Here is a 55,578-nt window from a genome sequence, read left to right as displayed (position 1 = left end):
TCGCGGTGATCCGCGCGTTCAACGCGGAGCGGCCCGAGCAGACGCTCACCGACGTCGCATCCGCGACGGGCCTCACGCGCGCGGGCGCGCGCCGCATTCTGCTGACGCTGCAAACGCTCGGCTACGTCGAGGCCGAAGGGCGTCTCTTTCGGCTGACGCCGAAAATTCTCGATCTCGGTTTCGCGTATCTGACGTCGATGCCGTTCTGGAATCTCGCCGAGCCCTTCATGGAAGAACTGTCGGCGCAGGTTCACGAAAGCTGTTCGGCGGCCGTGCTCGACCGCACGGAAATCGTCTACGTGCTGCGCGTGCCGACGCACAAGATCATGACGATCAATCTGTCGATCGGCAGCCGTTTGCCCGCGTATTGCACGTCGATGGGACGCGTGCTGCTGTCGGCGCTCGACGAAGCGACACTCGACGCGACGCTCGACGCGTCGGCCATCGTCGCGCACACGCCGCGCACCATCACCGACAGGAACGAGCTGAAGAAGGCGATCGCGCAGGTGCGCAGCCAGGGCTGGGCCGTCGTCGATCAGGAGCTGGAAGGCGGGCTGATTTCCCTTTCCGCGCCGATCCGCAACCGGCGCGGGCAGATCATCGCGGCGATGAACATCAGCGGCAACGCGCAGCGCAATTCCGCGAAGCAGATGGTGAAGGCGTTTCTCGAACCGCTGCAAAAAGCGGCGCAATCGGTGTCGGATATGGTCGCGCTGCGCGGCTGATCGCGATTGCGCGCGACTTGCGCAGCGTGAAGAGCGCGAGCGACGCGCGTCGGCGGCTTCTTCGCCTCGGCGAATCGCGAAAGCAAACCCGCGCACATCGCGTCGGTTCAAACGCGCCGGTTCAAACGTGCCGGTTCAAACGTGCCGGTTCAAACGCGGCGGCCCATCAGCGGCCCATCAACGGCCCAGATAGCGCTCCACGAGACGCGCCCAGTAAGCGGCGCCGATAGGCAGATTGCGGTCGTTGAAATCGTAGTGCGGGTTGTGCACCATGCAGCCGTCCTCGCCGACGCCGTTGCCCAGGCGCAGGAACGACCCCGGCCGCTGTTCGAGCATGAACGCGAAGTCTTCGCTGCCCATCAGGATGTCGGCGTTCGGCTCGACGTTTTCGGCGCCCACCAGTTCGCGCGCGACCTGAATCGCAAACTCCGTTTCAGCATCCGTGTTGACGACGACGGGATAGCCTTCGATGTAGTCGACGTGCGCCTTGCCGCCATAGCTCGCGGCCTGCGCTTCGGCGAGTTCAATGATGCGTTGCTTCAGAAGCGCCCGCACTTCCGGGCTGAACGAGCGCACGCTCAGTTCGAGCTTCGCGCTCGACGGAATCACGTTGTTCGCGACGCCCGAGTGCATCGTGCCGACCGTCACGACAGCGGGCTGCGCCGGGTTCACATTGCGCGCGACGATGGTTTGCAGCGCCATCACGATGCTCGACGCGATCACGATGGGATCGACGGTGAGATGCGGGCGCGCCGCGTGGCCGCCGACGCCTTCGATCGTGATCGTCGCCTTGTCGCCCGCCGCCATGAACGCGCCCTTGCGGAACAGGAACTTGCCGGGCTCCGCGCCCGGATGGTTGTGCACGCCGAACACGGCGTCGCACGGAAAGCGCTCGAACAGGCCGTCTTCGATCATTTTCTTCGCGCCGCTGTCGATCCCGCTTTCCTCGGCCGGCTGAAAGTACAGATGCACCGTGCCCGAGAAGCGGCGCGTTTTCGCCAGATGCTCGGCGGCGCCGAGCAGCATCGTCGTGTGGCCGTCGTGTCCGCATGCGTGCATCTTGCCGTGCGTGCCGCTCGCATACGGCAGCCCCGTCTGCTCGAAGATGGGCAGTGCATCCATGTCCGCACGCAGCCCGATGCTGCGCGTGCCGGCGCCGACCTTCAACGTACCGACCACGCCCGTCTTGCCGACCCCGCGCGTCACCTTCCAGCCCCACGCCTCCAGCTTTTCGGCGACGAGCGCCGCCGTCGCGACTTCCTCGTACGCGAGTTCCGGATGGTGGTGAATGTGGTGGCGGATGTCGCGCAGTGAAGCGGCGGCAGGTTCGAGGTCGGCGATTTCGGTCAGGGGGTTGGCGTCGGTCATCAGGGGTGCTCCGCGGGTTTGTTCTGGTCTCTTCGCCGCGTCTCGTGCGCAGCGTCAATCCGCAGACTATAGCAACGCGAGGTCTTTCCCGTAAGACGGTCGTGCCTTTGACTTACTTAACGCTTTCATCGGGAACGGGCGCATCGGTCCGGGGCCCACGCGACGGCGGCGCCGACGCTTCGTTCTTCAGCACGTCGACGAACGCCTGGCCCGCTGCTTCGAGCGTGCCGGAATTGTCGATATGCGTGAGTTGCGCGCCGTCGGGCAGCGCGAACGGCGCCTGGCGCGCGAGGCGGGCTTCGACCTGCTCTTGCGTCTCGCGTCCGCGAGCTGCGAGACGCTGCGCGAGAATATGCGACGCGGCATGGATATGCACGACTTCGAGATGCGGATAGCGCTTCAGCGCACGCGACAGATACGCACGCGATCCATTGACGACGACCGTGCAGCCGCGCGCGAGCCACGCGTCGATCTCGATGCCGATGCCGTAGTGCAACTCGTGACTCGACCATTCGAGCGCGAAGAGACCTTGCGCCGAACGCGCGGCGAATTCTTCGTGCGTCAACGCGATGTGATTCTCGTTGTGCCCCGTGTCGCGCGTGATGTAGCGATGCGCAAACACGACGGGCGTGCCCGCGACGTGATCGCGCGCGAAGTGCAGCAACGAATCCTTGCCCGCGCCCGATGGTCCGATCACATAGATCAAACGGCCCTTCATGCGTTCATTCACTCCTCTTGTTCTGCCGTAAATGCGAGCCGCTGCCACAGCATGAACGGCTCGCCCGGCGCAGGCTCGACGAAGATCGCTGCGCCGTCGATCGACAACGGCCCAAGACGCTGCGCCTCGCGATGCCACCATGCGACGATCGCGGCGCGGTCGGCGGCATTGTCGAGCGAATTGGACAGCGTCATGTGGAAACGAAACTCGTCGAGCACATATGGATATCCCCATTCGACGAGCAGTTCGCGCTGGCGTTCCGTCAGCGGCGCCTGCATGCGCTTCGCGGTGTTAACGGCAGACGGCTTCTCGCGCAGCGGCGCGAACGCGCGCAGCGCATCGGCGGCGAGCGCGCGCATCTGTTCGTCGCCCGATGGCGTCGCGGGACGCATCGCCACGAAGTCGCCCAACGTCGCCGCTTCGACGTGCAATGCGAACGGCCTCTGCGTATGCACCCAGTTCTCCGCGGCTTCGAGCAGATCGGCGACGGTCGCGCCATCGGCAAGACGAAACGGCGCGACGAGCGTGCCGTGCCAACCGTAACGGCGCGGCGATGCCGTCAATTGCGCAAGCGGTTCGGACAGCACGGGCGCTTGTCGCGGCTCGATCGAAGCACCGCTCTCGGCATCGCGGCCGAGCCACGCGGAGCCCGCATCCCACCAGCGCGACGCGCGCGCCGGCGCGCAATAGATCGCGAAGCGCGCCCGCGCGGACCAGGCGTTCGTCGTGGCCGCGCTCATACGTCGTGCTCGACCATCAGTTGCACGCGGTCGGCGGCGAAGTGCGTGAAACCGTATTTGATCGGCGTGCCTTCCGTATCGACGTCGACGTTTTCGACCCACAGCACCGGTTGCTGCCGGTTGATGCCGAGACGCCGCGCGACTTCCGGCTCGGGCAGCACGCTGCCGATACGGCTCCATTTGCGCAGATAATCGTTCACGCCGTATTCGGCCATCGCCTTCGTGATGCCGCCCACGCGTTCGAGCACGTCGGGCAGATCCGCGAAACGCGCGGCCGGATAGAAGTTGCGCGCGAATGTCAGCGGCACGCCGTCCGCTTCATGCAGCGACTCAATGCGATACACGAACGCGCCCGCGCGCAGGCCCAGCGCTTTAGCGACAGTGGGATCGGCCTTCACGCGCGCCGCCGACAGCATCGTGCCCGCCGCCGAATGATGCTGCTGCCGCAGGTTCTCGGTAAAGCGCGTGCGGCGGCCGATCGTATAGTCGATGGCGCCCGGCTGCACGAACGTGCCGCGTCCCTGCTCGACGCTGACGAGTCCTTGCGCGGCGAGACCCAGCATCGCGCGGCGGATCGTATGGCGGTTCACGTCGAAGCGCCGCGCAAGCTCGCCTTCGCTCGGCAGACGTCCGTCCTCGCCGAAGCCGCTTGCCGCGATCTCCTTCGCGAGGATCTGCTCGATCTGCCGCCACACGGCAACGCCCGCTCCCCGTTCGAGCATCGTGCCCGGCGCCGCGTCGTCGTTCGATGTCATGGTGCTGTCATTCCCTTCGGTTCAAATAAGCGTTCGGTGCATTGTAGTCCGCAAGCCGTGGCGGAAATATGAAATGCGCCTTCTGTTACGGGACCGCGATAGTTTAGCTATAAACGTCTAGACGTTTAGACGAATAGATGCTCAAATGTCTGCACTCGCCACTGATCGTCCACTTCCAGGAAATGCCGATGAGCGCCCCCGCTTCCCCTCCTTCCACCGCCTCCCCTGCCTCCCACAACGCCGCGCGCCGCGTATGGATGGCCGTCCTCGCCCGCGCGCCGCGCGCCGATCTCGAAGCCGCGCTGACCCGCGCGATGGAAGGCACGCCGTTACCCGCTTTCGACTGGCTGCGTCCGCCCGAGATCGGGCTTGCGATGGTGCGCGGGCGCATCGGCGGCACGGGCGATGCGTTCAATCTCGGAGAAGCGACCGTCACGCGCGCCACGCTGCGTCTGCGCGCGATCAATGACGATATGGATGAAGGCGCAACGGTCGGCGTCGCGTGTCATCTGGGACGCGATCGCCGCCGCGCCGAACTCGCTGCTATCGCAGACGCATTGCTGCAAACGCCGCAGCATCACGAACGTCTGCAACAGCAGCTGATCGCGCCGCTCGCTACGCAACTCGCGGCGAAACGCGTGCAACGTCAACAGGACGCAGCATCGACGCGCGTCGAATTCTTCACGATGGTCCGAGGCGACTGATGAACCCTTCCCCTCAATCCGCGCAGATCGCGCTCTCCATGCTGACACCGGGCTTCGCCGATCCCGTCCACGATACGCAGACGGTGTTCCGCACGCTGCTCGATGCGCTGTCGCGTCCGGGCAAGATCGGCACGATCGACAACGTGCTGCCCGCTTCGCGCAGCGACGCGCGCAACAACCTGCCGCATGCGCGCGCCGATCTCGCTGCATTCGCCGCGCTGCTCGCGCTGTGCGACTACTCGACGCCCGTATGGCTCTCGCAGGCCGATGCCGTGCTCGGTTCGGCGTTGCGCTTTCATACGGGCGCGCCGCTCGTCGACGAGCCGCACGACGCCGCGTTCGCCTACGTGCACGACGCGAGCACGCTGCCACCGCTCACGAGCTTCGCGCTCGGCGCGCCCGAAACGCCTGAGCAGTCGGTGACGCTGCTCGTGCGCGTCGATTCGCTGAATTCGTCGATGGGAGGCACGCCCGTCACGTTGCGCGGCCCCGGCATCGAAGACACGCACACGATCGCGCCTTCCGGCCTGCCCGCGCGTTTCTGGCGCGAGCGCACCGAACTCGCGCCGCTCTTTCCGTGCGGCATCGACTGTTATCTCGTCTGCGGCGACACGCTGATCGGCCTGCCCCGCACAACCCGAGTGGAGCTGAACTAATGTACGTTGCCGTCAAAGGTGGAGAACGCGCGATCGAAGCATCGTGGCGTCTGCTCGACAAGGCGCGCCGCGGCGATACGCAGTTCGCAGAACTGGGCGTCGCGCAGATCCGCACGCAGTTGCGCCTCGCGGTCGCGCGCGTGATGACGGAAGGCTCGGTCTACGACGAAGAGCTCGCCGCGCTCGCGATCAAGCAGGCAGCCGGCGATCTCGTCGAAGCGATCTTCCTGTTGCGCGCCTATCGCACGACGCTGCCGCGCTTCGGCTACACGCAGCCGGTCGATACGGAAGACATGCACATAGAGCGGCGCATCTCAGCGACGTTCAAGGACGTGCCCGGCGGCCAGATGCTCGGCGCGACGTATGACTACACGCAGCGTCTGCTCGATTTCACTTTGCTCGCTGAAGGCAATGACGATGGCGCTGCATCCGTGAAGCGCAGCGAAAGCGCAAGCGAGGAAGCGATGCCGCGCGTCGTCTCGCTGCTCGACAAGGAAGGCCTGATCGAACAGGAACGCATGTCCGAAGACGCGCCCGAACCCGGCGATCTGTCGCGCGAGCCGCTGTCGTTTCCCGCGAGCCGCGCGACGCGCCTGCAAAACCTCGCGCGCGGCGACGAAGGCTTTCTGCTCGCGATGGGCTACGCGACCCAGCGAGGCTACGCGCACTCGCATCCGTTCGCGGGCGAGATCCGCTTCGGCACGGTGGCCGTCGAGATGGAGCTAGATGAACTCGGCGAGGCCGTCGAGATCGGCGAAATCGACGTGACGGAATGCCAGATGATCAACCAGTTCGCGGGCAGCAGCGAAGTGCCGCCCACCTTCACGCAGGGTTATGGTCTCGCGTTCGGCCATTCGGAGCGCAAGGCGATGGCGATGGCGTTGGTCGATCGCGCGCTGCGCGCCGAAGAGCTCGGCGAAACGCTCGGCTCGCCGACGCAGGACGTCGAATTCATGCTGTCGCACAGCGATAACGTCGAGGCATCGGGCTTCGTGCAGCATCTGAAGCTGCCGCATTACGTCGACTTCCAGGCTGAACTCGAACTCGTGCGCCGTCTGCGCGCGAAACACGCGGCACGCGATCAGCGCGACGACAGCGACCAGAACGACAAAGAGGAGCAAGCGGCATGAATGCGCCCGACACGACGATGCAAACCTCGGCGCACGATAGCGCCGCCGAGGGCTACAACTTCGCGTATCTCGACGAACAGACCAAGCGCATGATCCGCCGCGCGCTGTTGAAGGCGGTGGCCGTGCCGGGCTATCAGGTGCCGTTCGCGTCGCGCGAAATGCCGCTGCCGTTCGGCTGGGGCACGGGTGGCATTCAGGTGACGGCATCGATCATCGGGCGCGACGACACGCTGAAAGTGATCGACCAGGGCTCCGACGAAACGACGAATGCCGTCAACATTCGCCGCTTCTTCGCGCGCACGACGGGCGTCAGCACCACCCGCAAGACGAGCGAGGCGACCATCGTGCAGACGCGTCACCGCATTCCCGAAACGCCGCTCACCGACAAGCAGATTCTCGTCTATCAGGTGCCGATGCCCGAGCCGCTCTTCCGGCTCGAGCCGCGCGTGGCCGAGTGCAAGAAGCTGCACGCGCTCGCCGACTACGGGCTCATCAGCGTGAAGCTGTATGAGGACATCGTGCATCACGGCAGCATCGCGACGACGTATGACTACCCGGTGATCGTCAACGGACGCTATCTCGCGTCGCCGTCGCCGATTCCGAAGTACGACAACCCGAAGATGCACATGAACCCCGCGCTGCAACTGTTCGGCGCGGGACGCGAGCGGCGCATCCACGCGATTCCGCCGTACACGCCGGTAAAAAGCCTCGATTTCGACGATCACCCGTTCGAGGTGCAGCGTTGGGAGCATGCGTGCGCGCTGTGCGGATCGACGGAGAGCTTCCTCGATGAAATGATCGTCGACGATGCGGGCAAGCGCATGTTCGTCTGCTCGGACAGCGACTACTGCCACGAGCGCCGCGAACAGCAAGAGACCGAACAAGGCGGGGAACACAACGAAGGAGAAAGCGCATGACGCCGCTTCTGAGCGCACGCGCGCTCACCAAACAATATGGCGGCCGCAACGGTTGCCGCAACGTCAGCTTCGATCTGTATCCGGGCGAAGTGCTGTGCATCGTCGGCGAATCGGGCTCGGGCAAATCGACACTGCTCAACACGCTCGCGCTGCGCACGTCCGCCGATGCGGGCACGCTGCACTATGCGAGCGCGCACGGCGAGACGCTTGATCTGCTCGAATTGTCGGAACCGCGCAAGCGCCTGCTGATGCGCACCGAATGGGGCTTCGTGCAGCAGAATCCGCGCGACGGTTTGCGCAACGGCGTGTCGGCGGGCGCGAATATCGGCGAGCCGTTGATGGCCGTCGGCGCGCGTCATTACGGCCAGATCCGCGATACGGCGACGCAATGGATGTCGCGCGTCGAGCTCGACGCATCGCGTGTCGACGAGTTGCCGTCGGCGTTTTCGGGCGGCATGCAGCAGCGTCTGCAAATCGCGCGCAATCTCGTGACGGGCCCGCGGCTCGTGTTCATGGACGAGCCCACGGCGGGTCTCGACGTATCCGTGCAGGCACGTCTGCTCGATTTGCTGCGCACGCTGACGTCGACGCTGCATCTGTCCGTGCTGATCGTCACGCATGACATCGGCGTCGCGCGCCTGCTCGCGCATCGGCTGATGGTGATGCAAGGCGGCGAAGTGGTCGAAGCGGGTCTCACGGATCAAGTACTCGACGATCCGCAGCACCCGTACACGCAGACGCTCGTTTCTTCCGTTCTGCCCGTATGAGGCTCACAACAAGGTCTACGTGATGACAACGTCAATCGAAACATCGTTCGTCGACAACCACGCGCTGATGCTGCGCGCCCTCAACATCGGCAAGACATTCACGCTGCACGGCCAGGGCGGCGTGCAGATCGAAGCGCTCGCGGGCGTGTCGCTCGATGTCGGGCGCGGCGAGTGCGTCGTGCTGGTCGGCCCGTCGGGCGCGGGCAAGAGCACGCTCCTGCGCTGCCTGTATGGCAACTATCTGGCGAGCGCGGGCACGATCGCGATCCGCGACGAAGCGCACGAAGCGAAGCACGTGCAGATCACGGGCGCCGAGCCGCGCGACGTGCTGTACTTGCGGCGCAGCGTCGTCGGTTATGTGAGCCAGTTCCTGCGCGTGATTCCGCGCGTGAGCACGCTCGATCTCGTCGCCGAGCCGCTCGTCTCGCGCGGCGTCGATGAAAACGAAGCGCACCAACGCGCCGCCGCATTGCTCGCGCGGCTCAATGTGCCCGAGCGTTTGTGGCCGCTTGCGCCCGCGACGTTTTCGGGCGGCGAGCAGCAGCGCGTGAATATCGCGCGCGGCCTGATCGCGGAACATCCCGTGCTGCTGCTCGACGAACCGACGGCTTCGCTCGATGCGGAGAACCGCGACATCGTCGCGGACCTGATCGTCGAAGCGCGCGAGCGTGGCGCGGCCATCGTCGGCATCTTCCACGACGAAGACACGCGCGCGAAAGTCGCCACGCAACGGCTCGAACTGCGTCCACCGCTGCGTCACGCACCCGCACTACACTGATATCGACCGGATACGGAGCATCCAGATGTTGATCAAGAACGCTCGCGTCGTAACGCGGGACGAAGTTTTCAACGGCATCGTGCAGGTGGAAGACGGCGTGATTCGCGACGTCGCGCGCGGTACCACGTCCGCCGCCGACGCCCAGGACTGGGACGGCGACTACCTGTTGCCGGGCCTCATCGAACTGCATACGGACAACCTCGAGAAGCATCTGGTGCCGCGCCCTGGCGTCGAATGGAATACGGATGCCGCGTTCGTGATCCACGACGCGCAGGTGGCGGCCGCCGGCATCACGACGGTGTTCGATGCGCTCGCGATCGGCTCGCGATCGAACGTCGGCTTGCGCGGCCGCGACACGCAGACGCGTTGCGCGCAGGCGCTGCACCGCTTCTCGGAGCGCAAGCTGCTGCGCGCCGAGCACTTCCTGCATTTGCGCTGCGAGATCGCGACGCCCGATGTCGTCGAAGTGTTCGATACGCTGAAGGACCATCCGCTGCTGCGTCTCGCGTCCGTGATGGATCACACGCCCGGCCAGCGCCAATGGCACGACCGCGACCAATGGCGACGCTTCCAGGAGCGCCACGGCAAGATGACGGACGAACACGTGGCCGCGACGCTCGTCGCCCTCGAAGACGAGCAGCAGCGCTTCGCGGACCGCCATCGCCACGAGATCGTCGAGCGCTGCAAGGCGCTGGGCGTGCCCGTCGCGAGCCACGACGACACGCTCGTCGAGCACGTGCAGCAGGCCGCCGACGAAGGCATCGTGCTCGCCGAATTCCCGACCACACGCGTTGCCGCCGAAGCCGCGCACCGTCACGGCATCGCGACGATCATGGGCGCCCCGAACATCGTGCGCGGCGGCTCGCACTCGGGCAACGTGTCGGCGCTAGAGCTGGCGAAGGCGGGGCTGCTCGATATCCTCTCTTCCGATTACGTGCCGTCGAGCCTGTTGACGGCCGCGTTCGAGCTCGTCGACAAGGCGGACTGGACGCTGCCACAGGCGATGGCGACCGTGTCGGCGGAACCGGCGCGCACGGCCGGCCTGCACGACCGCGGCGCGATCGAAACCGGGCTGCGCGCGGATTTCGTCCGTGTGACGATGCTCGATGCATTGCCCGTGCCGCGCGCAACGTACCGCGCGGGAGAGCGGATCGTTTGATACGCGCCGCTTGATAAGCCCTCTGCACGGGCCACCCGGCCCGATTCGGCCCGTTCGGCCCGTTCGGGTCACTGAGCGAAAGCACGGAGCGAAAAGCGTTTGCCGCACTGCCGCATGAGCGGCAAACGCTCCCGTCAAAGGCGCGCCGCCGCCTTGCGCCCGCCCATCCGCGGCTGTCGATTGGCTTTCGGCTCGTCTTCTTGCCCCATATCACAAAACCGCCCTTTAGAGGCAATACTCCTGTGCCATCCGGTGTTTCACTAGCACCGCAAATATTTTGATTTGTTAAGCTTGGCGCGCGCTGCTGGCGGCTGGCCAGCGGCCATTAGACAAGCCCGGACACAACGGCCGGGCATCGTCGCGCAGCGGCACAACCGCATGCGGGACACTTCGAACCACTCCCGGGAGTACATCAGTGAAAAAACTGCTTGCGGCTTTGACGGTTGCCCTGCTCGCCACCGTTTCGATCGGCGCACACGCAAAAGACTGGACCACCATCCGTTTCGGCGTCGACGCCAGCTATCCGCCGTTTGAATCGAAGGGCTCCGACGGCAAGCTGGTCGGCTTCGACATCGATCTCGGCAACGAAATCTGCACGCGCCTGAAGGCGAAGTGCGTGTGGGTCGAAAACGACTTCGACGGCATGATCCCGGCTCTGAAGGCGAAGAAGTTCGACGGCGTGCTGTCGTCGATGTCGATGACGCCGCAACGCGCCGAACAGATCGCTTTCTCGTCGAAGCTGTTCAACACGCCGACGCGCCTCGTCGCCAAGAAGGGCTCGAACATCCTGCCGACGGCGGAATCGCTGTCGGGCAAGTCGGTCGGCGTCGAACAGGGCACGATCCAGGAAACGTACGCAAAGACCTACTGGGAGCCGAAGGGCGCGAAAGTCGTGCCGTACCAGAACCAGGACCAGGTCTACGCCGACCTGATCTCGGGCCGTCTGGACGCTGCGCTGCAAGACGCCGCGCAGGCTGAGATCGGCTTCCTGAAGACGCCGCGCGGCGCGGGCTTCCAGTTCGTCGGCAAGGATCTCGAAGACAAGAAGATTCTCGGCGAAGGCGCCGGCATCGGCATGCGCAAGGAAGACACCGACCTGAAGGCGAAGGTCGACAAGGCAATCGCCGACATCATCAAGGACGGCACGTACAAGAAGATCGAGAAGAAGTACTTCGACTTCGACGTGTACGGCGGCTGATCGTCGCCGCATCGCGCGAGGCACGCGACGCCGCGCCTCGCGACGCTACGCAGACGGGCTCCCTTCGGAGCCCGTTTCGTTTTTGGCCCAGACAAGGCCCAGACAAGGCTCAAGCAGGGCCCCGGCCCGTCCGGCCGAAAGCGGGCGTTCGCCCGCGCCGCCCAAATGGGCTAAGATCGAACGGTTCATCGGCGCGATTCGTTGAGTCGTTGTGCGCGCCACCGTTTTCAGCCTCATTCCTTTGCAACTACAGCGCGCGTTCCGTGTCGTCCGCAGCGCCACCATCGATCATGCAAACCCACAATCATCCGCTGATTTCCCCGACCCTCGGCACCGCTCGCAGCCTGACGAGCTTCCACTACGGTCCGAGTGGCGGCCAGAAGGTCTACATCCAGTCGTCGCTGCACGCGGACGAACTGCCCGGCATGCTGGTGTCGTGGGCGCTGCGCCGCAAGCTCGAAGCGCTCGAAGCCGCGGGCAAGCTGCGCGGCGAAGTCGTCGTCGTGCCCGTCGCGAATCCGATCGGGCTGAACCAGCACGTGCTCGGCCTGCTCGCGGGCCGCTTCGAAACGAACACCGCGCAGAACTTCAACCGCAACTTCTACAACCTGTTCGACCTGATCGAGCCCGTGATCGAAGAGCGTCTGACGGGCGACGCGGACCAGAACCGCACGATCGTCCGTCAGGCAATGCGCGAAGCGCTCGACGCGCAAAAGCCCCGCACCGAAATCGAATCGCAGCGCCTCGCGCTGCAACAGCTGTCGTATGACGCGGACATCGTGCTCGACCTGCATTGCGACTGGGAAGCGGCACTGCATCTGTACACGAATCCGGACCTGTGGCCCGACGTCGAGCCGCTCGCACGCTATCTGAATTCGAAGGCGTCGCTGCTCGCAGTCGATTCCGTCGGCAATCCGTTCGATGAAATTCACAGCTTCTGCTGGTCCGAACTGCGCACGCGCGTCGGCGAGCGGTTCCCGATTCCGAACGGCTCGATCTCGGTGACGGTTGAACTGCGCAGCCAGCGCGACGTGTCGTACGAGTTCGCCGAGCACGACGCGCAAGGCATCATCGAATACCTGACGCATCGCGGCGTGATCGCGGGCGAAGCCGCGCCGATGCCGCCGCTCGAGTTCGCCGCGACGCCGCTCGCGGGCACCGAGCCGATCGTGACGCCCGCAAGCGGCGTCGTCGTGTATCGCCAGGAAGTGGGCAAGTGGGTCGACGCGGGCGAGCCCGTCGCCGATATCGTCGATCCGCTGACGAACCGCGTCGTCACGCTCAAGACGAACGTGGCAGGCGTGATGTACGCGCGCCATCTGTCGCGCTTTGCCCAGGCCGGGATGGAAATCGCGCGCATCGCGGGCGCGAAGGCATATCGCACGGGGCAATTGCTGTCGGCATAACGATGCCTGCGGCGAGCGCCGCTTCGCTTCGCAATGAATCGCCCGCCTTGCGCGGGCGATTCTGTTTGCAGCGCCCGAAGCGCTTTTACGCCTGTCGACGGCGCGGCGCAGCTCAGCGCATATGCACAGGTTCGCGTACAAGTCTTTCATACGCGAATGATCATCTGTCGCATTTGTACGACAAATTCATTAGAAATATTTGCTGTCATATTGCTTTCTCTTCCTCCCGATAAATTTGCGCCCGTCGCGCGACCCGCCGGAGAGCCAGGCTCGCGATCGCAACTTTTCAAATCCGGAGAAAGCTTTGAACAAAAAAGTACTTACCACCGCTCTACTCGCCTCGGCTTTTGCAGGCTCCGCACACGCACAAAGCAGCGTCACGCTGTATGGCCTGATCGACGCTGGTATCAGCTACGCGAATCACTCGAAGACGGCATCAGGCGGCTCGGAAAAGCTGTTCAAGTATGACGACGGCGTCGCGCAAGGCAGCCGTTGGGGCCTGCGCGGCTCGGAAGACCTGGGCGGTGGCCTGAAGGCACTGTTCGTGCTGGAAAGCGGCTTCAACAGCGGCAACGGCACGCTGGGTCAAGGCGGCGCGCTGTTCGGCCGCCAGGCGTACGTCGGTGTGTCGAAGGACGGCATCGGCTCGCTGACGTTCGGTCGTCAATACTCGTTCTCGACCGACTACCTGGGCGGCAACTATTCGACGGGCGGCCTGACGGTTGCCGGTAACTACGCTTACCACATCAACGACGTCGACCAGCTGACGTCGAGCCGCATCAACAACGCAGTCAAGTTCAGCAGCGCGAACTTCTCGGGCCTCACGTTCGGCGCTATGTACGGCTTCTCGAACTCGACGGCGTTCGCCGGCGCACCGGCAACGGGCACGGCGGCTAATCCCGTCGCAGGCTCGTCGCGTGCATACAGCTTCGGCCTGAACTACGCGAACGGCCCGATCGGCCTCGGCGCAGCGTACACGGACATCCGCTTCCCGAGCCAGGCAACGCCGGCCTTCTCGACGTCGATCGCAAACGTCGGCACGGGCACCGTGCGCGACCTGCGCACGTTCGGCCTCGGCGGCCGCTACATCATCGGACCGGCGACGCTCTACGCGCTCTGGACGAACACGCACTTCGAGCCGATCACGGGCGCATCGACGACGTTCAACAACTATGAAGGCGGCGTCAAGTACGCGTTCACGCCGGCGCTGGCAGGCGGCCTCGGCTACACGTACTCGCAACTGACGGGCGCGACGCACGGCCACTTCAACCAGGTGGACGCAAGCGTCGACTACGCACTGTCGAAGCGCACCGATGTCTACGCGCTCGCGATCTATCAGGACGCATCGGGCAAGACGGGCAACACGCCGATCCAGGCTCAGATCGGTTCGTCGACGTCGTACTTCAACACGTCGGGTTCGGGTTCGCAGAACCAGCTGGCGTTCCGCGTCGGCATGCGCCACAAGTTCTAAGCTGTGCCGCGAAGCGAAGCGCCGCCGGGCACTTCGCTTCCGCGCAGATGGACTGGATGGAGAACGCTCCGCTCGCGGGGCGTTTTCTTTTTCTGATGCGCCGCTGACCCTGCTGCCCTTTATGACGCGGCGCTAATCCGGCGTCACGAATATCCGTATCTCGCCGTTCGACGTCGGCATGATGAAGTCGCACGTGCGGCCCGCGCGCACGTCGAAGAGCAGCCGGTCGAGCCGTTCGACCTGCGCCGCCTTTTCGCCCGCGGTCAACTCATGGGCGTCATCCCTCAGCAGCGCCTGCCGCGCGGTCAGAATGCGTGCGACCGCGCTCGATCTCGATACGAAAACCTCTTCCATCCCGGATACATCCTTCAGGCGCGGCCATATGGAAACACCGCACGCCGCGCCAGCTACGTTCAAAAGCACTGCGCCAGCCTTTACGCCGGCACGTGATGATTTTATGGGGATGCGGGAAATCCTGCCGCGATGCGTACACGAACGCATTCGCAAGCGGCACGCCGCCGTGCGTCGAGTGCGTCATCGAAGCGGCCGCGACCCAACGCCGCAATGCCTGTTCCCGGACGCGGCGCATCCACCGGCCCTCCGCGCGATCTGTTACGCTGCGCCCTTTCACTCAGCCTGAATCTGTGAAGATGGAAATTCCATTCAACGAACGCGGCGTCTCGGTCACGCGCAATGCCTTGTCGGCGGCCGGCCAGGTCTTTCCGTTGCGCGACATCCGGGGCGTGCGCGTCGTCACCGTGCACAAGAACAAGGTGCTGCCGTACGCGATTTCGCTGATCGGCGCAGCGGGCGCGGTTGTCGGCGGCATCTATGCGTCGCCGGCCGGCATCGTGTGCGGCGTGATGCTCATCGTGGTCGGCTGGCTCACGTGGCGCACGCAGGACGTCACGCATCGGCTGATGGTCCAGACAGGCGACACCGAGCGCGAAGCGTTGTCCAGCGTCGACCTGCCGTTCGTCGAGCGCGTCGAACAGACGGTCCGCGAGGCGCTCGCCACCCCCGCGCAAAAAAGCTGACGCCTCACGCCGGCACGCCGTCTTTACGGAAAATTGACGGCGCGCGCGGTTCCTTTTTTCACGAGCTTGAGATGCCGCCCGCTACAGTGGACGCGTCTCAACAGCCGCGCCGCCAATCCCGCAGCGGCACATCGACAATGCAATCGCAACCCATCCCCGCTTCATCGCGCGCCGCTGCCCGCTGCACGCCGGCCACCAACCTCGCGCAGCAACCGGCGTTGTCCCTCGTGACGATCGACGTGACCGTGCCCGGCACCTCGCCGGCATCGGGCCGCCGCGCATTGCAGAAAGCGCTCGGCGAAGGCTCGCGTCTCTTCGTGATCGACTTCGACAAACGCAACACGTGCATCACCTTTCGCGTCGATGTGATGGCGCGCAGCATCGGCGACGTGGTCGGCACACTCGCTGGCGCGCTGCGCCGCGCCACCATCGGCCGTGTGCATGCCGTCTGCGTCACGCGTCCGATTGCACGACGCCACTGACCGGGCGCAGCGAACAGGCGCAACCTCGCGCCACGTACACACTTTTTTGCAGGTGGTTCAGACCGCGCGCGTAGAGTCGGCGGTCCTGTCATCTCGCGTGCCCTCGCGCCAGGCCAACTGCGCGTCGCGAACGAGAGCCGTCCGCGCTCGCCGAAACCTGAAGCGCCACGCCTGCCCTGCGGAGCGTGGCTGTCGCCGGGACCACGCATTTTCTGCAAGGTGTGTGCGATGCCTGTCCCGTTGTTTGTCCCGATGTTTGTCCCGTTGTTTGTCCCGATGTTTGTCCCGATGTTTGTCCCGTTGTTTGTCCCGATGTTTGTTCACGTCCTCCGGCGCAAGGCCCGCCTTGCTGGCGCGCTGACCGTGCTCGCGCTCGCGGCCTGCTCTACGCCGATCTCGACGCCCGTTCCGCCCCAGACGAAAGCGAGCCTCATCAACGAAGGACGCGACGGTTTGCTCGTGCCACTGAACGCCGAACGCAGCGACACGCACGGCCGTACGTCGATCGGCCTGCCCGTGCAGATGGACGGCAAGGCCGTCTATCTGATGCTCGATACGGGCACGCGCGGCGTGCGTGTGCTGTCGTCCGTCCTGCCGCGTTCGAACTACCCGGCAGCGGGCGCGCGGACCTCGCTCGCATTCGCGACGGACGCGCAGGTCTCCGGCGCCGTCGTCAACGTGCCGCTCAGCATCGCGGGCACGAAGCCCGTCGATGTCGCCGCGCAAGCCGTCGACGAAGTCAGCTGTCTGAAGACCAATAAGCACTGCGTCGCGCAGGACGGCTACACGGGCGAATTCGGCTGGGCATTCTCGGGCATCCTGGGCATCGGCGCCGACGAGCCGCGCGACGCCTGCTGCACGCAGCCGCTGCGCGTGCTGCCCGCTAACATCGGTCAACGCTATCTGGTGCGCTCGAACCTCAATCGGCCGTTTCTCGTACTGAGTCCATCGAACGCGCTGACCAAGGGCTTCACGCTCGTGCCGTTCACGGTCGCGAAGGACGGCTCGACGCAATGGCCGACGGGCTGCGTGCAAGTGGCTAGCAAGATGCGTTTTTGCGCGCCTGTCGTCTTTTCGACGGGCGGCACGGACATGATCCGCGTCGAGACCGACAAGGCCCCCGACTGGGCCGGCGATACCGACGAGCACAAGGTGATTGCGCAAGGCAACTACGACGTGGTGCTCGGTGTCGGCGACTGGGCGCATCGCTTCAACGATGCACAAACGGCCATCGTGAAAGCCGCGCCGGGCGCCAACCGCATCGTGATCGGGCTGATGTCGCTGCAGAGCATCGACGTGCTGTTCGATTTCACCAACGGCAAGCTCGGCTTGCGCGCGTCGCAAGAGATCGAGCGGATGGGCGGCTGAACCACGCGCGCTTCAGCCGAAGCGAACATACTAAGCCAACATAGCCGACATAAAAGCAGCCGCCGCGCGATTCGTCATCGCGCGGCGGCTTTTTCAATCGTCGAACGCGTCGAACGCATCGAACAAGCCGACGATCATTCGATGTCGACGGGCTTCACATTCCAGATATCGCGCGCGTACTCGGCGATCGTGCGGTCCGACGAGAACTGCCCCATGCCCGCGACGTTTTGTATCGCGCTCGATGTCCAGCCGCGCCGGTCGACGTAGCGTCTGTCGACCTCTTCCTGCGCCTTCGCAAACGCCGCGAAATCCGCGAGCACCATGTAGTGATCGCCCCAATCGACGAGCGTATGGAAGATATCCGAGAAGCGCAGCGGATCGTCCGGCGAGAAGAACCCCGTGCGGATCTGATCGAGCGCCACCCTCAGTTCCGGGTCGTGCTCGTAGATCTCGCGCGGCCGATATCCCATCGCGCGCAGATCGTCGACCTGATCGGCCGTATGTCCGAAGATGAAGATGTTCTCGTGGCCGACGGCATCGCTGATCTCGATGTTCGCGCCGTCCATCGTGCCGATCGTCAGCGCACCGTTCAACGCGAGCTTCATGTTGCCCGTGCCCGACGCCTCCGTGCCCGCCATCGAAATCTGCTCGGACAGATCGGCGGCGGGAATGATCAGCTCGGCCACGCTCACGCCGTAGTTCGGCACGAACACGACCTTGAGTTTGTCGCCGATCAGCGGATCGTTGTTCACCTTCTGGGCCACGTCGCCGATCAGCTTGATGATCGTCTTCGCCATCCGGTAAGCAGAGGCCGCCTTGCCCGCGAACATCACGACACGCGGCACCCAGTCGCGCTCCGGATGCGAGCGAATGCGGTTGTAGCGCACGATCACGTGCAGCACGTTCAGCAATTGCCGCTTGTATTCGTGGATGCGCTTGACCTGCAGATCGAAGAGCGCTTCGGGATCGAACGCCATCTTCGTGTGCTGCTGAAGCCGATGGATCAGACGCATCTTGTTCTGCCGCTTCGCTTCATGGAACGCGTCGATGAACGCGGGGTCATTGCGCAGATCGCGCAGCTTCGACAGTTCGAACAGATCGCGCCGCCAGTGCGTGCCGATCTGATCGTCGATCAGCTTCGACATCGACGGGCTCGCCTGCGCGAGCCAGCGGCGCGGCGTCACGCCGTTCGTCACGTTCGTGAAGCGCTCGGGGAACATGCGCGCGAAGTCCGCGAAGATATCGCGCGTCATCAGTTGCGAGTGCAACTTCGAGACGCCGTTCACCTTCTGGCTCGCGACGATGGCCAGATGCGCCATCCGCACGCGCCGCTGCCCGTATTCGTCGACGAGCGAAATGCGCCGGATCATGTCGACGTCATGGCCCGAATGCTCGCTCACGTGCTTGAGAAACTCGGCGTTGATTTCGAAGATGATTTCGAGGTGGCGCGGCAGCAGGCGCGCAAGCGTCTCGACGTCCCACGTTTCGAGCGCTTCCGGCATCAGCGTGTGGTTCGTGTACGAGAACATCTGCTGCACGTCTTTCCATGCTTTCGCCCACGGCACGTGATGCACGTCGACGAGCAGACGCATCAGTTCGGGAATCGCGAGCACCGGGTGCGTGTCGTTCAGATGCACGGCGACCTTCTCGGCGAAGCGGCCGAACGTGCTGTGCGTGCGCTGATAGCGGCGGATCAGGTCCTGCATCGTCGCCGACACGAAGAAGTACTCCTGACGCAAGCGCAACTCGCGGCCGGCGGGCGTCGAGTCGTCCGGATACAGCAGGCGCGATACGTTCTCCGACATGTTCTTCGCATCGACGGCACGGCGATAGTCGCCCTGATTGAACGCCGACAGATCGAGTTCTTCCGTCGCGCGCGCGGACCACAGGCGCAGCGTGTTCGTCGCGCTCGTCGCGAAGCCGGGGATCACGGTGTCGTACGCCATCGCGTTGACGTGCTGCGTTTCGATCCACTCGACGTGCCCGTCGCGCTGCACCGTGCGTCCGCCGAAATGCACGATGTACTGCACTTCGGGGCGCGGAAATTCCCATGGGTTGCCCGCGCGCAGCCAGTAGTCCGGCGTTTCGATCTGCTCGCCGTCGACGATCTGCTGCTTGAACATCCCGTATTCGTAGCGGATGCCGTAGCCGAAGCCCGGAATGCCGAGCGTCGCCATCGAATCCAGGAAGCAGGCGGCGAGCCGTCCGAGGCCGCCATTGCCGAGCGCGGCATCGGGCTCGAGATCGGTCAGCGATTCCATATCGACGCCGAGGCCCGCCAGCGCTTCCTTCATCTGGTCGTAGATGCCGAGCGCGAGCAGCGCGTTCGTGAACGTGCGCCCGATCAGAAATTCCATCGACAGGTAATACACGCGTTTCACATCCTGCTCGTATTGCAGGCGCGTGGTCTTCATCCAGCGCGCGACGAGCCGGTCGCGCACGGCGAGCGCCGCGGCATGCAGCCAGTCTTGCGGGCGCGCGGTCACGGCGTCCTTGCCGACGCCGTACATCATGCGGTTGGAGATCGAGCGCCGCAGCGCATCGACGGTACTGTTGAGCTGGTCGAATTCCAGATCCACCGCTGTCATCGAAACCTCCGGTAAATCGACGCGGCGCGCGCTTTATTGCATGCGTCTCGTGCGCGGGCGGCGCGAGCCGGTCTGGTGGATAAATAAGCAGAGTAGGACATTTTGCGTAATCCCGCGTCTGCCGCCGTTGGTTGTTTCGCCGGGTTCGCGCGCTGCTTTCCCGCGTCTTTGTGCGGGATTATGTGCAGGATCGCGCCCGCTACCCAAGCAGACACGAGCGGCAGCGGCACAGTTCCATGATCGCCGGCTTGAGATTCGATCTGCATGCCGCTGCCGACTTCGCGTTTCGCACGATGCGGGTGCAGACGGCTCTGTTCCTTGCACTAGTATGGATGAGTAACAAGGCGGATCGGAGACAGCATCGTCCTGCTGCGCCGTTCCCCGTCCCGTTGCGTCTCGCTGCCCAGCCGCTCGCGCCGCCGCGCTCCGATGGAGGTCGAAATGAACGCACAATCCGTGCTCGGTATGATCCACGCGCAGGAACTGCTGATCGTGTCCCTCATCCGCGCGCTCCCGCCCGACGCGCGGCGCAAGGTTTCCGACGAGTTTCACGGCCAGGTCGAACTTGCCGAGGCACCGCATCTGAGCGCCGGCCATGACCGTGAATTGACGGAAGCATTCAGGGCACATATCCGCAAGCTGTCGATCCTGCTCGCGTCGTGTAGCTGAAATCAGCGACGGCGCGTGGATGATGATCTGTTGGTCATGGGATCACGCGCAGCACGTTGGCTCATTCGCTGCTATCGCAGGCCAAACTCATCAGCGCGGCACGGGCCGGGCGGTTAGTTGCAATACCCGTTACCGCGCGGATTGTGATGACACACGCGCGCCTCGCAAGCCAACGCCCGCTTGCAACCACCTTTCACACAGGCCATTTCTGCCCGGCTTCGAGCACGATCCGCGCGGCTCTGCAACAATTGCTACATTCGCGCCGGGCGCCGCTGTGCCGCTGCCCGGCGCACACCTGTTGCGCCATTCCAGCCCTTACCGAGCCGTCCTTGTCCGAGATCACGCCGAACCCGGCGCGCGTCGCCGATGCGCCCATGTCCACCCGTCATCGCTATGCGTTGGCGGCGATCATGCTGTCCGTCGCGCTCGCCTCGCTCGATACCGCGATCGCCAACACCGCACTGCCCGCGATGGCTGCGAATCTGCATGCGAAGCCGGCCGCGTCCGTGTGGATCATCAACGCGTATCAGTTGGCGATGGTCGCGACGTTGCTGCCGCTCGCCGCACTCGGCGATATCGTCGAACACAGGCGCATCTATATCTGCGGCATCGCGATCTTCACGGCGGCCTCGCTGGCATGCGCGCTCTCGCCGACGCTGCCTGTGCTCGCGGGCGCCCGCGTCGTGCAGGGACTCGGCGCGGCCGCCATCATGAGCGTCAACACGGCGCTGATCAAGCATATGTACCCGCCGCATCAGTTGGGGCGCGGCGTGGGGCTCAATGCGCTAGTGGTGGGCGTGTCGTTCGCCGTGGGACCGACGGTGGCGTCGCTGATCCTGTCCGTCGCCAGCTGGCCGTGGCTTTTTGCCGTCAACGTGCCGCTCGGCGTATTGGCGCTCTCGTTCGCGCTGCCGGGGCTGCCGCGCACGCCGCGCGGCACGCATCAATTCGATAGGGTCGCGGCACTGTTGAACGTCATCACGTTTGCCGCGTTGATCTTCGCGTTGGGCGAAGCGGCGCAGCGCGCGCCGTCGACGCTCGTGCTGGGTGCGGCCGCCGTCGCCATCGTGTTCGGCGCGCTGCTGATGCGCCGCGAAGCCGGCCACCCCGCGCCGATGCTCCCCGTCGATCTGTTCAAGCTGCCCGTGTTCGCGCTTTCTTCGCTGACGGCCGTGTGTTCGTTCGCCGCGCAAGGGCTCGCGTTCGTTTCGCTGCCGTTCTATTTCGAAGATGTTTTGCATCGCAGTCAGGTCGAGACCGGCTTTCTGATGACGCCCTGGCCCGTCATCGTCGCGCTTGCGGCGCCGTTTGCGGGACGGCTGTCGGACCGCTATCCGCCGGGGCTGCTCGGCGCGATCGGCCTCGCGATTCTATGCGCCGGCATGGCCTCGCTCGCAATGCTGCCGCCGCATCCGCCCGTGCTCGACATCACGATTCGCATGGCGATCTGCGGCGCGGGCTTCGGCTTTTTCCAGTCGCCCAACCTGAAAGCGCTGATGGCGAGCGCGCCGCCTCATCGCAGCGGCGGCGCGAGCGGCATTATCGCGACGTCGAGGCTGATCGGGCAGACGACGGGCGCGGCCCTGGTCGCGCTGAGCTTCAGCATCGCGGGACGCCATGGCCCGACGCTGTCGCTCGCGACGGGCGCCGTATTCGCCGGCGCGGCCAGCATCGCGAGCGGCTTGCGGCTCTTCGCGCCGTCGCATCGCGCGCAGACCACCGCCGCGACCGTGACGGCGGCGAAGGAGCAATAGGCGATAATGCGCGCGCGGGCCGCGGATAACACGGCACGCCGTGCGCTGCACAGCACGACGGCAGCGCGCAGCGCGCCGATCAACGCGCGAAATACCCCTTCACGGCCGCGACGAACGTATCGATATCGGCACGCGACACGTCCATGTGCGTGACGAAGCGCGACGCGTACAGCATCTGCGTGAGGATGCCGCGTTCCTTGAGCCACGCTTCGAGCGGCGCGCAATGCTCCTGGGGGAACTGCGCGAACACCATGTTGGTGGCGTGCGAATGCACCTTCACCTGATCGATCTGCGCGAGGCCCGCGGCCAGATGCGCGGCGTTATCGTGGTCTTCGGCGAGACGCTCGACGTTGTGCTCGAGCGCATACAGACACGCCGCCGCGAGCAGCCCCGCCTGCCGCATGCCGCCGCCCAGCACCTTGCGCCAGCGGTGCGCGACGTCGATCAGCGCCTTGCTGCCGACCAGCACCGAACCCACAGGCGCGCCAAGCCCCTTTGAAAAGCAGATCGATACCGTGTCGAACGGTGCGCACAGCGCATCGAGCGGTTGCTTCGACGCGACGGCCGCGTTGAACACGCGCGCACCGTCGAGATGCGTGGACAGCCCGCGTTCGCGCGCGAGCTGCGTGGCCTCGGCGACATAGCCCGCGAGCAGCACCTTGCCGCCGATCGTGTTTTCGAGCGCGAGCAGACGCGTGCGCGCGAAGTGATTGTCGATGGGCTTGATCGCGGCCGCGATCTTGTCGAGGGGAAGCGAGCCGTCGAGCGCATTCTCGATCGGCTGCGGCTGGATGCTGCCGAGCACGGCCGCGCCGCCGCCCTCGTACTTGTACGTGTGCGCGGCCTGCCCGACGATGTACTCGTCGCCGCGCGCGCAATGCGCCATCAATGCGGCGAGATTGCTCTGCGTGCCGCTCGGAAAGAACAGCCCCGCCTCCTTGCCCGCGCGCCCGGCGACGCTGTCTTGCAGACGCTGGACCGTCGGGTCGTCTCCCCAGACATCGTCGCCGACTTCGGCGGCGGTCATCGCGGCGAGCATGTCCTTGCTCGGTCGGGTCACGGTATCGCTGCGCAAATCGATCATGTGCTTTTCCTCGTGGATGACGAAGCGCCTCACGTACAACGCCACGACGTGTGAAGCGCGCAATTGAATCCGCAGAGTGTATCAACTCCGCCCGCGAACAGCAGATAGCCGGATGGCCAGGTAACTCGTTTCCGTCAGCGGCCGGGTCGTCAGGTGGCGCTCAAGATTTGCGTCAATCGGCCGATACAGCAGTTGCCGACACACCTGAGAGACCTCGCTTTGAAAACGAAGATATGGCTGGCGTCGATTGCCGCCTCTGTTGCGTTGTGCGCATGCGCGCCGTCAGTGCCCGTTCAGGGCGTTCAGTTCACGCCGGTGGCCGCCACACAGCAGCAGCGCATACGGATAGTCGACAGCGTGCATATCCGACTTTCGACGGGGTATTCGCGGCGCATTTCGAGCGGTTCGCTCTGGCGTCTGGCAGGCGAGCTTCCGCAGGGTTTTGCGTACAGGCCGATCAACGACGTGTTCACCGTCGAAGGCCGGCAGGTGCATGAGGCCTGGCTCGTGGTGAAAAACGAGCGCCTGGTGGGCTTCTATCTGCCCGGCGAGTCGCATTTCTCCCCGCTCGATCCCACACAATCGATAACTTCCGAGACCCTCCATGATTAAGCTTTCCCGAGTCCTTATCGCTGCATCGGCAGCCGCACTGCTGGCAACGGGCTGCGCCAGCGGCCCCGAATTCAAGGACGTTGCGTCGTCGATCCCGACCATCAAGGAATCGCAAGGCCGCATCTACTTCTATCGTTCGAACTCGTTGTTCGGCGCGGCCCTGCAGCCGGACATCAACCTGAACGATCAGGCTGTCGGCAAATCGAAGCCGGGCGGCTTCTTCTACGTCGACGAACCGGCCGGCGACTATGTCGTCTCGACCGCCACGGAAACGAAAAAGACACTCTCGCTCAAGCTCGAAGCGGGCGAAACGAAGTACGTGAAGACGAGCGTCGGCCTGGGCCTGCTGGTCGGCCGAATCATCCCGTCGCTGGAATCGTCGGAGGTCGCCAACAAGGACCTCGAAGGCCTGCACTACATCGGCACGCCGACCACGGCGGCTTCGAAGTAACGCTGCACGACGAACCGGCCGGCGGCATCCGGCATGCCGCCGGCCTTTGCGCGTTGGCTGCACGAGGCAAATGCAGTGACTTCAGGGCACCGCCACGGCCCACTGCCGCGAATCGAAGGTATCGGCGAACGCCTCGAAGCCTTCGATGGGGAGCGGTCGGCAGAACAGGTAGCCCTGATACGCGTGGCACCCCGCGTCGGCAAGAAACTGACGCTGCGCTTGCGTCTCGACGCCCTCCGCGATCACGCCCAGCCCGAGGCTTTGCGCGAGCGCGACGATCGCGCGCGCGATCACGGCATCGTTCGGATCGTCGAGCACGTCACGCACGAACGACCTGTCGATCTTCAATTGCCCGAGCGGCAGGCGCTTCAGATACGACAACGACGAGTAGCCGACGCCGAAGTCGTCGAGCGAAAACACCACGCCTTTCGCGCGCAGCAACGACATCTTGCGGATGATGTCCTCGACGTTGTCGACCAGCACGCTTTCCGTCAGCTCGAGTTTCAGGCGGCTCGGATCGGCGCCCGTGCGCGCCAGCACGTCGAGCACGCTGGCGACGAAATTGACTTCGCGAAGCTGCTGCACGCTCACGTTGACGGCGATCGACAGATGCGCCCTGTCCGCACGCGCCGCCCATTGCGCGAGTTGCCGGCAGGCCGTTTCCAGCACCTTGTCGCCGAGCGCGAGAATCAGGCCCGTCTCTTCCGCGAGCGGGATGAACTCGGCGGGCGGAATCAGACCGTGCTCGGGATGCTGCCAGCGCACGAGCGCCTCGGCGCCCGTCACGCGGTCGCCGTTGAACACCTGCGCCTGGTAATGGACGAGCAACTGGTCTTCGTCGATCGCGCGGCGCAGCGCCGCTTCCAGCGCCGCGCGTTCCATCACGACGGTCTGCATCGCCGGATCGAAGAAGCAGATCGCATTGCGCCCGCTTTCCTTCGACTTGTACATCGCGAGGTCGGACTGTTTCAGCAACTCGTCGATGGACGTTTCGTGTCCCGTGAAGAGCGTCGCGCCGATGCTCGCCGTCGTGCGGAACTCCGTGCCGTCGAGATGGTACGTTCTGGAAAGCGCCACCAGCACCTTTTCGGCGGCAGCCTCCGTTTCGGCCGCTGCGTCGTCACGGTTGCGGCTCAGGTCGCTCAGCACGACCACGAATTCGTCGCCGCCCATGCGCGCCACCGTATCGCCTTCGCGCACGGCCGACAGCAACCGGTACGCGACCTGGCTCAGCAGCAGATCGCCCTTGTCGTGACCGAGCGTGTCGTTGAGCGTCTTGAAGTTGTCGAGATCGACGAACAGCAGCGCGCCGTGCGTATGGTTCTGCGCGCTCAGCGCGATCACCTGCTTGAGCCGGTCGCGCAGCAGCGTGCGGTTCGGCAGATGCGTGAGCGCGTCGAAGAACGCCAGCTCCTTGATCTGCTCTTCCGCGAGCTTGCGCTCCGTGATGTCGTAGTGCGTGCCGACGTAATGCGTGACGCGGCCGTCCTGCGCGGTCACGGCCGTGATCGTCAGCCACTTCGGATAGATTTCGCCGTTCTTGCGGCGATCCCAGATCTCGCCCTGCCAGCCGCCGACACGATGAATGGTGTCCCACATCTCGCGGAAGAGCGCGGGATCGTGACGGCCCGAACTGAGCATGCGCGGGTTCTTGCCGACCACTTCTTCGGCCGTGTAGCCCGTGCATTGAGTGAACGCCGAGTTGACGCGCAGGATCGTGCCTTTGGCGTCCGTGACCATCATGCCTTCGAGCGAATCGAACGCGACGGCGGCGATGCGCAGCTCCGCCTCGCTCTCGCGAACCTCGGCCGTCATCTTCGAAGCGAGCCGCATCGCGCGGCTGCGGCCGCTCGCGAGACTCCACGCGAGCAGCGCGAGCAACAGCGAGAGCCCCGTGCCCGTGCACGCGATCAGCAGCTTCGCGTTGCGCCCGAAGCGCGCCTTGAAGTCGTCCTGCGCCGTCATCGACAGCGTCCAGTCGTGCCCGCCCACGACGAGATATTCGTTCGCGGAGATCACCTCGCGGCTCTTCGGCTCTGACGACCGGTAGAGCAGCGAATCCGGCGACGGCTGCGTGCCGTCGTAGATCGACAGATAGAGACCGGGCGGCTGTTCGCCATAAAGACTCGCGAGCACGTCGCGCATGCGGAACCCCGCATACACCCAGCCGAGCAGATGTGCGCGGCGGTCGTCGACGGTATCTTGCGGCTTCCCCTGCTCGTAGATGGGCAGGTACATGACGAAACCGGGCAGCGGCGGCGCGCCCGCATCCGACGCGAGCTGCACCTTGCCCGACACCACGGCGAGGCCCGAATCGCGCGAGCGCTCCATCGCCTGGCGGCGCACGGGATTGGCCCACGCGTCATAGCCGAGCAGCGTGCCGCTGTCGGCGAGCGGCGGCTCGCGGCTGATCACGGGCGCGTAGCCGGCGCGCTCGCCGGGCGGATCGATCGCATAGCGCCTGCCGAAGCGCCCGCGCATGTCGGCCATGTGCGCGTCGTGCCTGTCGGCGGGCACCCATTGGACGACGCCGATTGCCTGCACGCCCGAGAAGTTCGCGTCGGCGTTGATGGCGCCGAGATAGCCGTGAAACGCCTGCAGATCGAGCGAGCCGCGCGCGGCGAACATGCCCCGCACGCCGCGCAGCATCTGCTCGTAGGTCGCCATCCGCTGCTCGATGCGGCTGACGGAATCGCCCAGCGCGAAGTTGAATTCGGAAAGCAGCTCGCGCCTCGCCGCCTGGCGCTCGTGATCCCATACGGACCAGGTGATCACCAACCCGGTCACGAGAATCAGCAGCGGCAGCAGGATGAGGCGCGCGCGGTTCATCACGGTGTCGTGAAGTCGACCATCGAATCGGCCAGCTCGGGCTTGAAGTACTTTCTGAAAATGCGGCGCACGGTGCCGTCCGCGCGCATCGCGGCGACGAGCGCGCGCCACTTCTCGCGCTCCTCGGGCGACAGCGCCTTCTTCGACATGATGAGGCCGTGCGGCACGGCGGCGTCGTTGAATTCGATGATCGTGGTGATGTCGCGGATGCGCTTCTCATCCAGCGCCGGATAATCGAACGGCTCGATGATCATCCCCTGAATGCTGCCGCGCATCAGCGCCTGGTAAAGCGGCTCGAGGCCGCCCGCCTGACTGACGCGATTGCCTGCGGCGAGCGTATCGACCAGTTCGTTGGCCGACTGACTATACCGGAAGCTCCGGATCACGCCGAGTTGAAACCTGTCGTTGTGTTCGAAATCGGACAACTGATGGATGCCGGCGTCCTTGCGCACGAGCAGGTAGAACTTGTCACTGAAGTACCAGGCAAACGACGCGTAGCCGTCGCGTTCCTCGTTCGTGATGCCGGACAGGCTGAAGTCGAGCGCGCCGGATTCGATCAGCTTCCAGATGCGCGCCCGCGACATCAGGCTCACGCGGATCTCGCAGCCGCTGCGGCGAATCATCTCGTCGGCGAAATCCTTGTCGATGCCCGTGTCCGTTTCCAGCGAATACAGCAGGCCGTGGTCGTGCAGCGCGAGCGTGAACGGCCGCGAGCAGTCGGGCCCGCTTTGGCCGCTCTGCGCGAATGCGTTGCCGCTCAGGATGCTCATCGCGATGAGCAGGGTCAGCAAACCGGTGAGGCCACGGTGAATCACGGTGACTCCTGTTATCGAAGCTCGGGTTCGGATTCGGTCCGTGTCGGACGGCCGGCGAGGCTTGTCATGGCACTGTCAGCGTCGCATGACGGTTGGCCCGCAGATGAGCAGGCCTCACGCGTTAACGGCAAGGTATGACGATGACTTGAGCCGTTGTTTCAACAGGTGCTGGTAAAAATATCAAAGTGGTTAAAGCGTGCGTTCTCACGGCAAATGATCCATGCATTCCACTTCTTTATTCGCGAAGCGGAAATGCTTGTTACCGGTCATTCAGCCCCTTTCCATCGAGAATCTGCTGGCTGCATTTTTCGACTCGCGACACCCTGGTTTTCGATTGCGTGGGCGCGGAGAAATAGAGAAGGTAAGCGCGTTGGCGTCCCGGCGTCAGCGCATCGAAAGCGTCTTTCAGCTCGGGCATTTCGTCCAGTTTGTTCTGAAATTCTTCTGGAACGGCGAATTCCGCGGTCTTTTTTAAAGTCACCTTCAAGCCGGCTTTTTCTACTTCGACGGCTTCGCGGACATAGGACTTCAGGACATCGGCCATCGCGTCGATGTCGCGCACATCGGTGAACCGTATCTGGCGCGACGACTGCACGTTTTCGGTTTGCGCGATCAGGATGCCTTTGGCGTCCTTTAACAGTGCGCCTTTGAAAAACAGAAGCGCGCAGTATTCCTTGAATCCGTGCATCAGAACGACGTTTCTTTTATCGAACGTATAGCAGGGAACGCCCCACTTCAATTCTTCCGTCAACTGACAGTCGAGAATGATCGCTCTCAGTTTCTCAAACTCTTTCTGCCATTTTTTGTTCTTGCTTAAAAAGGCATCGACCTCCGGACTCATTTGCGGCGCTCCGACACGGAATGAACCTGTTATCTAACTGCATCCGCGTAACAAGTCAATATCGGAGGGGAGCGCCACCGTCAGCGACGGCATGACGCCCGCGCTTCTATCAATGCCCTAGCGACTCCACCTTATTTGGCAGCGTATCGACGCCATGCGGCCGCGCCATCTGTTTGATCAGCAGCGCGACGCACGCGATCAGCCCCGCGACCGCGATCGTTGCGAACACGCCCGAGAAGGTGAAATGCCGGCGCGTCAGTTCGGCCACGAGGAACGACCCTGCGATTCCCCCGAAGCGTCCGACGCCGAGCATCCATGCCACGCCCGTCCCGCGCCCTTCCGTCGGATAGAACGCAGCGGCGAGCGCCGGCATCGACGACTGCGCGGTGTTCATCAACACGCCGGCAATGAACACGATCGCCACGAGCGCGCCGACATTGCCCGCAGCCTGACCGATGAAATAGACGCTGACGGCCGTCAGTGCATAACACACGGCGATCACGCGATTCGCGTTGAAGCGGTCCATCAGCACACCGCACAAAACCGCGCCCACGCCGCCCAGCGGGAACAGCGCCGAAATCAGCGTCGCGCTCTTCGGCGTCAGGCCCGCATCCTTCAACAGGATCGGCATCCAGTTGATCGACGCATAGAAGATTACGAGGCCCATGAAATACGTGACCCACAGCATCACCGAGCCGACGATGTACGAACGCGACAGCACGACGCCCGCGCCCTTGCCGCCCGTTTGCGGCGCGGTCTCGGTCATCACGAACGAACCGGCATCCAGCGCCGCAGACGAAATGCGCGCGAGCGTCGCGCGAATCCGCTCGACAGCATGACGGTTCGCCACCATGAAGCGCACCGACTCCGGCATCTTGACGAGCAGCACGACACTGAGCAGCAACGGCGTCACGCCGCCAAGCATCAGCACGCTGCGCCAGCCGAAATGCGGAATCATCCACGCGGCGAGAAAGCCGCCGAACGCGGCGCCAAGCGGAAAGCCACAGAACATCAGATTGATCACCGTCGCGCGGCGGCGATCGGGGCAGAACTCGCCCATCATCGTGACGGCATTCGGCATCGCGGCACCAAGACCGACGCCCGTGACGAAGCGCAGCACGGTCAGCTGTCCGATGCTCGACGAAAACGCCGACGCGAGACACGCAAGTCCGAACAGGAACACCGAGCCGAGCAACAGCGAACGGCGTCCGAGGCGGTCGGACAATGGGCCCGAACCGAGCGCCCCGCATGCGAGACCGAACAGCGCGGCGCTCAGCACCGGCGCGAGATCGGGCCTGGACAAATGCCACTCCGTGAGCAACGACGGCGCGATAAAGCCGATTGCCGCCGTGTCGAAACCGTCCAGCAGGACGATCACGAAGCACATGAAGAAAATGAGCCATTGAAAGCCGCCAAATGGCTGCTCATTGATGAACGTCTGAACGTTCACGACGGAAGTGCGGTTCATCGCCTGTCTCCTACACATGGCGCAGCTTGCTGTGCTGCGTCCAGTCGTCCTAAAGTGCCTGGAAGCGATGCGCGATCTCCGCACCCCGCTTCGGACCTGTCAAGCGGCGCAAGCCGCGCCTTCTGGCGTCGACACCGCCCATCGCCGAGTGTTCGCATATCGCACAATCTTTCAGAGTGCGAACACTTTAGCCGTTGCGCTCGGCAAGCGTCAACGAAGGGTAACTACCGATGGCCGAAGCCGCCTCACGAAACCGCTTGTCGATACGGATGCCTTATCAAGCATAGCGTGCGCTCCCGGCAAACATCGTTGCGCGCCCAAGTGTTTTTCCGCCATTCACTTACAAACAAAAAACTTCCATTACGTTTTACTTTCATCTATAACGACTGAGCATGCGCGAACACGCCTGTCTCGTTGCATGTCCTCAGCCCGTCTGTTCTAACCGACGGGCTTTTTTTTTGCTCACTGAGCATAGACCGGAGTCTACCTACAACTTCCTTTCATCAAACAAATCGACTCGGTGAAAACCCCTTACTGCTTTCACTTGACTTACTTGATATATCACATATCGTATGGGATCTATCAGCGCTGCTTTTTCAGCAGACGGTGATCGGAACCGTGGTCCGAGCTTTCGCAAATTATTAGGCAAGCAAGTCGGCAACCATCGAGCATGGGACGAGAGTCAGCGCGAAAGCGCAACTCCCGTCGATAAAGGAGACAGTGATGAAGACGGAGCATCAGGAACAGGCGGCATCGTGGTACGCATCACCGTGGGTGCAACTGGTATTCGGCGTGATCTGCATGGCAATGATCGCCAACATGCAATACGGCTGGACGTTGTTCGTCAACCCCATCGACGAGAAGTACCACTGGGGCCGCGCCGCCATTCAGGTCGCGTTCACCATCTTCGTCGTGACGGAGACATGGCTCGTGCCGATCGAGGGCTACCTCGTCGACAAGTACGGCCCTAAGCCCGTCGTGGTCGGCGGCGGCCTGCTGTGCGCGCTCGCGTGGCTGATCAACTCGATGGCGTCGTCGCTGCCGTTGTTGTACGTGGCGGCGGCCATCGGCGGCGTCGGCGCGGGAGCCGTGTATGGCACGTGCGTCGGCAATGCGCTGAAGTGGTTTCCCACCCGCCGCGGGCTCGCAGCGGGCATCACGGCGGCCGGATTCGGCGCGGGATCGGCGGCTACCGTCGTGCCGATCGCGAACATGATCAAGCACAGCGGATACGAAGCCACGTTCCTCTGGTTCGGCCTCGGCCAGGGGATCGTCGTGTTCGCGCTCGGTCTTTTCCTGCTTGCGCCGCCCGCCAGCATGCTCGCCAATGTGAGCAATGCGGTGAAGAGCGCGCTCAAGCGGGCCGTCCACAATGCGACGCCTCGCGAAGTGATCTCCGCACCCGTGTTCTGGGTCATGTACCTGATGTTCGTGATGATGGCGGCAGGCGGCCTGATGGCGACGGCGCAACTGGGCCCCATCGCCAAGGACTTCGGCTTGCACGATTCGCCCGTTTCGCTGCTCGGCCTGACGCTGCCCGCGCTGACGTTCGCACTGACGATCGACCGCGTGCTCAACGGCTTGACGCGTCCGTTCTTCGGCTGGATATCCGATCGCATCGGCCGTGAGAACACGATGTTCCTCGCGTTTGCCGTCGAGGCGATCGGCATTGTCGCGCTGTCGAAGTTCGGCCACAGCCCGACTGCGTTCGTCGTGCTGACGGGCATCGTGTTCTTCGCGTGGGGCGAGATCTACAGTCTCTTCCCGGCCACTTGCGGCGACACGTTCGGACCGAAGTTCGCCGCGACCAACGCAGGCCTGCTGTACACGGCGAAAGGCACGGCCGCGCTGCTCGTGCCGTTCACGAGCATCGTCACGGCGGCGACAGGAAGCTGGCATGCCGTGTTCATGCTGGCATCCGGCATGGCCGCCGTCGCGGCGCTGCTGGCGCTGTTCGTGCTCAAGCCGATGCGGCGCGCGTATGTGCTCCAGCATGCCGAGCCGTCGCTCGAGATGCCGTACGAATCCACGCGCATCAGCGAATCGGCGCGCATTTCCGCGGGAGGAAGCTGAAGCGCGGCGGGCGAATCCGCTGAACAACGCTGACCGGCGGCACGCGTTGCCGCCACTGCTGTGAGGGTGTCCGCTTTGCGGTGGCAAATGCGCTTGCCACGCATTTGCGATCGCGAAGCGGACACTCGTTCACGCGCATGCCAAACCTGACGCACTCTGTAGCGGGCGGCGTGACACACTGCCCCTGCCGCAAACGCTGCCGCCGCGCATCCGCGCAGCACACGCCATCGCAGCAAGGCACGCAGCGCGCCGCGACATTCGCCTGGCACGAACCGTGCGCGCCACGCTTTCGCTGATACGCACGCCCTTTCCCGACGCTTCCTTTCCGATCCGCTGGCGTACGTGTCGCCTTCCGACAACGGCCGACCGCAGAGGCGAATGCGATGGAAAGCGAAGAGCTACTCGAGGACTGGCGCAAGCTCGCGCTCGATATCGAGCATCAGGTGGAGAACGCCGTCATCGGGCAGCGCGAGACCATCCGTCTGATCAACGTCGCGCTGTTCGCGCGCGGCCACGTGCTGCTGGAAGGCGGCGTCGGCGTCGGCAAGACGACGATCCTGCGCGCGTTCGCGCGAGCGATCGGCGGCGATTTCGAGCGCGTCGAAGGCACGATCGATCTGATGCCGGGCGATCTCGTCTATCACACTTATGTCGATGCCGACGGCAAGCCGCGTATCGAGCCGGGCCCGCTGATCAAGCACGGCGAACGGCTCGCGACATTCTTCTTCAACGAGATCAACCGCGCGCGACCGCAGGTGCAATCCCTGCTGCTGCGCGCGATGGCCGAGCGTTCCGTGTTCGCGTTCGACCGCGAATACCGCTTCCCGCACATGACCGTGTTCGCGGACCGCAACAAGGTCGAGAAAGAAGAGACGTTCGAACTGGCGGCGGCGGCGCGCGACCGCTTCATGTTCGAGCTGAACATGTCGACGCCCGGCGATCAGCCCGCGCGCCGTGCGCTCGTGTTCGACCCCGCCTTTCACGACACGGAAGCGCTGCTCGCGCGCGTCGCGCCCGACGTGCTGCCGTGGCAACGGCTCAATGCGATCGCGGCGGGCATTCAGCGCACGATTCACGCGAGCGAAGCGATCGAGCGTTACGCGCTCGACATCTGGAGCGCGACGGAGAATCCGACGCAATTCGATATCGCGCTCGAAGACGTGGACATGCAGCGCCTGATTCTCGCCGGCGCGAGTCCGCGCGGCATGAGCGCGCTGCTGCGCGCGGCGCGCGTCGTCGCGTGGCTCGAAGGGCGCACGTATCTGATGCCCGAGGACATTCACCGCGTGCTGCTGCCGACCCTCGGCCATCGGGTGTACTTCACGCCCGTGTATGAACTGCGCCGCCAGGAACTCGCCGATGCGCTGATTGCGCAGATCGTATCGAGGATCGCGGCGCCGTGAACACGCTGACAGAGTTCCAGTACCGGCTGCCGATGCGCGTATCGGGCGCGCGGCCCGGCGGACACCGCGGTTCGAGCGTCGGCATCGGCCAGGAGTTCGCGGCGCACACGCGGCTATTCGACTATCCCGATCCGCGCCGGATCGATGTGCGCGCAAGCGTGCGCACAGTCCAGCGCGAATGGCTCGTGCGCGTTCACCGGCAGCGCGTGGCCGTGGCCGTGCATGCCGTCGTCGATGTGTCGGGGTCGATGCGTTTCGGCGCCGCGCATACGAAGCTCGATGTCGCCGCAACGTTCGTCGAGGCGCTCGGACACAGCGCGTTTCGCATCGGCGACCCCGTCGGCATGATCGCCTTCGACGATGCCGAGCGCGAAGATCTCTTCGTGCCCGCGCGGCACGCGCGCGGCATGGGCGCGCTGATGGGCGAGCTGCTGCGCGCATCTACTCAAACGTCGGCGCCGCCGCAAACGGACGCGCTGGCGCGCGCGGGCGGCTTGCGCGATGCCGTCACGCGTCTTGCGGGCCGCGCGTGTCTCGTCTTTCTCGTCTCCGATTTTCACTGGCCGCTCGACGCACTGTCGGGGCTGCTCGACACGCTGACTCACGCGTGGGTCGTTCCCATCGTGATCTGGGACCGCGCCGAAATCGAGCCGCCGTCGCAGAACGGCTGGATGTCGCTGGCCGATATCGAATCGGGCGAAGCGCGGACGATGTGGATGCGCGACTCGGTTCGCAACCGCTGGCGCAATGCCGTCGCCGAACGGCAAGCGCAGATCGTCGCCGCGTTTGCACGTCATGGCATCCGTCCGTTCTTCAACCGTGGCGCCTTCAATCCCGAGGCGCTCAGCCGCTACTTTCTAGAGATGACGGCATGAATCGCGCTGACGTCCCGTCGTCGATGCAGTCTTCGCGCGCATGGGCGCAACGCGCGCTCTCGCACTTCGTTGCGCTTGCACCTGCTCTCATGATCGCAAGCATTGCTGCACAGACAACCCATGCAGCACCCACGACGCCACACGCAGCGCCACCAGCAGCGCAGACCAAACCGGCCACCGTGCGACAGCCTCGCGCGTTCGGCCACGTGCTCGGCGATATCCTGACCCAGCAGATTCTGCTCGACGATCACGGTCACGACGCGGCGCTTTCCGCGATGCCATCGACGGGCCGCGTCAACGCGTGGCTCGAACGCCGCCCGCCGACGCTCCGAACGGACGCCGATGGCCGCCGCTGGCTCGTGCTCGACTATCAGGTGATCAATTCGCCGCGCGCGCCGACCGTGACCTCGACGCCGCCGCTGCAATTGCGTCTGAGCTCGGGCGCGACGCTCGATGTCGCGCAGAGTCCGCTGTCGATTGGCCCGCTTGCGCCGCTGGGCGTCGCCGACGCGGGGCGCCTCGCGACGCTTCAGCCCGACCGGGTGCTTGCCGCGCAATCCACTGCGCCGCTCGAACGCGCGATGACCGTGTGGATCGCGCTGACCGTCGCGATGCTGCTCGCGTGGCTCGGCTGGTGGATCGCGCGCAACAGGCGCGACGCGATGCGGCTCCCGTTCGCGAAGGCGTGGGCCCGCTTCGGCCAGCACGACGACGCCGCGCTCGACGCGGACCCGGATGCATGGCGCGGGCTGCATCGCGCGCTCGACGAAGCGGCGGGACGCGTCGTGCACGCCGGCTCGATCCCTGGCCTGACGGACGACGCGCCTCATCTGCGCGAGCTTCGACCGCAGATCGAGCAGTTCTTCCAGCGATCGTCGGACCGCTTCTTCTGCGATCTGCCCGTCGCGACGCCGTTTTCGCTGCGCGAGCTGTACCGCGCGCTCTATCGCGCAGAAAAGCGTCATCACCGATGAGCACGCCTCCCGATTTTCTCTATCCGTGGGCGCTCGCGCTGCTGCCGCTCGCCGCGTTGCCCCTGCTGCGCCGAAGCATCGACATGCTGCCGTATTCGTACGTCGCGTGGCTGCCGCGCGACCGCGCGGGCCGCGTCGTCGCCTTCGTCTGGAGAGCGGCCGCAATGCTCGCGCTCGCGGCCGTCATCGTCGGACTGGCGGGCCCCGGCTTCTCCGGCGAACAGAAGCGGATCACGGGAGCGGGCGCCGAAATCCTGATCCTGATGGACGGAAGCGGCAGCATGTACGCGCCGATCGGCACCGGGAGCGCGAATGTCGCCGACGCGCCGACGGCCGGCGAAACGAAGAACCAGATGGCGCGCGATGCGATCAGCGCATTCGTCGCGCAGCGCGTCAACGATCGCTTCGCGTTCATGCTGTTCGGCACGCATCCGATGCTGGCCGTGCCGTTCACGCGCAACCGCACGGTGATCGACGCCGCCATCGATGCGACGGCCGTCGGGCGCGGCATGCCCGACACGCTGCTCGACCGCGGCATACAGTTAGCCGTCGAGCTGTTCGACGGCCGCGCGCGCACGAGCAGCCGCGCGATCGTGCTGGTATCGGACGGCGGCGCGCTGCTCGACAACGTCGCACGCGAGCACATACGCGCTGGGCTCGCGCGCAATGGCATCGCGCTGTACTTCATCTATCTGCGCAGCGGCGTGTACAGCCCCGATCTGCATGCGCGGCTCGCCGCGTCGGACCACTCGCCCGAAGCCGAGCTGCATCGCTTCTTCCTGTCGTTGCCGACGCCCTATCGTCTGTACCAGGCGGACAGCCCTCAACAGGTTGCGCGCGCAATGACCGACATCGCGCGCACCGAGAACGCGCCCGTGTCGTTCGTCGAACGATTGCCACGACAGGATGGCAGCGCATGGTGTTTCGCAACGGCCTTGCTCTGCTGCGCGATGCTGCTCGGCATCTGGTTCGTGCAAAAGCGGAGCCTGTCGTGAAGCGCCTGCCCATTCACCTGATGTTCGGCGCGGCGACGCTGTGCTGCGCGGCCTTCGCCGGATACTACGCGGTGCGCCTGCTGCATGTAGCCGGCGCGAATCGCGAAATCGCGACGATGTCCACTCAACCGCCGAGCGAGTGGAGCAAGGCAGCCGCGAATCGGCAGGACCCGGCCGTGCGGCTCGCGCAAGCCGTCGCGCTCGCGCGCGCGGGCCAGCATGCGGAAGCGGGCAAGCTCTATTACGATCTCGGGCGGCTCGCGCCATCGGGCGAGACGGGCCGCATCGCGCTCTACGATCTCGCCAACATGTATTTGCGCGAAGCTGCGGGCGACGATGCGCAAGGGCCTGTGCGCTCGCCGCCGATGCTCGAAAACGCGAAGGCGCGCTATCGCGAAGTGCTGCGCCTCGACCCCGGCGACTGGGACGCGCGCTACAACCTCGAGCGAGCGCTGCGCCTTGCGCCCGAAGCCCAGGACACCGCCGACGACGACAAGGACGTCAAGGAGCAGCACAATATCAACGTGCGCGGCGCGGCGCCGGAGGAACTGCCGTGAAGGCGCTGCGACGCACATCGCTGCCGCATCTGGGGCGCCGCTGGTGGCAGCTTCCGCTGGCGTCGCTGCTGCTCGCCGCCGCCGTGTGGATGCCGCCCGTGCAGTTCACCCGGCCCATCTTCCGATATGTCGTCACGTTCGACATCACGCAGAGCATGGATGTCGAGGACGTCTCGATGGGCGGCAAGCCGATCAGCCGTCTCGACTTCGCGCGCGCCGCGATGAGCGATGCGTTGCAGCACCTGCCGTGCGGATCGGAGATCGGCTGGAGCGTGTTCACGAATCAGCGCTCGCTGCTGTTGCTCGCGCCCGTCGAAGTCTGCGGCAACTACGACGCGTTGCTGTCGTCGCTCGATCAGATCACGGGAAAGATGCGCTGGGTGAATAGCAGCGTGATCGCGCAAGGCGGTCTTTATTCGGCGATACGCGCGGCTGCGGACCTCGGCCACAACACCGATATCGTCTTCATCACCGATGGGCAGGAAGCGCCCCCTGTCGCGCCGAACGAGACCAGCGTGCGCGATATTCCGCAAGGACTCGTGCATGGCTGGCTGATCGGCGTCGGCGGCGATCAGCCAGCGCCGATACCCAGGACGAACGCCGACGGCGTGCGAACCGGCTTCTGGCGCGCCGATGAAGTGCGCCAGCTGCAACCGACGCCCGGCGCGCCCGCCACGGCCGAGAGCCACGAAGAACTATCGGAGCTTCGGGAGACGTATCTCGAAGCGGTCGCCGGGCATCTCGGCTTCGGCTACAAGCGGCTGGTCGCTGCCGATTCGCTGCGCGCGCCGCTGACCGACGCACGGTTCGCACATCCGACGCCTGTCGCGACCAATGTTCGCTGGTGTCCGGCGCTGCTCGCGCTCGTGCTGCTCGTCTGGCGCTTTCTGCCCGCGAGACAGTTTGCACGCAAGCCCAAGCCCGCGAGCGCGGCGGCGATTCCCGCTCGCGGTGCGCTGAGCCGGCCATGAATGGCGTTTCATCACGTACGTCCGTGTGTTGATCGGAAGACAATGTCGGCGCGACGGATGATTCAACCGCGCGACGCCGCATGCGTATCGCCGGGAACGACGGGTGGCTCGAAGTCGGGATCGGTCGGCTCGCCATGCGCGGCCTTGTCCGCCCGCTTGTTTTTCGTCTTCGCGCGCCGCGTGTATTCGTCGGCGAGCGGCGCTTCCGGTCCGCCCGGTTCGTCCATCGTGTTCTGCTGCTCGTTGATCGTGTTTGCCATTTCATGCCTCCGTGGCGCGAATCTCCGGCCGCAATACGCGCGCCGAGACGATCGAACCAGCAACGCTCATTCCCGTTCGAGCGCATGCAGTATCGCGGTTCGACGCCCCGTGTATGGCCGCGACCACAATCAGCGCAGCCAATGGCACGCCGATCACCTCGAAGCCGAACCGACGTTCGCTCCGGCGCGTCGCCAGCGCCGTGCGCTGCCGTCAGACGCCCGCTCGCCACGCCGAAGCCGAATGCGGTCAACACTTCGATACGCAGTCCTTCCACGGATGACGGATGCACGAGCGAGCTCGCCAGTGCAGCGAGGTTCCCCGTCACGTGAGCGGTGAACACCTGCGACAAGCCCATGACCCTCACGGCGATTCGCACATCCGACACGCAGGTCCAGGTCGAGCAGACGGCCTACACCTTCGCGAACAAGGAGGATGCCGACGCATTTCAGCAATGCCTCGTCAATGGCACCGTGGGGTCGTGCCACCACGATCATCTGCTCGTCTCGATGCGGCCCGTGCGCGCCGACGAACGCGTCGACGATCCGAACCGCGACAGCACGATCTCGCCTTCGCTCGGCAGCGATACGGCGATGTGACAGTGACGCGTGACCGTCGGGGGCAATCTGTTTGCCCTCTCGTGACAAACCGCTCGTCGCAAACCGCTCGTGACAAACCCTAACCCCCGACGAATCCACCGAACGCAAGCCAACACACGCCCTACATCCCTTTCAGCGAGACTACCAATATCCCAAATCGGCACGCACGCGTTGCCGGTTTCGGCGCCGGCCTGATTTTTCGTCGATCTAAAGTCGCCTCACACATCGTGAATCATCACTGGAGGCGACATGAAAACAAGGCGACGAACCGCGTCCATCGCGGCGACGCTGTCATTCGCGGCTGCATGCATCGGCAGCGCGCACGCAATCGAAAAACCCGAAGAACTGACCGTGCAGAAGCTGCCGCCGTGGCATCCGCACGAAGTGTTCGTCGTCGATATTTCGATGCCGTCGATGACGGATGCGCGCGTCTATCTGTACGACGCCGATGCGAAGAAGCTCCTCGGCCAGATCGACGCGGGCTTCGCGCCGGGCTTTGCGATTTCGCCCGATCACAAGACGAGCTTCGTTTCGACGACCTATTTCGCACGCGGCTCGCACGGCGAGCGCACCGACGTCGTCGAGCTGACCGACAACGCGACGCTCGATCACGCAGGCGAAGTCGTGATTCCGCCGAAGCACGGCCAGCACATTCCGACGCCGTACAACACCACGTTCAGCGCGGACGGCAAGCGCCTTTACGTGTCGAACATCACACCCGCCGCTTCCGTGACGGTGATCGACGTCGCATCGAAGAAGGTGCTGTCGGAGATCGACATGGCGGCGTGCGTGCTCGCGTATCCGTCGGGCAATAACCGCTTCACGGGGCTGTGCGAAAGCGGCAAGGCGCTGACCGTCACGCTCGACGCGAACGGCAAGGAAGCGAAGCGCACGATGTCCGATGCGTTCATCGACGTCGACAAGGACCCGGCCTTTATCAACGCGTCGCCGTATCAGGGCGGCTATCTGTTCGCGACTTTTCACGGCATGGTGCGCTCGGCCGATTTCCACGGCGACAAGCCCGTGTTCGGCAAGCCGTGGTCGCTGCTGACGGACGCGGAGCGCGCCGAAGGCTGGCGTCCGGGCGGCATGCAGCAGACGGCCGTGCAGGCGAAGCTGCATCGCTATTACGTCGCGATGCACAAGGGCGAAGAAGGTTCGCACAAGGACCCCGGCACGGAAATCTGGGTGTACGACCTGCAGACGAAGAAGCGCATCGCGCGCTGGGATCTGTCGCATCAGAAGATCGACCCGCTCGCGTCAATCCAGGTCAGCGACGACGACAAGCCGCTCTTCTACGGCATCACGGGCACGTCGGATCTGGTGGTGATGGATGCGCGCACAGGCAAGCTGCGCAACGTCGAAAAGCAGATCGGCAATACGTCGACGCTGCTCGTCAATCCGTGAGGCCGCGATGATGATCGATCCTGTACTCGCGACGGGCGCGCAAGCCAGCACGGCGATCGTCGTGCTGCTCGGCGCCGTCGCCAAATGGCGGCGCCCTGCCGCGTTCCGTCAAGCGCTCGCCGGTTATCGGCTGTTGCCCGATGCGTTGACGGCACCTGCCGCGTTCGTCATCACGGCCACGGAAACGGTCGGCGCCGCCGCGCTGCTGTTCCCCGATACGCGCATGTTCGGCGCCATCGCGCTTATCGCGTTGCTGCTCGCGTTCGCGGCGGGTCTCGCATTCAATATCGTGCGCGGTCACACCGATATCGACTGCGGCTGCTCGGGCTTTGCCGCGACGCAAGCGGCAACGCAAGCCGCAATGCAAGCAAACCCGCCGCGCGGCATCGGCTGGTTTCATGTCGCGCGCGCATTGCTGCTCGCGGCGCTCGCCGCCACCGCGTTCATCGAGCCCGCCGCGCGTTCGATCGTGTGGTTCGACTACCTGACGCTTTTCTTCGCCGCGCTGCTGATCGTCTGCGCACTGCTCACTTTCGATGTGCTGCTCGCCAACGTGCCGCGCCTCTCCCACTTGAGGAATTCATGATGCAAACCGCTCTCACCGTTTCCACCGCGCTGTTGTGGATCGCCGTTCTCGCGCTCGGCGCGATCTGTCTCGCTCTCGTTCGCCAGGTCGGCATTCTGTACGAACGCATCATGCCTGCGGGCGCGTTGATGATCGACAAAGGGCCCGCCGTCGGCGCGATCGCACCGACGTTCGAACTCGCCGACATTCGCGGCTCGCAAGTGAAAGTGGGCGGCATCGATGCGCAGGGCAAGGCCACGCTGCTCTTCTTCCTGTCGCCGACGTGCCCCGTCTGCAAGAAGCTGCTGCCGCTGCTGCCGTCGCTGCAAGCGAGCGAAGCGTCGCCCGTCAACATCGTGCTTGCGAGCGACGGCGATCTCGCCGAACACACACGCTTCGCGCAGAAGCACAATCTCGAGCGCTTCCCGTATGTGCTGTCGCAAGAGCTCGGCATGGCCTACCAGATCGGCAAGCTGCCGTATGCCGTCCTGCTCGATGAAAGCGGCAAGGTGCGTGCGAAGGGTCTCGTCAACACACGCGAGCATCTGGAAAGCCTGTTCGAAGCGAAGGAGCGCGGCGTCGCGTCGCTGCAGGAGTTCGTGCACGGCGACCATCGTCACGAACAGCACGCACAGCACGTGTGATGCACCGAACCTTCTTTCAACCTGAGCGGAGAACAACATATGGGCGTTTTTGATTCATGGTTCGAGAAGTCGGCGCGCGGCGTCGCGCAGCGCAGTTCGCGGCGCAGCGCGATGGCGAAGCTCGGCAAGGTGCTGGTCGGCTCGGCGATGCTGCCGCTTCTGCCCGTCGATCGCACCGCGTATGCAGCCGATGCGGCATCGGCGGCGTCGGGCGCATCGGGTGCCGCCGCAACGGGTGCGAGCGACGACCCGATGAGCTGCGACTACTGGAAGTACTGCGCGATCGACGGCTGGCTGTGCAGCTGCTGCGGCGGCACGTCGAGCAGTTGCCCGCCGGGCACGACGCCTTCGCCGATCACGTGGATCGGCACCTGCCGCAATCCGCACGACGGCTCCGACTACATCGTTTCGTACAACGACTGCTGCGGCAAGACGTCGTGCGGCAAGTGCTTCTGCAATCGCAACGAACGCGAGAAGCCGCTGTACAAGCTGTCGCTCGACAACGACATCAACTGGTGCATGGCGAACGGCAATTCGAACTATCACTGTTCGGTTTCAGTCCTGCTGGGAGCAGCCAGGCAATGAACGCACATCACGCTGGAAAAATCGCGGCCGCGTGCGTCGTGGCGGCTGCATCGTTTGCGACGGCGGGCAGCGCGCGCGCGCAACAGGCCGCGCACTACCCTGTGGGCAAGAGCATGTTCGACGCGCAGTGCGCCGTTTGCCATCAGGCGGGCGGCAAGGGTCAGGACGGACTCGCGCCGCCTCTCACCGAATATCCGGGCAAGTATTCGTCGACGGCGCAAGGGCGCGCGCAACTGACGTCGACGGTAGTGCACGGCATGTTCGGCGAGATCAAGGTGCGCGACAAGAGCTACAACTTCAAGATGCCGAGCTTCGCGAGCGCAAGCGACGAAGACCTGGCTCAGGTGCTGAATTACGTCGTGTTCGATCTGAACGCGCAGCACGGCGACGCAAAGCCGTTCACAGCCGCCGACATCAAGGCGGCGCGCGCGCAGACAATGGACAGCGCGGCCGTTCACGCGCAACGCGCCGTCGTCACGAAGGGACTCGGCCTATGAACGCCGCCCGCGTGCCTCGTGCGGGCCAGCGCATGCACGTGCAACCGCTCATGCAACCGCTCATGCAACCGTACTGGCAACGGCACACGCAACAGCGCGCGCGGGCGGCTTCGGCGGCTGCGCTCTGGACAAGCGTAGCGCGCCGCGTGTCGATGCTGCTGCTTGCATGCGCCGCGACGCTCGCGCCGCCGTCGTCTGCGAATGCGCAGAGCAAAGCCGATGCCGCTCTCGCGCAACAGCATTGGGTGCTCAACTGCATGGGCTGTCACACGGCGACGGGCGGCGGCATCCCTGGCAAGGTGCCGCCGCTCGCGAATTCGCTCGGCTACTTCGAGCATCTGCCCGCGGGCCGCGAATACGTGATGCGCGTGCCGGGGGCATCGAACTCGGCGCTCTCCGACCAGGAACTCGCCGACGTGCTGAACTGGCTGCTCACGACAATGAACCGCGACGCGCTGCCGAAAGACTTCAAGCCCTACACCGCGTCTGAAATCACGGCGCACCGTCGCCCTGCATTCTCCGATGTCGCAACCGTGCGCGCGCATTTGATCCGCGATCTGCACGAGCGCGGCATCACGGGCGTCGCGGACCGCTACTGAACCTCTTCAATCAAGGAACCGAACATGGAGACGAACCCCACCTTTGCGCTGCTCGACTCGACGCGAGCGTTCCTCGCAAAGCCGAAGAAGATGCTGATCGGCAGCGAGTGGACGGATGCCTCGTCGGGCCGCACGATCGACGTTGTGAATCCCGCCGACGGCCGCGTGCTCACGCGCGTGCCCGAAGCGAACGAGCACGACGTGCAACAGGCCGTCGCCGCCGCGCGCCGCGCATTCGACGTGGGCCCGTGGCGCACGATGAAGACCACCGACCGCGAACGTCTGCTGCTCAAACTCGCCGATCTCGTCGAAGCGAATGCGCGCGAACTCGCCGAGATCGAATCGCTCGACAACGGCAAGCCGGTGATGGTCGCGCAGGGGCTCGATGTGTCGATGGCCGCGCAGTGCTTCCGCTACATGGCGGGCTGGGCGACGAAGATCGAAGGCAGCGTGATGGATGCGGGCCTGCCGTACATGCCGGATAGCGAAGTGTTCGCGTACACGCGCAAGGAACCCGTCGGCGTGGTCAGCGCGATCATTCCGTGGAATTTCCCGCTGCTGATGGCCGCGTGGAAGCTCGCCCCCGCGCTCGCGACGGGCTGCACCGTCGTGCTGAAGCCCGCCGAGGACACGCCGCTCACCGCGCTGCGCCTCGGCGAACTGATCGTCGAAGCGGGTTATCCGCAAGGCGTCGTCAATATCGTCACGGGCTACGGGCACACGGCGGGCGCTGCGCTGTCGCGCGATCCGCGCATCGACAAGATCGCGTTCACGGGTTCGACGCAGACGGGCAAGCTGATCGGCCACGCGGCGCTCGACAACATGACGCGCATGTCGCTGGAACTGGGCGGCAAGTCGCCTGTGATCGTGCTGCCCGATGTCGATATCGACAAGGCCGCGCAAGGCGTCGCGAATGCGATCTTCTTCAACCAGGGCCAGGTGTGCACGGCGGGCTCGCGCGTCTATATCCACAGCAAGGTATTCGACAAGGTGATCGACGGCGTCGCGCAGATCGCGAAGAGCCTGAGGATCGGCGCGGGCATGGACCCGTCGACGCAGATCGGCCCGCTCGTGTCCGCGAAGCAGCGCGAGCGCGTATGCGGCTATCTCGACTCGGGCTTCGCGGAAGGCGCGCGCGCCGTCGCGGGCGGCAACGCGATCGACAAGCCAGGCTTCTTCGTCGAGCCGACCGTGATGGTCGATACGAATCACACGATGCGCGTCGTGCGCGAAGAGATCTTCGGGCCGGTGCTGGTCGCCATGCCCTTCGACGATATCGACACGGCCGTGCAGCTCGCCAACGACACGCCGTATGGCCTCGGCGCGAGCATCTGGTCGAACGATGTCCCGGCGATCCACAAGCTCATTCCGCGCGTTGCGGCGGGCACCGTGTGGGTCAACTGCCACTCGCTGCTCGACAACGCGATGCCGTTCGGCGGCATGAAGCAATCGGGCTTCGGACGCGAACTGGGCCGCGCCGTCATCGATCAGTACACGGAAAGCAAGTCGGTGATGATCAACTACGCGTAAGCGCTCGCGTCACGCAACTACAAGAGAAAGGGGAAGACAGATGAAGCATCCGACGACGCCGCGCAGAATCGCGGCGGCGGTGGCGGCGCTCGCCGTAACGACGGCTGCATCCGGCATCGCGCAGAAAGCGCACGCCGAAAGCAGCATCACGTTGTACGGCGACGTCGACGCCGGCATCACGTACACGAACAACCAGCAGGTCACGCATGCGGACGGCAGCGTCGGCGGCGGCCACAACTTTCAGTTCACAGGCGGCAATCTCGCGCCGTCGCGCTTCGGTTTGACGGGCAGCGAGGACATCGGCGGGGGCACGGCCGTGACGTTCAAGCTCGAAAACAGCTTCTACACGGGCAGCGGCAACTTCGTTCAAGCGGGCGCGCTCTTCAACCAGAACGCGTGGGTCGGCCTGACCAACGAACGCTATGGCACGCTGACCTTCGGCCGCCAGTTCGACTCGTACACGAACGCGCTCGCGCCGTACGCGTCGAGCATCACGTGGGCGACGTTGTATGGCTCGCACATCGGCGACGTCGACAACCTGAACGCCGCGCTCAATCTGAACAACGCGGTGCAGTACGTGAGCCCGACCTTCGCGGGCTTCTCCGTGAGCGGCACGTATTCGCTGGGCGGCGTCGCGGGCGACTTCTCGCAGAAGCGCGGCTGGGCCGTTTCCGCGAGCTATAACAACGCGCCGTTCTCGTTCGGCATCGGCTATCTCGATCTGAACAATCCGCTCGATGCGGCGCTCGGCGGCGAGCAGGGTTATATCGGCGACTTCGCGTGTTCGAATCCGACTGCGATGTACTGCGAATTGCAGAACGCGCATGCGTTGAAGGCCTTCGGCGCGGGCGGCTCATACACGATCGGGCCGGCGACGATCGGCCTCGTCTACACGCATACGACGCTCGACGACAGCCTGTATTTCGCGAGCGCGGCGCGTGCGCAGGGCGCGGATGCACGATTCGATATCGTCGAGGTGAACGGGACATATGCGCTGTCGCCGGCGCTGACGCTCGGCGCGGCGTATATCTACAACTCGATGAAAACCGATGTGAGCGGCTCGCCGAAATTCCATCAGGTGAATCTGGGCGCGACGTACAGCCTGTCGAAGCGCACGACGCTCTACGCAGTGGGGATTTTCCAGAAGGCGGCCGGAAGCGGGATCGGCACGGACCCGGTGACGGGGCAGGCTGCGAACTATGCGCAGATTCCCAATCTGCCGAATGCTTCGACCGACAAGCAGGCGTCGGTGACAGTCGGGTTGAAGCACAGCTTCTGAGTTTCACTGAGCTTCTGTCTGCGACGGTGTTTTGTTCCGGCCTGCCTGGCATGCCGCTGGCATCCGCCACAACACACCTCGCAGGCGCAGGCGTTGCATATGCGTTTGCACGCCGGGTTCTCACGTGATCTGCCGTCGCCTCGTCGATGAGAAGCATCTGCGCCAATCCGTTCGGCTCAGTTGTACTGGCTCACTACGGTGACGAGCGGAGCGACAGCGGATTTCACGGCCGCCGCGGATGTCAGCAACAACGTGCCACCCGCACGTCCGACGTGATATTCGCCGTTCCGGTCGGGCGCGGTCTTGCGGCCTGAGCCGTCGGCAAAAACGGACCTCACCGAACCGCAAGCAGCCGTTGCTGCAGGCGTCGTCGAATTCTTGACCGCCTCGATCGAGATCCTGGCGCTCGGCCTGCTGTCGGCGAAAACAGCGAACGTCACACTCATTGCCGATGCGTCGACGCCGGATCGGGATGCGATTGCAGCGACTCGCGGCAGTACCGCCGCTTCGGCACTCGCGGCCATCACCTCGAAAGGCGGCTCGACCACCGCGCCGATAAACGAAATCACCCCGCCCTCTGCCGCCGAAACCAACGCGGATGTGCAAAGCGCTGTGGCCGTGATCATCGCTCTGACAATCACCCTCCAGTTCATTCGATCGCTTTTCCCTCTCGCCACCATCACGGCCTCCTCTCGAATAAGCCCTACGAAACAGTAAGGCTCATCGTATGCCTCGGGGCATCTTTCGAGAGTCGACCGCGATCAAATGATTGGCCGTCGAATGGTGGCGAACGGCCACACCCTTCGACAAACGTCCGCAGCTGGCAATTTAGGAATTCTTCGATCCGGCTTGCCAATTTTATTAACTGTTCTATGGAAGCCGAGTATGCGCGTCGATACGATGCGGCAACTCCTTAAGGCAATGCACGGCAATTCCGCTGGCAGGCGAGGCGTGTGGAATTCGGGCAGCGTTCGCATGTCGAGGGCGGCTTTGGTTCATCAATATTCTTCGACTCACACGACACTAACTATGAAAGTCAAGCTCTTCACAGCTCTGATCGTTGCCGCGGGCGCCATGGGTTCGCAGTTCGCGCACGCTGCCTTCACGATGAGCTATCAGTAGAGGTCCGCTCGCACGCGATCATCGGCTGAACGCGGGCCGATCGCGCGCCCATGTCCGCGCCTTGAATCGCAACCTTGAAGAAGATGACGATGAAAACACAAACTGGTGTGCTGATGCTCGCCGCCGTCGCAGCCCTTGCTGCTGCCCCAGTGTTCGCCGGAGGCCCAATCACGACTGCGCCAGCAGCGAACGTCAAGCCCGTCTTTCCGCCTGCGCCCGGCGGGCAAGGCGTATCCGGCGCCAGTGCTGGCGCATTCAGCGGAGGCGCGACCGGACCCGCCGGAGCACCTGTGCCTGCATCTTCGGCAGCAGGCCGTCCGGCGCCGCGTGGCACGTCCTCATCGACTAGCCCCTCGATCTAACTAGCGAAAGCCCCGCCGGATGCAAACATATGAGGGTCACGAGACGGGCGCGCAGCAATGTATTCCGGCCGCCCCCGTAGCGAACAGGTGTCGCGCTTCAGGAAGGCGAGCGACATAAGCGGCACTACCTACCGCATCAACTCATCAAAGCTCACCAGCAACCGCTCGATATCCGCCGCATGAATCGCCCCCATCGTCGAGATGCGGAACAGCTCCTTCGACAAGCCGCCCTGTCCCGCATAGATGACGAAACCACGCGCCTTCAACGCATCGTGCAATTGCTCATACGCGATGCCCTTCGGCAAACGATACGCGCGCAGCACAACCGAAGACTCCTGCGGCGGCAACACGCTGTCGATCCCACGCGCGGCGAGACCCGCGCGCGCCTGCTCTGCGAGCGCCGCATAACGCGCATGACGCGCCTTCCAGCCGCCTTCGTCGTCGAGTTCGCGCAGCGCTTCGACGAGCGCGTAATACGCATGCACGGAAGGCGTGAACGGCGTATTGCGCTGATCCTGCAAGCTCGCGAGACGCGCAAGCCCAAGGTAGTACGTGCGGCTCGCGGCACTCGCCAACGCATCGCGCCGTACGATCACGAATGCCGCGCCCGGCACGCCGTGCAGGCACTTGTTCGCCGTCGCCGCGACGGCTGCGATCGTGCCGTCCGCGAAATCGATCTCTTCCGCGCCGAAGCTGCTCACGCCATCGACGAGCATCTTCACGTTGCGCGCACGGCAAACCTCGGCGAGCGCCTTCAGATCGTTCAATCGGCCCGTCGTCGTCTCGTGATGAATCACGGCGACATGCGTGATCGACGTGTCGGCGTCGAGCGCGGCCGCGATGCGTGAGAGGTCCGGCGCCTGCATCCATTCGTGCTTCACGATGCTGTGCGCGATACGGTACTGCGTCGCGATCTGCGTGATGCGCTCGCCGTACACGCCGTTCTCGACGATCAGCAGCTTGCCGTTTTCCGGCACGAGCGCCGCGATCATGCTCTCGACGGCCGCCGTGCCCGAGCCCGTCATCAGCACGGCGCTCCATTGCGCGGGGTCGAGATCGTACAGCTTCACGAGCCGCGCGCGCGCTTCGTCCTGCAGATCGAAAAACTCGCTCTCGCGATGGCACAGGTCCGTTTGCAGCAGGCTGTTGCGCACACGCTCGGTCAGCGTGACGGGGCCTGGGTTCATCAGCAGCATCAGCGTGCTCCTTCGTTCGAGCCGGAAGTGGCGATGTGGCGCATCAGGCGCGTCTTCACATCGGGCGGAGTGATGGTCGGGCGCGGCAGCCCATCGGGTGTGCCGCGACGGATCGCGACGCGCACGAAGCGCGGACCGTCGAGTTGCGGCGACGCGAACAGCTCGTCGATCAGGCTCGCGTCGTCGCCTTCGACAGCCGACGCGTAGCCGCACGCGGCCGCGACGCCCGCGAACGACACTTCGGGCGACACCGTCGACTGGCCGCCCGTCGAATCGTGCGCGCCGTTGTCGAGCAGAATGTGCGTGAGGTTCGGCGGACCGTATGCGCCGAGCGTCGCAAAGACGCCCATGCGCATCAGCGCGGCGCCGTCGCCATCGAGCGCGACGACATGCAGATCGGGACGCGCGAGCGCAAGACCCAATGCAAACGGGGTGAGGCAGCCCATCGAGCCGACCATGTACAACTGGTTCGGCCGGTCGTCGATTGCGTAGAGTTCGCGGCCGCAGAAACCCGTCGATGCGAGCACGACGGTCGAATTCAAAGGCGTGTGTGCGATCACCCGTTGCAGCGCCTCGTTGCGCGTCGGCAGCGCATCGGGCGAGACGCCTCGCGATACGTCGCGCGACGCACGCACTGCGCGTTTCGCCGCGCGGCCCGCGCCCTTCAGCTCATATGGCGCGACGCTGCCCTTCTGCATCACGAGCGCGTACGGACGGCCCGTCGCATCCATATGCGCGATCGCGCGATCGAGCGCGGGGCCGATCGCGTCCGCTTCCGTCGGGAACGTCTCCCACGGAATCTCCATCGTGTCGAGCATCGCCGGCGTGATGGGGCCCATCAGTTGATGCTGCGGCTCGTCGGGCACGCCCGGCTGGCCTCGCCACGTTACGATCAGCAGTTGCGGCAGACGGAACGTCCACGTCAGCGACGTGAGGGGACTCACGGCGTTGCCGAGGCCCGAGTTCTGCATCATCGTGACGCCGCGCCGGCCGTTTTCCTGACCACCGCGCGCGCCGAGCGTGACGCCCGCGATGAACGCGACGGCATCGCCCTCGTTCGCCGCCGATACGTAGTGCAGCTTCGGGTCTTGCAACACGTAGTTGATGAACGGCGTCAGGTACGAGCACGGCACGCCCGCATACCAGTCGAAGCCGCGCTCGCGCGCCGCCTCGACGAACTGTGCAGCTTCGATCATTGCGCCGCGCCTCCCGCTGCGTCGCCCTTGGCGAGCGGCGTCTGCTCGTGCGCGAAATCGCCCGCGCGACGGAAGTCTTCGAGGTCGTTCACGCCGCGCCAGTGGCCATGCACGTACTGCACTTCGATTTCTTCGCCGGCTTCGATCAGCGCGTTCAGCAGCGCGGGCATATCGAGCGAATCGAAATCGGCGCGCGCACGCAACGTCTTCATCACCGCCTGCAAGCGCTCGCGTCCTTCGCCTCGCACATTTAGCAGACCGATCCAGCGGCCATGCGGCGCTTCGCCCTTCACGTCGGCTTCGTTGTTCGACACGCGGCGCAGCAGCACCTTGTTGCCGAACAGGCCGCGATCGTCGGCGGACGAGCACCACGCGAAATCGCGCACGCTCTGGTTCGCCGCGCCCGCTTCCGCAACCGTCGACGAATCGACGACCACGCTGAACGGCGCTTCGCTCTCCACCAGATCGCGCACGATGTAGCTGCGGAACAGCAGGTCGCCGTACGAGATCACGGTGTCGTTGTTCACGCCGTCGACGGCGCATGCAAGCGACGTCAGCTCGCCCGTCCCTTCATGACGCTCGTTGACGACGAGCTTGATGCCCGCCGTATCGATCGCATCGGCGCGATAGCCGCCGACCACGGTGATGTCGTTGACGCCCTGCTTCTTGAACGCATCGACGAGCCAGCGCAGCAGCGGCTTGCCCGCGATGGGGAGCATGACTTTCGGACGGTCCGTCGTCACCGCTTCGAGGCCCTTGCCGCGGCTCGCAGCGAGCACGATGGCCGAGCCCGATGCGCGAGACGCCGACAGATACCGCTCTTCGGCTTCCGAGTACTCGTCGGCGTCCTGCAAACGGAAGATCTCGTTGACGGTCGCAATGCGGTCTTCGACGTTGACGAGCGTCTGGCTCTCGTAGATCTCCTTCACGACGGCCTGCATCGCCGACGTGGCCGCGCGAATCTGATGATTCGCCCAGATCACCGTGCTGATGCCCGCCTTGCGGAACACTTCCGTCGGCGTGCTGTAGTACTTGGTCGGCACGATGACGAGCGGGCCGCGCCCTGCCCACTCGCGAGCGAACTCCAAAATTTCATCGGGGCGCGAGAGCTTGCTGTGAATCAGGATCGCGTCGGCGCCCGCCTGGCGATAGGCTTCCGCGCGCTTCAACGCTTCGTCCATGCCCCAGCCCGCGATCAGCGCTTCGACGCGCGCGACGATCGAGAAATGCTCGTCCGTCTGCGAGTCCTTGCCCGCCATGATCTTGCCGCAGAACTCGTCGATGTCGGCGAGCGGCTGCGCTTCGCCCTTGATGAAGCTGTTCGTCTTCGGAAACTGCTTGTCCTCGATGCACACGCCCGCGATGCCGCGCTGCTCCAGCTTGCGCACGAGGCGGCGCACGTTGTTGAAGTTGCCGTAGCCGGTATCGCCGTCGAGCAGGATGGGGAGGTCGCTCGCGTCGGCCATGAATTCGAGCGTATCGACAACCTGGGTCCAGCTCGCTTCGTTGTTGTCGCGCACGCCGTATTGCGCGGAGATCGCGAGGCCCGAGCCCCAGATGCCCTTGAAGCCGGCTTCGCGCGCAATGCGCGCGGAGATGCCGTTGTGGGCTTCCATCAGGAATTCGAGTTCGTTGCTCGTCAGCATCTGGCGCAGGCGCGCGCTGCGCGACAGCGTGGTAACGAAAGAGGGTTCGCGTGCGTTCATCGTATAACTCCAATGTCGATCCGAGTTAGTGCTTCAGCTGTCGGCCGGAGTTGGTGCTTTAGCACTTACTCCGGCCCCATGCAGAGCACTTACTCGGGTCCCATGCAAAGCTGGCCGCTGAAGTTGCGGCAGAACTTCCTCACTTGCGCGCGCAACGTCATTGGGAAAATCGATTTCGATCCAGGGCAGACCGGTGACGTCGGCCGTATCGAATGCGTGAGTGCGTTCGAGCAGCAGGTCGCGCACGGCTTCTTCGTGCGGCATGTTTGCGCGTCCGCTGTCGATATAGCCCGCGACGATCTGCGCGAAGCGCTCCGCAGTTGCTTGCGTGAAGCGGAAAAAGCCGACCGATTCGCCGATCGTGTCGTAGTCGAGACCGACGGCCAACTGCTTGCGCAGCTCGACGGGCACGCCCTGTTTCAAACACAGCTTCACGGGCTCGTCGCCTGCTTCGTAATCGCGGTCGATCAACAGGCGATTCGCGTGATCGCCGGCGACAAGCGCGGCCAGCATGCGCTCGTCGTAAAGCACGTCGGCGTCCATCAGCAGCACATCGCCGCCGCGCGTGAGCGCATCGGCGACGGTGTGCACAGTGAGTACGCTGCCGAGATCGAAACGCGGATTGAGCCTGATCTCCGGCACCTTGCGGCCCGCCTGCTTCAATTCCGCTTCGACGCGTTCCGGCTGAAAGCCGAGCGCGAGCACGACTTCATCGACACCGGCCGCCTCGAGCATCGAAAGATGTCGTTCGAGCAGCGTAACGCCATCGAATCGCAACAGACATTTTGGAAACTGCTCCCCCGGGGGTTGCTGGAGTCGCAGGCCAAGGCCCGCGGCAAGAATGATCGCTCGCATTCGGGTTCCAGGGAAAAGAGTGAATGGTCTTTTGGCTTTTTTATTCGGCGCTCGAAACGGGCTTTACGCATGTCGTGCGTGCGCATTCCGGCTCGCCAAAAATGGCGACTATATCGGAACTGAGAACGAATTGCAGAGCAACTGACCCGCTTTTGGCAATTGATGGAATAAGAGTGAAAAATGTGGAAATTTTTATCGCCGATAGCTTTGCAGCGATTGCTTTAAAGCATTGGCACGCGCATTGCTGAGCAAAGCACAATGGTGGCTTGGGGACGCACAACTCGTCAGGAGGGACGCGATGATCCGTCGACCGGACAGAATGGCCATTGCCGGCTTTGTCGTGATGGTCGTTCTGGTCGTGGTGGCTCTCGCACTGCCGATGGACAGCGACCGGCTTGCTGCCTATCGAGCGGTGTATGGCGGCGACGAGAACCCGGGCGGTGCAAGTTCATCGAGCGCGGCGGACGAATCCGCGCGTCGCACCGAGCAATTTGCGGCCACCTCCGATGGCACATCCGATGCCGACATCGCATTCATCCTCCAGTCGATACGCGCGAGTCTGCACCGCAACGATCTGACGTCCGCGAAGGTGTTGCTCAATGCCGTGCTCTCCGTTCGCAAGGATTTGCCTGAAGCATTGGAGTTGCAGAAGGAACTCAACGTGCGCGAAGCGAGAGAAGCGAAGGCGATGGCATCCGTCGTGGCCGCTCCCGCAGTCAACGAAGGCGCGCATGACGCTTCGCCCAGTCCCGTTGACGAGAAATCAGACCGTGCTGCGGAACCGCCTGCTCAACCATCGGCGCTCGTGCGCGCATCGAGTGAATCGGGTGACAGGCCGGAATACAGCACGCGGCGCGAGCGGCTTGCGTCGGCCGACAAGACATCCGCGAAGACGCGGCACGCCGGACAGACGTCGCGCCATCATCCTACGGCGCATGTTTCCAGTGGACGCCCTAAAACGCGCGCCGAAGTCGTCAACGAACTGAAGCGCGCCCGCGCGAACGGATCGATACCTCGCTTCGGCAATCCTTCCCGGTATGGGTCCGCGAGTTCGCCGTATCACGCCGCACGATGACGATGAGCGCCCGCGCTTGTCATGCGTCCGCGCAGCACAAATCGTCGATGGCACACGCGAGAATCATCCGGTTGTGATCAGACGTGAGATAGCCCTGCTCGGTCCGCGGCCGAAAGATCCTGTCGCCATATCGGATCTGTCTGCCCGTCAACAGGCAGAACGAATCGGTGCGCGCGCGTCCAAGTCGCCAGGTCTGTTCCGCGTAACGGCCCATCCTCGCATCGCTCCAGCAAACGCTCACGGTTTCCGATGACAGCCGCTCGACGACCGAAATACGCGTCGGCCGAGGCTCCGCGTCGACCTCAGGTCCTCGCTCTTCCCGCAAGCGGCGTTTCTTCAAACGGAACCGTTGCTTCTTACGGTGCGCGGTGCCCGTCGCCGACTCCAGTGCGTGTGCAACGGGTACCAGAATGTCCAGCAACGCGCGTCGCCCGATGTCTTCTTCCGCGAAAGTGCCCATCATATTCCTCCGCTACGAAGCGTTTTGCTATCTGGCATTCATCAATCGCTCTGAATCGTCAGGTTGTTTCTGACTTCCGTGACGCCCGGAACACCCTTTGCGGCGCTAGCCGCCCTGTCGACTGCGGCACGGTTGGGCACCGTTCCCGTCAGCGTGACAACGCCCGCATCAGCGTGAACCCTGATACCGATGCTGGTCAGATGCTTCGTCTTGCCGAGCGCATGATGGACGTCCTTTTCCAGCTGGCGGTCGTCCGCTTTCGTGGCTGTAGCGGTCCGCGTGCTGTCGGCAGGTGCCGCAGCGCTCGCGCCATCCGGCGCGCCCGGAGTCTGCGCGCAGACGCTCGCCGATAGCATCAGCACGGCGATTGCCCACGCTCCTGTCATTGCGATCTTTGCGTTCATCGACGTTCTCCCTCCGATCCACAGATAACCGGCGACACGCGGCATCACGACATGCCGCACCGCTTTGGTTATGCTCACCATCCATACTTCAGTTCGGCACCGACGTAGTCCGCGTTACTGCCGCCCGCGTTGCGAATCGAATCGCCGACCTGGAAGTGCACCGCTTCGACGGAACCGATCAGGTTCGACGCCATCGTCCAGTCGGCGCGCACCTGCACATACATGCCCGTCCACCGGCTGCCGTGTCCCGCTGTGCCCGGCACCACGGCATTGGGCTGCTGATACACGGCGTCCGCTGTCGTCTCGCGCCACTGGAATCCCAGTGCACCGAGCAACGTGAGACTATTCGTCGGCTTGAGCGTGATGGAAGGTTTGACGTGGATCAGGTTCGCATAGCCCGTGTAGCCCGCGAGCGTGAAGTAGTACCCGTTCGGAAAGAGCGGATTGAACGTCTCGACGCGTCCGTCGCCGGGATGCCGGTCGCCCGACGCCGCATCGACCTGCACGCCCACGCGCGGGGCCCACGGAAGATCGAGCGTATAGCCCGCGAGCGAGCCGACGGCCCACGCGCCGATCGTCTTGTTGCCGACGTGCCCCGACTGGTACATCGACTCCACGTCCCAGTCGGCGCGACCAATCTTGCCCGTGTATCGAAGATCGAAGACGTCGCGATGCTCGTCGCCCGTCGCATCGAGGAAGCGTGCATTCGAGCGGTTGTACTTCGAGTAGTAACCCGAAAGATCACCCGGTCCGACGCCCTGCCGCTCGAAGCGCACGCCGCTGAACGTGAGATGCCGGTTCGACACATCGTCGAAATCCGTCACGTCGCGGTACTGCACAGGCTGCGTCAGATAGCCGATGAAGCGCCACTTGCCGTACTCGTAGTCCGCCCAGATCGCGT

Annotated in this window: 56 protein-coding genes (1 of these 56 only partly in view); 36 read left to right on the top strand and 20 right to left on the bottom strand. The window is 64.4% G+C overall.

Translation table 11 applies throughout. The features are described from left to right. Positions 1–725: the 3' portion of an IclR family transcriptional regulator gene (locus GCT13_RS29775; protein WP_152764207.1), read on the top strand. Its footprint begins 100 nt before the window's first position; 725 of the gene's 825 nt are visible here — the last part of the coding sequence; the start codon falls outside the window, past its left edge; its stop codon occupies positions 723–725. Between the two features lie 177 nt (positions 726–902). Here the strand turns inward: GCT13_RS29775 and GCT13_RS29770 are convergent, their stop codons facing one another. From GCT13_RS29770 to phnF, 4 genes are all read right to left on the bottom strand, one after another. Beyond that, on the bottom strand, positions 903–2,093 hold the full coding sequence (locus GCT13_RS29770; protein WP_152764205.1) for a M20 aminoacylase family protein: 1,191 nt from the start codon (positions 2,091–2,093) through the stop codon (positions 903–905). A gap of 112 nt (positions 2,094–2,205) precedes the next feature. After that, positions 2,206–2,811, bottom strand: coding sequence for a phosphonate metabolism protein/1,5-bisphosphokinase (PRPP-forming) PhnN (gene phnN, locus GCT13_RS29765; RefSeq protein ID WP_152764203.1), 606 nt, complete (start codon positions 2,809–2,811; stop codon positions 2,206–2,208). An 8-nt stretch (positions 2,812–2,819) separates the two neighbouring features. Then, entirely contained in the window at positions 2,820–3,551 is a 732-nt protein-coding gene (locus GCT13_RS29760) for a DUF1045 domain-containing protein (protein ID WP_152764201.1), read from the bottom strand. After that, complete coding sequence (gene phnF, locus GCT13_RS29755) at positions 3,548–4,306, bottom strand: phosphonate metabolism transcriptional regulator PhnF (protein WP_090868920.1); 759 nt, start codon at positions 4,304–4,306, stop codon at positions 3,548–3,550. The genes GCT13_RS29760 and phnF overlap by 4 nt, the downstream gene beginning before the upstream one ends. A 188-nt stretch (positions 4,307–4,494) precedes the next feature. On the opposite strand from phnF, the gene phnG reads away from it, so the two are divergent. The 10 genes from phnG to GCT13_RS29705 all read left to right on the top strand — a co-directional run bounded on the left by phnG (position 4,495) and on the right by GCT13_RS29705 (position 14,492). Continuing rightward, entirely contained in the window at positions 4,495–5,010 is a 516-nt protein-coding gene (gene phnG, locus GCT13_RS29750; protein ID WP_152764200.1) for a phosphonate C-P lyase system protein PhnG, read from the top strand. Further along, on the top strand, positions 5,010–5,666 hold the full coding sequence (phnH, locus tag GCT13_RS29745) for a phosphonate C-P lyase system protein PhnH (protein WP_152764197.1): 657 nt from the start codon (positions 5,010–5,012) through the stop codon (positions 5,664–5,666). Before phnG ends, phnH begins: the two co-directional genes overlap by 1 nt. Next, positions 5,666–6,796, top strand: a complete 1,131-nt coding sequence (locus GCT13_RS29740; protein WP_152764195.1) for a carbon-phosphorus lyase complex subunit PhnI — start codon at positions 5,666–5,668, stop codon at positions 6,794–6,796. Before phnH ends, GCT13_RS29740 begins: the two co-directional genes overlap by 1 nt. Then, positions 6,793–7,713 (top strand): alpha-D-ribose 1-methylphosphonate 5-phosphate C-P-lyase PhnJ, encoded by a 921-nt coding sequence (locus GCT13_RS29735; RefSeq protein WP_152764193.1) that lies wholly within the window; start codon positions 6,793–6,795, stop codon positions 7,711–7,713. The genes GCT13_RS29740 and GCT13_RS29735 overlap by 4 nt, the downstream gene beginning before the upstream one ends. Then, complete coding sequence (gene phnK, locus GCT13_RS29730; RefSeq protein ID WP_152764191.1) at positions 7,710–8,480, top strand: phosphonate C-P lyase system protein PhnK; 771 nt, start codon at positions 7,710–7,712, stop codon at positions 8,478–8,480. The genes GCT13_RS29735 and phnK overlap by 4 nt, the downstream gene beginning before the upstream one ends. A gap of 22 nt (positions 8,481–8,502) precedes the next feature. Then, entirely contained in the window at positions 8,503–9,258 is a 756-nt protein-coding gene (gene phnL, locus GCT13_RS29725) for a phosphonate C-P lyase system protein PhnL (RefSeq protein ID WP_152764189.1), read from the top strand. 25 nt (positions 9,259–9,283) lie between these two features. Continuing rightward, positions 9,284–10,417, top strand: coding sequence for an alpha-D-ribose 1-methylphosphonate 5-triphosphate diphosphatase (locus tag GCT13_RS29720; protein WP_152764187.1), 1,134 nt, complete (start codon positions 9,284–9,286; stop codon positions 10,415–10,417). A 415-nt stretch (positions 10,418–10,832) separates the two neighbouring features. Next, the gene (locus GCT13_RS29715) at positions 10,833–11,615 is read left to right on the top strand and encodes an ABC transporter substrate-binding protein (protein ID WP_321574705.1); all 783 of its coding nucleotides are present in this window, start codon (positions 10,833–10,835) and stop codon (positions 11,613–11,615) included. A gap of 290 nt (positions 11,616–11,905) precedes the next feature. Continuing rightward, positions 11,906–13,021, top strand: a complete 1,116-nt coding sequence (locus tag GCT13_RS29710; RefSeq protein WP_152764185.1) for a succinylglutamate desuccinylase/aspartoacylase family protein — start codon at positions 11,906–11,908, stop codon at positions 13,019–13,021. Positions 13,022–13,325: 304 nt separating this feature from the next. Further along, complete coding sequence (locus tag GCT13_RS29705; protein ID WP_152764183.1) at positions 13,326–14,492, top strand: porin; 1,167 nt, start codon at positions 13,326–13,328, stop codon at positions 14,490–14,492. Between the two features lie 132 nt (positions 14,493–14,624). On the opposite strand, the gene GCT13_RS29700 is transcribed toward GCT13_RS29705, so the two are convergent. Next, positions 14,625–14,846 carry a hypothetical protein gene (locus GCT13_RS29700; protein WP_152764181.1) on the bottom strand — a complete coding sequence of 74 codons (222 nt, stop codon included), beginning with the start codon at positions 14,844–14,846 and terminating at the stop codon, positions 14,625–14,627. 296 nt (positions 14,847–15,142) lie between these two features. Between GCT13_RS29700 and GCT13_RS29695 the strand changes: the two genes are divergently transcribed. The 3 genes from GCT13_RS29695 to GCT13_RS29685 all read left to right on the top strand — a co-directional run bounded on the left by GCT13_RS29695 (position 15,143) and on the right by GCT13_RS29685 (position 17,379). Beyond that, entirely contained in the window at positions 15,143–15,529 is a 387-nt protein-coding gene (locus GCT13_RS29695; RefSeq protein WP_152764179.1) for a DUF6232 family protein, read from the top strand. 137 nt (positions 15,530–15,666) lie between these two features. Continuing rightward, positions 15,667–16,011: a hypothetical protein gene (locus GCT13_RS29690; RefSeq protein WP_152764177.1), complete on the top strand. Its 345-nt coding sequence runs from the start codon at positions 15,667–15,669 to the stop codon at positions 16,009–16,011. A 312-nt stretch (positions 16,012–16,323) separates the two neighbouring features. After that, positions 16,324–17,379: a hypothetical protein gene (locus GCT13_RS29685; protein ID WP_152764175.1), complete on the top strand. Its 1,056-nt coding sequence runs from the start codon at positions 16,324–16,326 to the stop codon at positions 17,377–17,379. A 134-nt stretch (positions 17,380–17,513) separates the two neighbouring features. Here the strand turns inward: GCT13_RS29685 and GCT13_RS29680 are convergent, their stop codons facing one another. Further along, complete coding sequence (locus GCT13_RS29680) at positions 17,514–19,967, bottom strand: glycogen/starch/alpha-glucan phosphorylase (protein WP_152764173.1); 2,454 nt, start codon at positions 19,965–19,967, stop codon at positions 17,514–17,516. 441 nt (positions 19,968–20,408) lie between these two features. Between GCT13_RS29680 and GCT13_RS29675 the strand changes: the two genes are divergently transcribed. Beyond that, positions 20,409–20,636, top strand: coding sequence for a hypothetical protein (locus tag GCT13_RS29675; protein ID WP_152764171.1), 228 nt, complete (start codon positions 20,409–20,411; stop codon positions 20,634–20,636). Positions 20,637–21,010: 374 nt separating this feature from the next. Further along, entirely contained in the window at positions 21,011–22,390 is a 1,380-nt protein-coding gene (locus tag GCT13_RS29670; protein ID WP_152764248.1) for an MFS transporter, read from the top strand. Positions 22,391–22,469: 79 nt separating this feature from the next. Here the strand turns inward: GCT13_RS29670 and ltaE are convergent, their stop codons facing one another. Continuing rightward, positions 22,470–23,474: a low-specificity L-threonine aldolase gene (ltaE, locus tag GCT13_RS29665; RefSeq protein WP_152764169.1), complete on the bottom strand. Its 1,005-nt coding sequence runs from the start codon at positions 23,472–23,474 to the stop codon at positions 22,470–22,472. 153 nt (positions 23,475–23,627) lie between these two features. Here ltaE and GCT13_RS29660 point away from each other — a divergent pair, with 153 nt between their 5' ends. Together GCT13_RS29660 and GCT13_RS29655 are read left to right on the top strand one after the other, a co-directional pair. Then, positions 23,628–24,086 carry a hypothetical protein gene (locus GCT13_RS29660; protein ID WP_321574704.1) on the top strand — a complete coding sequence of 153 codons (459 nt, stop codon included), beginning with the start codon at positions 23,628–23,630 and terminating at the stop codon, positions 24,084–24,086. Then, positions 24,079–24,537 carry a DUF2846 domain-containing protein gene (locus GCT13_RS29655; RefSeq protein ID WP_152764168.1) on the top strand — a complete coding sequence of 153 codons (459 nt, stop codon included), beginning with the start codon at positions 24,079–24,081 and terminating at the stop codon, positions 24,535–24,537. Before GCT13_RS29660 ends, GCT13_RS29655 begins: the two co-directional genes overlap by 8 nt. An 81-nt stretch (positions 24,538–24,618) precedes the next feature. On the opposite strand, the gene GCT13_RS29650 is transcribed toward GCT13_RS29655, so the two are convergent. The 4 genes from GCT13_RS29650 to GCT13_RS29635 form a co-directional block, all read right to left on the bottom strand. Further along, the gene (locus GCT13_RS29650; RefSeq protein ID WP_152764166.1) at positions 24,619–27,366 is read right to left on the bottom strand and encodes a bifunctional diguanylate cyclase/phosphodiesterase; all 2,748 of its coding nucleotides are present in this window, start codon (positions 27,364–27,366) and stop codon (positions 24,619–24,621) included. Further along, positions 27,366–28,181 (bottom strand): substrate-binding periplasmic protein, encoded by an 816-nt coding sequence (locus tag GCT13_RS29645; RefSeq protein WP_407670880.1) that lies wholly within the window; start codon positions 28,179–28,181, stop codon positions 27,366–27,368. The genes GCT13_RS29650 and GCT13_RS29645 overlap by 1 nt, the downstream gene beginning before the upstream one ends. 259 nt (positions 28,182–28,440) lie before the next feature. After that, a complete protein-coding gene (locus tag GCT13_RS29640) occupies positions 28,441–29,022 on the bottom strand; it encodes a YdeI/OmpD-associated family protein (protein WP_152764164.1) in 582 nt (193 codons plus the stop codon). A gap of 109 nt (positions 29,023–29,131) precedes the next feature. Continuing rightward, positions 29,132–30,490 (bottom strand): MFS transporter, encoded by a 1,359-nt coding sequence (locus tag GCT13_RS29635; protein ID WP_152764162.1) that lies wholly within the window; start codon positions 30,488–30,490, stop codon positions 29,132–29,134. Between the two features lie 723 nt (positions 30,491–31,213). Here GCT13_RS29635 and oxlT point away from each other — a divergent pair. The 7 genes from oxlT to GCT13_RS29600 all read left to right on the top strand — a co-directional run bounded on the left by oxlT (position 31,214) and on the right by GCT13_RS29600 (position 38,338). Next, positions 31,214–32,563 carry an oxalate/formate MFS antiporter gene (gene oxlT / locus GCT13_RS29630; RefSeq protein ID WP_152764160.1) on the top strand — a complete coding sequence of 450 codons (1,350 nt, stop codon included), beginning with the start codon at positions 31,214–31,216 and terminating at the stop codon, positions 32,561–32,563. A 383-nt stretch (positions 32,564–32,946) separates the two neighbouring features. Continuing rightward, entirely contained in the window at positions 32,947–33,966 is a 1,020-nt protein-coding gene (locus tag GCT13_RS29625; RefSeq protein WP_152764158.1) for an AAA family ATPase, read from the top strand. Then, on the top strand, positions 33,963–34,841 hold the full coding sequence (locus GCT13_RS29620; protein ID WP_321574703.1) for a DUF58 domain-containing protein: 879 nt from the start codon (positions 33,963–33,965) through the stop codon (positions 34,839–34,841). Before GCT13_RS29625 ends, GCT13_RS29620 begins: the two co-directional genes overlap by 4 nt. Then, entirely contained in the window at positions 34,838–35,815 is a 978-nt protein-coding gene (locus tag GCT13_RS29615) for a hypothetical protein (protein ID WP_152764156.1), read from the top strand. The genes GCT13_RS29620 and GCT13_RS29615 overlap by 4 nt, the downstream gene beginning before the upstream one ends. Further along, the gene (locus tag GCT13_RS29610; RefSeq protein ID WP_152764154.1) at positions 35,812–36,810 is read left to right on the top strand and encodes a vWA domain-containing protein; all 999 of its coding nucleotides are present in this window, start codon (positions 35,812–35,814) and stop codon (positions 36,808–36,810) included. Before GCT13_RS29615 ends, GCT13_RS29610 begins: the two co-directional genes overlap by 4 nt. Then, positions 36,807–37,367 carry an MxaK protein gene (locus GCT13_RS29605; RefSeq protein ID WP_321574702.1) on the top strand — a complete coding sequence of 187 codons (561 nt, stop codon included), beginning with the start codon at positions 36,807–36,809 and terminating at the stop codon, positions 37,365–37,367. Before GCT13_RS29610 ends, GCT13_RS29605 begins: the two co-directional genes overlap by 4 nt. Before the next feature lie 89 nt (positions 37,368–37,456). After that, on the top strand, positions 37,457–38,338 hold the full coding sequence (locus tag GCT13_RS29600) for a vWA domain-containing protein (RefSeq protein ID WP_227747075.1): 882 nt from the start codon (positions 37,457–37,459) through the stop codon (positions 38,336–38,338). Between the two features lie 62 nt (positions 38,339–38,400). Here GCT13_RS29600 and GCT13_RS29595 read toward each other — a convergent pair whose 3' ends face one another. Then, the gene (locus GCT13_RS29595) at positions 38,401–38,598 is read right to left on the bottom strand and encodes a hypothetical protein (protein ID WP_152764152.1); all 198 of its coding nucleotides are present in this window, start codon (positions 38,596–38,598) and stop codon (positions 38,401–38,403) included. A 354-nt stretch (positions 38,599–38,952) separates the two neighbouring features. Between GCT13_RS29595 and GCT13_RS29590 the strand changes: the two genes are divergently transcribed. The 9 genes from GCT13_RS29590 (at position 38,953) to GCT13_RS29550 (ending at position 46,301) form a co-directional block, all read left to right on the top strand. Next, a complete protein-coding gene (locus tag GCT13_RS29590) occupies positions 38,953–39,195 on the top strand; it encodes a hypothetical protein (protein WP_152764150.1) in 243 nt (80 codons plus the stop codon). A gap of 249 nt (positions 39,196–39,444) precedes the next feature. Next, positions 39,445–40,602, top strand: coding sequence for an amine dehydrogenase large subunit (locus GCT13_RS29585; protein WP_152764148.1), 1,158 nt, complete (start codon positions 39,445–39,447; stop codon positions 40,600–40,602). Positions 40,603–40,609: 7 nt separating this feature from the next. After that, on the top strand, positions 40,610–41,188 hold the full coding sequence (locus GCT13_RS29580; RefSeq protein ID WP_152764146.1) for a MauE/DoxX family redox-associated membrane protein: 579 nt from the start codon (positions 40,610–40,612) through the stop codon (positions 41,186–41,188). Further along, positions 41,185–41,811, top strand: a complete 627-nt coding sequence (mauD, locus tag GCT13_RS29575; RefSeq protein ID WP_152764144.1) for a methylamine dehydrogenase accessory protein MauD — start codon at positions 41,185–41,187, stop codon at positions 41,809–41,811. The genes GCT13_RS29580 and mauD overlap by 4 nt, the downstream gene beginning before the upstream one ends. A gap of 39 nt (positions 41,812–41,850) precedes the next feature. Next, a complete protein-coding gene (locus GCT13_RS29570) occupies positions 41,851–42,396 on the top strand; it encodes a methylamine dehydrogenase light chain (protein ID WP_152764142.1) in 546 nt (181 codons plus the stop codon). Beyond that, positions 42,393–42,893 carry a c-type cytochrome gene (locus GCT13_RS29565; protein ID WP_152764140.1) on the top strand — a complete coding sequence of 167 codons (501 nt, stop codon included), beginning with the start codon at positions 42,393–42,395 and terminating at the stop codon, positions 42,891–42,893. Before GCT13_RS29570 ends, GCT13_RS29565 begins: the two co-directional genes overlap by 4 nt. A gap of 50 nt (positions 42,894–42,943) precedes the next feature. After that, complete coding sequence (locus GCT13_RS29560) at positions 42,944–43,492, top strand: c-type cytochrome (RefSeq protein WP_407670879.1); 549 nt, start codon at positions 42,944–42,946, stop codon at positions 43,490–43,492. A 24-nt stretch (positions 43,493–43,516) separates the two neighbouring features. Further along, a complete protein-coding gene (locus GCT13_RS29555) occupies positions 43,517–45,022 on the top strand; it encodes an aldehyde dehydrogenase family protein (RefSeq protein WP_152764136.1) in 1,506 nt (501 codons plus the stop codon). A 40-nt stretch (positions 45,023–45,062) separates the two neighbouring features. After that, the gene (locus GCT13_RS29550) at positions 45,063–46,301 is read left to right on the top strand and encodes a porin (protein ID WP_152764135.1); all 1,239 of its coding nucleotides are present in this window, start codon (positions 45,063–45,065) and stop codon (positions 46,299–46,301) included. Positions 46,302–46,477: 176 nt separating this feature from the next. Here the strand turns inward: GCT13_RS29550 and GCT13_RS29545 are convergent, their stop codons facing one another. The 5 genes from GCT13_RS29545 to GCT13_RS29525 all read right to left on the bottom strand — a co-directional run bounded on the left by GCT13_RS29545 (position 46,478) and on the right by GCT13_RS29525 (position 52,738). Beyond that, on the bottom strand, positions 46,478–46,984 hold the full coding sequence (locus GCT13_RS29545; protein ID WP_152764132.1) for a hypothetical protein: 507 nt from the start codon (positions 46,982–46,984) through the stop codon (positions 46,478–46,480). A 929-nt stretch (positions 46,985–47,913) separates the two neighbouring features. Beyond that, the gene (locus GCT13_RS29540; protein ID WP_152764130.1) at positions 47,914–48,981 is read right to left on the bottom strand and encodes a 2-aminoethylphosphonate aminotransferase; all 1,068 of its coding nucleotides are present in this window, start codon (positions 48,979–48,981) and stop codon (positions 47,914–47,916) included. Continuing rightward, positions 48,981–50,177: a phosphonopyruvate decarboxylase gene (aepY, locus tag GCT13_RS29535; protein ID WP_152764128.1), complete on the bottom strand. Its 1,197-nt coding sequence runs from the start codon at positions 50,175–50,177 to the stop codon at positions 48,981–48,983. Before aepY ends, GCT13_RS29540 begins: the two co-directional genes overlap by 1 nt. Continuing rightward, complete coding sequence (gene aepX / locus GCT13_RS29530) at positions 50,174–51,883, bottom strand: phosphoenolpyruvate mutase (RefSeq protein WP_152764126.1); 1,710 nt, start codon at positions 51,881–51,883, stop codon at positions 50,174–50,176. The genes aepY and aepX overlap by 4 nt, the downstream gene beginning before the upstream one ends. Positions 51,884–51,916: 33 nt before the next feature. Further along, complete coding sequence (locus GCT13_RS29525) at positions 51,917–52,738, bottom strand: phosphocholine cytidylyltransferase family protein (RefSeq protein ID WP_152764124.1); 822 nt, start codon at positions 52,736–52,738, stop codon at positions 51,917–51,919. A gap of 23 nt (positions 52,739–52,761) precedes the next feature. Here GCT13_RS29525 and GCT13_RS29520 point away from each other — a divergent pair, with 23 nt between their 5' ends. Together GCT13_RS29520 and GCT13_RS29515 are read left to right on the top strand one after the other, a co-directional pair. After that, positions 52,762–52,986 (top strand): hypothetical protein, encoded by a 225-nt coding sequence (locus GCT13_RS29520; RefSeq protein WP_152764122.1) that lies wholly within the window; start codon positions 52,762–52,764, stop codon positions 52,984–52,986. A gap of 50 nt (positions 52,987–53,036) precedes the next feature. Continuing rightward, positions 53,037–53,813: a DUF4148 domain-containing protein gene (locus GCT13_RS29515; protein ID WP_152764120.1), complete on the top strand. Its 777-nt coding sequence runs from the start codon at positions 53,037–53,039 to the stop codon at positions 53,811–53,813. Positions 53,814–53,832: 19 nt separating this feature from the next. Here the strand turns inward: GCT13_RS29515 and GCT13_RS29510 are convergent, their stop codons facing one another. The 3 genes from GCT13_RS29510 to GCT13_RS29500 all read right to left on the bottom strand — a co-directional run. Beyond that, positions 53,833–54,276 carry a DUF3331 domain-containing protein gene (locus GCT13_RS29510; protein ID WP_152764118.1) on the bottom strand — a complete coding sequence of 148 codons (444 nt, stop codon included), beginning with the start codon at positions 54,274–54,276 and terminating at the stop codon, positions 53,833–53,835. 38 nt (positions 54,277–54,314) lie between these two features. Further along, positions 54,315–54,677 carry a BON domain-containing protein gene (locus GCT13_RS29505; RefSeq protein ID WP_227747074.1) on the bottom strand — a complete coding sequence of 121 codons (363 nt, stop codon included), beginning with the start codon at positions 54,675–54,677 and terminating at the stop codon, positions 54,315–54,317. Between the two features lie 74 nt (positions 54,678–54,751). Next, positions 54,752–55,578 (bottom strand): alginate export family protein (locus GCT13_RS29500; RefSeq protein WP_193727789.1); only part of this gene is annotated, 827 nt, incomplete at its 5' end.

The sequence above is a fragment of the Paraburkholderia franconis genome (assembly GCF_009362735.1).
GTDB classification, from domain to species: domain Bacteria; phylum Pseudomonadota; class Gammaproteobacteria; order Burkholderiales; family Burkholderiaceae; genus Paraburkholderia; species Paraburkholderia franconis.
Note: the sequence above shows the minus strand (reverse complement) of the source record. Positions and strands in the feature narration are given on the sequence as shown.

What these genes read in the sequence shown, in the direction of transcription:
- mauD (WP_152764144.1), top strand. Translation starts at nt 41,185, where the DNA reads ATGATGCAAACCGCTCTCACCGTTTCCACCGCGCTGTTGTGGATCGCC.
- GCT13_RS29650 (WP_152764166.1), bottom strand. Translation starts at nt 27,366, where the DNA reads ATGAACCGCGCGCGCCTCATCCTGCTGCCGCTGCTGATTCTCGTGACC.
- oxlT (WP_152764160.1), top strand. Translation starts at nt 31,214, where the DNA reads ATGAAGACGGAGCATCAGGAACAGGCGGCATCGTGGTACGCATCACCG.
- phnN (WP_152764203.1), bottom strand. Translation starts at nt 2,811, where the DNA reads ATGAAGGGCCGTTTGATCTATGTGATCGGACCATCGGGCGCGGGCAAG.
- GCT13_RS29680 (WP_152764173.1), bottom strand. Translation starts at nt 19,967, where the DNA reads ATGACAGCGGTGGATCTGGAATTCGACCAGCTCAACAGTACCGTCGAT.
- GCT13_RS29555 (WP_152764136.1), top strand. Translation starts at nt 43,517, where the DNA reads ATGGAGACGAACCCCACCTTTGCGCTGCTCGACTCGACGCGAGCGTTC.
- phnL (WP_152764189.1), top strand. Translation starts at nt 8,503, where the DNA reads ATGACAACGTCAATCGAAACATCGTTCGTCGACAACCACGCGCTGATG.
- GCT13_RS29770 (WP_152764205.1), bottom strand. Translation starts at nt 2,093, where the DNA reads ATGACCGACGCCAACCCCCTGACCGAAATCGCCGACCTCGAACCTGCC.
- GCT13_RS29675 (WP_152764171.1), top strand. Translation starts at nt 20,409, where the DNA reads ATGAACGCACAATCCGTGCTCGGTATGATCCACGCGCAGGAACTGCTG.
- GCT13_RS29615 (WP_152764156.1), top strand. Translation starts at nt 34,838, where the DNA reads ATGAATCGCGCTGACGTCCCGTCGTCGATGCAGTCTTCGCGCGCATGG.
- GCT13_RS29760 (WP_152764201.1), bottom strand. Translation starts at nt 3,551, where the DNA reads ATGAGCGCGGCCACGACGAACGCCTGGTCCGCGCGGGCGCGCTTCGCG.
- GCT13_RS29505 (WP_227747074.1), bottom strand. Translation starts at nt 54,677, where the DNA reads ATGAACGCAAAGATCGCAATGACAGGAGCGTGGGCAATCGCCGTGCTG.
- GCT13_RS29735 (WP_152764193.1), top strand. Translation starts at nt 6,793, where the DNA reads ATGAATGCGCCCGACACGACGATGCAAACCTCGGCGCACGATAGCGCC.
- GCT13_RS29590 (WP_152764150.1), top strand. Translation starts at nt 38,953, where the DNA reads ATGACCCTCACGGCGATTCGCACATCCGACACGCAGGTCCAGGTCGAG.
- GCT13_RS29540 (WP_152764130.1), bottom strand. Translation starts at nt 48,981, where the DNA reads ATGCTGCTGATGAACCCAGGCCCCGTCACGCTGACCGAGCGTGTGCGC.
- GCT13_RS29595 (WP_152764152.1), bottom strand. Translation starts at nt 38,598, where the DNA reads ATGGCAAACACGATCAACGAGCAGCAGAACACGATGGACGAACCGGGC.
- aepY (WP_152764128.1), bottom strand. Translation starts at nt 50,177, where the DNA reads ATGATCGAAGCTGCACAGTTCGTCGAGGCGGCGCGCGAGCGCGGCTTC.
- GCT13_RS29720 (WP_152764187.1), top strand. Translation starts at nt 9,284, where the DNA reads ATGTTGATCAAGAACGCTCGCGTCGTAACGCGGGACGAAGTTTTCAAC.
- GCT13_RS29600 (WP_227747075.1), top strand. Translation starts at nt 37,457, where the DNA reads ATGCCGCCCGTGCAGTTCACCCGGCCCATCTTCCGATATGTCGTCACG.
- GCT13_RS29580 (WP_152764146.1), top strand. Translation starts at nt 40,610, where the DNA reads ATGATGATCGATCCTGTACTCGCGACGGGCGCGCAAGCCAGCACGGCG.
- GCT13_RS29515 (WP_152764120.1), top strand. Translation starts at nt 53,037, where the DNA reads ATGATCCGTCGACCGGACAGAATGGCCATTGCCGGCTTTGTCGTGATG.
- ltaE (WP_152764169.1), bottom strand. Translation starts at nt 23,474, where the DNA reads ATGATCGATTTGCGCAGCGATACCGTGACCCGACCGAGCAAGGACATG.
- phnF (WP_090868920.1), bottom strand. Translation starts at nt 4,306, where the DNA reads ATGACATCGAACGACGACGCGGCGCCGGGCACGATGCTCGAACGGGGA.
- GCT13_RS29525 (WP_152764124.1), bottom strand. Translation starts at nt 52,738, where the DNA reads ATGCGAGCGATCATTCTTGCCGCGGGCCTTGGCCTGCGACTCCAGCAA.
- GCT13_RS29670 (WP_152764248.1), top strand. Translation starts at nt 21,011, where the DNA reads ATGTCCACCCGTCATCGCTATGCGTTGGCGGCGATCATGCTGTCCGTC.
- GCT13_RS29510 (WP_152764118.1), bottom strand. Translation starts at nt 54,276, where the DNA reads ATGATGGGCACTTTCGCGGAAGAAGACATCGGGCGACGCGCGTTGCTG.
- GCT13_RS29520 (WP_152764122.1), top strand. Translation starts at nt 52,762, where the DNA reads ATGGTCTTTTGGCTTTTTTATTCGGCGCTCGAAACGGGCTTTACGCAT.
- GCT13_RS29690 (WP_152764177.1), top strand. Translation starts at nt 15,667, where the DNA reads ATGCAATCGCAACCCATCCCCGCTTCATCGCGCGCCGCTGCCCGCTGC.
- GCT13_RS29570 (WP_152764142.1), top strand. Translation starts at nt 41,851, where the DNA reads ATGGGCGTTTTTGATTCATGGTTCGAGAAGTCGGCGCGCGGCGTCGCG.
- GCT13_RS29700 (WP_152764181.1), bottom strand. Translation starts at nt 14,846, where the DNA reads ATGGAAGAGGTTTTCGTATCGAGATCGAGCGCGGTCGCACGCATTCTG.
- GCT13_RS29695 (WP_152764179.1), top strand. Translation starts at nt 15,143, where the DNA reads ATGGAAATTCCATTCAACGAACGCGGCGTCTCGGTCACGCGCAATGCC.
- GCT13_RS29560 (WP_407670879.1), top strand. Translation starts at nt 42,944, where the DNA reads ATGCAACCGCTCATGCAACCGTACTGGCAACGGCACACGCAACAGCGC.
- GCT13_RS29565 (WP_152764140.1), top strand. Translation starts at nt 42,393, where the DNA reads ATGAACGCACATCACGCTGGAAAAATCGCGGCCGCGTGCGTCGTGGCG.
- GCT13_RS29610 (WP_152764154.1), top strand. Translation starts at nt 35,812, where the DNA reads ATGAGCACGCCTCCCGATTTTCTCTATCCGTGGGCGCTCGCGCTGCTG.
- GCT13_RS29655 (WP_152764168.1), top strand. Translation starts at nt 24,079, where the DNA reads ATGATTAAGCTTTCCCGAGTCCTTATCGCTGCATCGGCAGCCGCACTG.
- GCT13_RS29550 (WP_152764135.1), top strand. Translation starts at nt 45,063, where the DNA reads ATGAAGCATCCGACGACGCCGCGCAGAATCGCGGCGGCGGTGGCGGCG.
- aepX (WP_152764126.1), bottom strand. Translation starts at nt 51,883, where the DNA reads ATGAACGCACGCGAACCCTCTTTCGTTACCACGCTGTCGCGCAGCGCG.
- phnG (WP_152764200.1), top strand. Translation starts at nt 4,495, where the DNA reads ATGAGCGCCCCCGCTTCCCCTCCTTCCACCGCCTCCCCTGCCTCCCAC.
- GCT13_RS29710 (WP_152764185.1), top strand. Translation starts at nt 11,906, where the DNA reads ATGCAAACCCACAATCATCCGCTGATTTCCCCGACCCTCGGCACCGCT.
- GCT13_RS29585 (WP_152764148.1), top strand. Translation starts at nt 39,445, where the DNA reads ATGAAAACAAGGCGACGAACCGCGTCCATCGCGGCGACGCTGTCATTC.
- phnK (WP_152764191.1), top strand. Translation starts at nt 7,710, where the DNA reads ATGACGCCGCTTCTGAGCGCACGCGCGCTCACCAAACAATATGGCGGC.
- GCT13_RS29625 (WP_152764158.1), top strand. Translation starts at nt 32,947, where the DNA reads ATGGAAAGCGAAGAGCTACTCGAGGACTGGCGCAAGCTCGCGCTCGAT.
- GCT13_RS29685 (WP_152764175.1), top strand. Translation starts at nt 16,324, where the DNA reads ATGTTTGTTCACGTCCTCCGGCGCAAGGCCCGCCTTGCTGGCGCGCTG.
- GCT13_RS29640 (WP_152764164.1), bottom strand. Translation starts at nt 29,022, where the DNA reads ATGAGTCCGGAGGTCGATGCCTTTTTAAGCAAGAACAAAAAATGGCAG.
- GCT13_RS29635 (WP_152764162.1), bottom strand. Translation starts at nt 30,490, where the DNA reads ATGAACCGCACTTCCGTCGTGAACGTTCAGACGTTCATCAATGAGCAG.
- phnH (WP_152764197.1), top strand. Translation starts at nt 5,010, where the DNA reads ATGAACCCTTCCCCTCAATCCGCGCAGATCGCGCTCTCCATGCTGACA.
- GCT13_RS29740 (WP_152764195.1), top strand. Translation starts at nt 5,666, where the DNA reads ATGTACGTTGCCGTCAAAGGTGGAGAACGCGCGATCGAAGCATCGTGG.